General features: G+C 52.5%; 52 protein-coding genes, 1 tRNA gene and 1 pseudogene (1 of these 54 running past the window's edge). 36 read left to right on the top strand and 18 right to left on the bottom strand.

Annotation, left to right across the window (positions count from 1 at the left end):
- Window positions 1-35, top strand: partial view of a histone-like nucleoid-structuring protein, MvaT/MvaU family gene (locus DU505_RS10110; RefSeq protein WP_114478871.1) — the 3' portion only. 346 nt of this gene lie to the left of the window's left edge; only the last 35 of its 381 coding nucleotides appear in the window; its start codon lies off the left edge, out of view; its stop codon occupies window positions 33-35.
- A gap of 146 nt (window positions 36-181) precedes the next feature.
- Here the strand turns inward: DU505_RS10110 and DU505_RS10105 are convergent, their stop codons facing one another.
- The gene (locus tag DU505_RS10105) at window positions 182-1,006 is read right to left on the bottom strand and encodes a helix-turn-helix domain-containing protein (RefSeq protein ID WP_114478870.1); all 825 of its coding nucleotides are present in this window, start codon (window positions 1,004-1,006) and stop codon (window positions 182-184) included.
- Between the two features lie 355 nt (window positions 1,007-1,361).
- On the opposite strand from DU505_RS10105, the gene DU505_RS10100 reads away from it, so the two are divergent.
- The 32 genes from DU505_RS10100 to DU505_RS09960 all read left to right on the top strand — a co-directional run bounded on the left by DU505_RS10100 (window position 1,362) and on the right by DU505_RS09960 (window position 36,919).
- Complete coding sequence (locus DU505_RS10100) at window positions 1,362-1,658, top strand: hypothetical protein (RefSeq protein ID WP_245947876.1); 297 nt, start codon at window positions 1,362-1,364, stop codon at window positions 1,656-1,658.
- 31 nt (window positions 1,659-1,689) lie between these two features.
- The gene (locus tag DU505_RS10095) at window positions 1,690-2,151 is read left to right on the top strand and encodes a hypothetical protein (protein WP_114478868.1); all 462 of its coding nucleotides are present in this window, start codon (window positions 1,690-1,692) and stop codon (window positions 2,149-2,151) included.
- Window positions 2,152-2,926: 775 nt separating this feature from the next.
- Complete coding sequence (locus DU505_RS10085) at window positions 2,927-3,859, top strand: RpnC/YadD family protein (protein WP_220250616.1); 933 nt, start codon at window positions 2,927-2,929, stop codon at window positions 3,857-3,859.
- A gap of 35 nt (window positions 3,860-3,894) precedes the next feature.
- Entirely contained in the window at window positions 3,895-4,014 is a 120-nt protein-coding gene (locus DU505_RS22715) for a DUF4351 domain-containing protein (protein WP_220250607.1), read from the top strand.
- 157 nt (window positions 4,015-4,171) lie between these two features.
- Entirely contained in the window at window positions 4,172-4,486 is a 315-nt protein-coding gene (locus DU505_RS10080; RefSeq protein WP_114478866.1) for a hypothetical protein, read from the top strand.
- A gap of 184 nt (window positions 4,487-4,670) precedes the next feature.
- The gene (locus tag DU505_RS10075; protein WP_114478865.1) at window positions 4,671-6,125 is read left to right on the top strand and encodes an MBL fold metallo-hydrolase RNA specificity domain-containing protein; all 1,455 of its coding nucleotides are present in this window, start codon (window positions 4,671-4,673) and stop codon (window positions 6,123-6,125) included.
- Between the two features lie 29 nt (window positions 6,126-6,154).
- Window positions 6,155-6,406: a nucleotidyltransferase domain-containing protein gene (locus DU505_RS10070; RefSeq protein WP_220250605.1), complete on the top strand. Its 252-nt coding sequence runs from the start codon at window positions 6,155-6,157 to the stop codon at window positions 6,404-6,406.
- A gap of 297 nt (window positions 6,407-6,703) precedes the next feature.
- Window positions 6,704-6,928, top strand: coding sequence for a hypothetical protein (locus DU505_RS10065; protein WP_114478864.1), 225 nt, complete (start codon window positions 6,704-6,706; stop codon window positions 6,926-6,928).
- A 245-nt stretch (window positions 6,929-7,173) separates the two neighbouring features.
- Window positions 7,174-8,091 carry a sulfate adenylyltransferase subunit CysD gene (gene cysD / locus DU505_RS10060; RefSeq protein ID WP_114478863.1) on the top strand — a complete coding sequence of 306 codons (918 nt, stop codon included), beginning with the start codon at window positions 7,174-7,176 and terminating at the stop codon, window positions 8,089-8,091.
- Window positions 8,091-10,004 (top strand): sulfate adenylyltransferase subunit CysN, encoded by a 1,914-nt coding sequence (gene cysN / locus DU505_RS10055; protein ID WP_114478862.1) that lies wholly within the window; start codon window positions 8,091-8,093, stop codon window positions 10,002-10,004. The genes cysD and cysN overlap by 1 nt, the downstream gene beginning before the upstream one ends.
- 79 nt (window positions 10,005-10,083) lie before the next feature.
- Window positions 10,084-11,220: a non-hydrolyzing UDP-N-acetylglucosamine 2-epimerase gene (gene wecB / locus DU505_RS10050; protein ID WP_281271456.1), complete on the top strand. Its 1,137-nt coding sequence runs from the start codon at window positions 10,084-10,086 to the stop codon at window positions 11,218-11,220.
- A 15-nt stretch (window positions 11,221-11,235) separates the two neighbouring features.
- Window positions 11,236-12,516 (top strand): UDP-N-acetyl-D-mannosamine dehydrogenase, encoded by a 1,281-nt coding sequence (gene wecC / locus DU505_RS10045; RefSeq protein ID WP_114478860.1) that lies wholly within the window; start codon window positions 11,236-11,238, stop codon window positions 12,514-12,516.
- 29 nt (window positions 12,517-12,545) lie between these two features.
- Window positions 12,546-13,850, top strand: coding sequence for a nucleotide sugar dehydrogenase (locus tag DU505_RS10040; protein WP_114478859.1), 1,305 nt, complete (start codon window positions 12,546-12,548; stop codon window positions 13,848-13,850).
- 15 nt (window positions 13,851-13,865) lie between these two features.
- Window positions 13,866-14,864 (top strand): UDP-N-acetylglucosamine 4,6-dehydratase (inverting), encoded by a 999-nt coding sequence (pseB, locus tag DU505_RS10035; protein ID WP_114478858.1) that lies wholly within the window; start codon window positions 13,866-13,868, stop codon window positions 14,862-14,864.
- Window positions 14,865-14,868: 4 nt separating this feature from the next.
- Window positions 14,869-16,029: a UDP-4-amino-4,6-dideoxy-N-acetyl-beta-L-altrosamine transaminase gene (gene pseC / locus DU505_RS10030; RefSeq protein ID WP_114478857.1), complete on the top strand. Its 1,161-nt coding sequence runs from the start codon at window positions 14,869-14,871 to the stop codon at window positions 16,027-16,029.
- Entirely contained in the window at window positions 16,026-16,730 is a 705-nt protein-coding gene (gene pseF, locus DU505_RS10025) for a pseudaminic acid cytidylyltransferase (RefSeq protein WP_114478856.1), read from the top strand. Before pseC ends, pseF begins: the two co-directional genes overlap by 4 nt.
- On the top strand, window positions 16,727-17,824 hold the full coding sequence (gene pseG / locus DU505_RS10020; RefSeq protein ID WP_114478855.1) for a UDP-2,4-diacetamido-2,4,6-trideoxy-beta-L-altropyranose hydrolase: 1,098 nt from the start codon (window positions 16,727-16,729) through the stop codon (window positions 17,822-17,824). Before pseF ends, pseG begins: the two co-directional genes overlap by 4 nt.
- The gene (locus tag DU505_RS22365; protein WP_147273074.1) at window positions 17,824-18,741 is read left to right on the top strand and encodes a hypothetical protein; all 918 of its coding nucleotides are present in this window, start codon (window positions 17,824-17,826) and stop codon (window positions 18,739-18,741) included. The genes pseG and DU505_RS22365 overlap by 1 nt, the downstream gene beginning before the upstream one ends.
- Before the next feature lie 44 nt (window positions 18,742-18,785).
- Complete coding sequence (pseH, locus tag DU505_RS10015) at window positions 18,786-19,295, top strand: UDP-4-amino-4,6-dideoxy-N-acetyl-beta-L-altrosamine N-acetyltransferase (protein ID WP_220250603.1); 510 nt, start codon at window positions 18,786-18,788, stop codon at window positions 19,293-19,295.
- A gap of 15 nt (window positions 19,296-19,310) precedes the next feature.
- Window positions 19,311-20,369, top strand: coding sequence for a pseudaminic acid synthase (pseI, locus tag DU505_RS10010; protein WP_114478854.1), 1,059 nt, complete (start codon window positions 19,311-19,313; stop codon window positions 20,367-20,369).
- Window positions 20,370-20,401: 32 nt separating this feature from the next.
- A complete protein-coding gene (locus DU505_RS10005; protein WP_114478853.1) occupies window positions 20,402-21,529 on the top strand; it encodes a polysaccharide pyruvyl transferase family protein in 1,128 nt (375 codons plus the stop codon).
- A gap of 55 nt (window positions 21,530-21,584) precedes the next feature.
- Window positions 21,585-23,936 carry a hypothetical protein gene (locus DU505_RS22360; protein ID WP_147273073.1) on the top strand — a complete coding sequence of 784 codons (2,352 nt, stop codon included), beginning with the start codon at window positions 21,585-21,587 and terminating at the stop codon, window positions 23,934-23,936.
- Window positions 23,917-25,506, top strand: coding sequence for a hypothetical protein (locus DU505_RS22355; protein WP_147273072.1), 1,590 nt, complete (start codon window positions 23,917-23,919; stop codon window positions 25,504-25,506). Before DU505_RS22360 ends, DU505_RS22355 begins: the two co-directional genes overlap by 20 nt.
- Complete coding sequence (locus tag DU505_RS22350) at window positions 25,503-26,774, top strand: hypothetical protein (RefSeq protein WP_147273071.1); 1,272 nt, start codon at window positions 25,503-25,505, stop codon at window positions 26,772-26,774. The genes DU505_RS22355 and DU505_RS22350 overlap by 4 nt, the downstream gene beginning before the upstream one ends.
- Window positions 26,775-26,787: 13 nt before the next feature.
- Window positions 26,788-27,915, top strand: coding sequence for a glycosyltransferase (locus DU505_RS09995; RefSeq protein WP_147273070.1), 1,128 nt, complete (start codon window positions 26,788-26,790; stop codon window positions 27,913-27,915).
- An 18-nt stretch (window positions 27,916-27,933) separates the two neighbouring features.
- Entirely contained in the window at window positions 27,934-29,652 is a 1,719-nt protein-coding gene (locus DU505_RS22345) for a hypothetical protein (RefSeq protein WP_147273069.1), read from the top strand.
- Between the two features lie 25 nt (window positions 29,653-29,677).
- Entirely contained in the window at window positions 29,678-30,883 is a 1,206-nt protein-coding gene (locus tag DU505_RS09985) for a glycosyltransferase family 4 protein (protein WP_245947874.1), read from the top strand.
- Window positions 30,883-32,094: a glycosyltransferase family 4 protein gene (locus DU505_RS09980; protein ID WP_114478848.1), complete on the top strand. Its 1,212-nt coding sequence runs from the start codon at window positions 30,883-30,885 to the stop codon at window positions 32,092-32,094. The genes DU505_RS09985 and DU505_RS09980 overlap by 1 nt, the downstream gene beginning before the upstream one ends.
- Entirely contained in the window at window positions 32,084-33,358 is a 1,275-nt protein-coding gene (locus DU505_RS22855) for an exopolysaccharide biosynthesis polyprenyl glycosylphosphotransferase (RefSeq protein ID WP_114478847.1), read from the top strand. The genes DU505_RS09980 and DU505_RS22855 overlap by 11 nt, the downstream gene beginning before the upstream one ends.
- Window positions 33,359-33,418: 60 nt before the next feature.
- Window positions 33,419-34,762 (top strand): UDP-glucose dehydrogenase family protein, encoded by a 1,344-nt coding sequence (locus tag DU505_RS09970; protein WP_114478846.1) that lies wholly within the window; start codon window positions 33,419-33,421, stop codon window positions 34,760-34,762.
- 90 nt (window positions 34,763-34,852) lie between these two features.
- Window positions 34,853-36,106: an O-antigen ligase family protein gene (locus DU505_RS09965; protein WP_114478845.1), complete on the top strand. Its 1,254-nt coding sequence runs from the start codon at window positions 34,853-34,855 to the stop codon at window positions 36,104-36,106.
- Between the two features lie 105 nt (window positions 36,107-36,211).
- Window positions 36,212-36,919, top strand: coding sequence for a lipopolysaccharide kinase InaA family protein (locus DU505_RS09960; protein WP_114478844.1), 708 nt, complete (start codon window positions 36,212-36,214; stop codon window positions 36,917-36,919).
- A 111-nt stretch (window positions 36,920-37,030) separates the two neighbouring features.
- On the opposite strand, the gene DU505_RS09955 is transcribed toward DU505_RS09960, so the two are convergent.
- A complete protein-coding gene (locus tag DU505_RS09955; protein ID WP_114478843.1) occupies window positions 37,031-38,083 on the bottom strand; it encodes a polysaccharide pyruvyl transferase family protein in 1,053 nt (350 codons plus the stop codon).
- Window positions 38,084-38,339: 256 nt separating this feature from the next.
- On the opposite strand from DU505_RS09955, the gene DU505_RS09950 reads away from it, so the two are divergent.
- On the top strand, window positions 38,340-39,452 hold the full coding sequence (locus DU505_RS09950; RefSeq protein WP_114478842.1) for a glycosyltransferase family 9 protein: 1,113 nt from the start codon (window positions 38,340-38,342) through the stop codon (window positions 39,450-39,452).
- A 638-nt stretch (window positions 39,453-40,090) separates the two neighbouring features.
- Here DU505_RS09950 and DU505_RS09940 read toward each other — a convergent pair.
- The 15 genes from DU505_RS09940 to DU505_RS09880 form a co-directional block, all read right to left on the bottom strand.
- Window positions 40,091-40,417: a helix-turn-helix domain-containing protein gene (locus tag DU505_RS09940; protein WP_114478840.1), complete on the bottom strand. Its 327-nt coding sequence runs from the start codon at window positions 40,415-40,417 to the stop codon at window positions 40,091-40,093.
- Window positions 40,414-41,760 carry a type II toxin-antitoxin system HipA family toxin gene (locus DU505_RS09935; protein ID WP_114478839.1) on the bottom strand — a complete coding sequence of 449 codons (1,347 nt, stop codon included), beginning with the start codon at window positions 41,758-41,760 and terminating at the stop codon, window positions 40,414-40,416. The genes DU505_RS09940 and DU505_RS09935 overlap by 4 nt, the downstream gene beginning before the upstream one ends.
- Before the next feature lie 524 nt (window positions 41,761-42,284).
- Window positions 42,285-43,619 (bottom strand): RNA polymerase sigma factor, encoded by a 1,335-nt coding sequence (locus DU505_RS09930; RefSeq protein ID WP_114478838.1) that lies wholly within the window; start codon window positions 43,617-43,619, stop codon window positions 42,285-42,287.
- A 455-nt stretch (window positions 43,620-44,074) separates the two neighbouring features.
- A complete protein-coding gene (locus tag DU505_RS09925) occupies window positions 44,075-44,599 on the bottom strand; it encodes a DUF1269 domain-containing protein (protein WP_114478837.1) in 525 nt (174 codons plus the stop codon).
- A 138-nt stretch (window positions 44,600-44,737) separates the two neighbouring features.
- Window positions 44,738-45,307 carry a YqhA family protein gene (locus DU505_RS09920; RefSeq protein WP_114478836.1) on the bottom strand — a complete coding sequence of 190 codons (570 nt, stop codon included), beginning with the start codon at window positions 45,305-45,307 and terminating at the stop codon, window positions 44,738-44,740.
- 868 nt (window positions 45,308-46,175) lie between these two features.
- Window positions 46,176-47,447, bottom strand: a complete 1,272-nt coding sequence (locus tag DU505_RS09915; protein WP_147273068.1) for a type II toxin-antitoxin system HipA family toxin — start codon at window positions 47,445-47,447, stop codon at window positions 46,176-46,178.
- Window positions 47,444-47,695: a helix-turn-helix domain-containing protein gene (locus tag DU505_RS09910; RefSeq protein WP_114478834.1), complete on the bottom strand. Its 252-nt coding sequence runs from the start codon at window positions 47,693-47,695 to the stop codon at window positions 47,444-47,446. Before DU505_RS09910 ends, DU505_RS09915 begins: the two co-directional genes overlap by 4 nt.
- 538 nt (window positions 47,696-48,233) lie before the next feature.
- Window positions 48,234-48,737, bottom strand: a complete 504-nt coding sequence (locus tag DU505_RS09905) for a CAP domain-containing protein (protein ID WP_114478833.1) — start codon at window positions 48,735-48,737, stop codon at window positions 48,234-48,236.
- 46 nt (window positions 48,738-48,783) lie between these two features.
- The gene (locus DU505_RS22570) at window positions 48,784-48,927 is read right to left on the bottom strand and encodes a hypothetical protein (protein WP_181872791.1); all 144 of its coding nucleotides are present in this window, start codon (window positions 48,925-48,927) and stop codon (window positions 48,784-48,786) included.
- A gap of 348 nt (window positions 48,928-49,275) precedes the next feature.
- Complete coding sequence (locus DU505_RS09900; protein WP_181872790.1) at window positions 49,276-49,590, bottom strand: hypothetical protein; 315 nt, start codon at window positions 49,588-49,590, stop codon at window positions 49,276-49,278.
- A 108-nt stretch (window positions 49,591-49,698) separates the two neighbouring features.
- The gene (locus DU505_RS09895; protein ID WP_114478831.1) at window positions 49,699-50,340 is read right to left on the bottom strand and encodes a TIGR04282 family arsenosugar biosynthesis glycosyltransferase; all 642 of its coding nucleotides are present in this window, start codon (window positions 50,338-50,340) and stop codon (window positions 49,699-49,701) included.
- A complete protein-coding gene (locus DU505_RS09890; protein WP_114478830.1) occupies window positions 50,330-51,019 on the bottom strand; it encodes a TIGR04283 family arsenosugar biosynthesis glycosyltransferase in 690 nt (229 codons plus the stop codon). The genes DU505_RS09895 and DU505_RS09890 overlap by 11 nt, the downstream gene beginning before the upstream one ends.
- A gap of 7 nt (window positions 51,020-51,026) precedes the next feature.
- Window positions 51,027-52,121: an aminoglycoside phosphotransferase family protein gene (locus DU505_RS09885; RefSeq protein WP_114478829.1), complete on the bottom strand. Its 1,095-nt coding sequence runs from the start codon at window positions 52,119-52,121 to the stop codon at window positions 51,027-51,029.
- 351 nt (window positions 52,122-52,472) lie between these two features.
- Complete coding sequence (locus DU505_RS22340) at window positions 52,473-54,047, bottom strand: hypothetical protein (RefSeq protein WP_147273067.1); 1,575 nt, start codon at window positions 54,045-54,047, stop codon at window positions 52,473-52,475.
- Between the two features lie 1,267 nt (window positions 54,048-55,314).
- A tRNA-Pro gene (locus DU505_RS09880) sits at window positions 55,315-55,391 on the bottom strand.
- Window positions 55,392-55,639: 248 nt separating this feature from the next.
- Between DU505_RS09880 and DU505_RS09875 the strand changes: the two genes are divergently transcribed.
- Window positions 55,640-57,268, top strand: a complete 1,629-nt coding sequence (locus tag DU505_RS09875; protein ID WP_114478828.1) for a BCCT family transporter — start codon at window positions 55,640-55,642, stop codon at window positions 57,266-57,268.
- 35 nt (window positions 57,269-57,303) lie between these two features.
- Window positions 57,304-57,507: pseudogene (locus DU505_RS22565) on the top strand (CidA/LrgA family protein); the annotation flags it as partial.
- A 71-nt stretch (window positions 57,508-57,578) separates the two neighbouring features.
- Here the strand turns inward: DU505_RS22565 and DU505_RS22560 are convergent.
- On the bottom strand, window positions 57,579-57,671 hold a 93-nt coding region (locus DU505_RS22560), incomplete at its 5' end, for an IS3 family transposase (protein ID WP_147273091.1).

The following is a 57,671-nucleotide window of genomic DNA, read 5'->3' as shown; positions in this document are numbered from 1 at the left end:
AGGTCGAGAGTTGGCTGGTGCGCGTCGAGGAGTGATCGCTTCCTCTTGGCTGTACTTATAGCCGCTGAATTGCTGTTAACAGCCGGGCCCATTGGGCCCGGCTGTTTTTCAGGCCAAGTGCTCTAGCCGTATCCATGGTAATCTATCCAGAATCAGTATCTAGCCCTGTTCACTGGTCGTTTCAATGGCGAGTGACAAGCACCGGCAGTAGCACCTCCACCCCCTGTTGCAGCAGTTTAACCTGCGCGGGTTCGCCGCTGGCATAGCAGTGCTTTTTTGCCAAGCCCTCCCTTATCAAGTACTGCAAGGCAGCGGGGATCTCTTCCGGCTCCTTGACCGTAAGGCAGGCGTGGCGCTGTTCGGGCAATTCCAGCACGCGAAAGGAGGCCGGAATGGCTAAACCGGCAGCGGCCTGTTCATCGATCAGCGGCCCAATGTCGATACGGTCCAGTTCGCAGGGTAGCGGTGTGCTGTGGAGTACGGCAACGGCGGGGGCTTGTCTGATTCGTTCGGGCAGGGTATCGACTCCATTTACAAGTTGGGCCCACTTGTGGAGATTGACAAGGCTGGCAGCATCACTCTTTCGATAGAGCCGGGTGACCAGCGCGTTTCGTGGTGGTAGGTTGCGGATCTCGTAGTCCGGTGGAGCGCTGGTGAGGCTTTGGCACATGGGCGAGCGTAACTTCAAGTGTTGCGCCTGCCGGTACTGTCGTGGCGTCTGGTTGTAGCGCCTCTGGAAGGCGCGACTGAAAGCCGAATGATTTTGATAACCGCTCCTGATGGCGATGGTATGAATTCGATAGGGTGTCAGTGCGAGTAGGCGCGCGGCCTTTTCCAGTCTCAAGATGTCGCGATACGCGCTTGGCGAGAAACCGAAGCACTGCTTGAACCTGCGGCGTACCTGAGAGGTCGAATAGCCGAGTCGATTAGCGAGATCATCGATCCCCAGCTGGCTAGTCAGGTGCTCCTGCAGCCAGATTTCCGCTCGCATCATCTCGTTGAACATTATCTGGTCCCTTGCGTTCGAGCCTGCAGCAATACTTGACTGCTGCTTCCTTTTTATGTTGGCGCTGTCTTGTGGCGCCGCTGGGTGGTCACCTAGACACTCCAACCCGAAGTATTTATTGGTTTTATTCACTCCTTTATGCGGTGTAGCGGGAGTCGAAGGCAAGTTTGGTGACGTGAGTTGACCGTTTGTGCATACTTTGTAGCGTAGAAGTGAATCTGGCTTAGCGAAAAATGCAAATGGTTATCACTGGCAGGAGGGCGCTTCTCGGTTTCGCTCCGAGAATCAATAGCGGTATACTCTTCAACAGACATTAATCGAGTGCTGTTCGGCACTTGAGCTTTAACGGATTCTAATGAAACAGCATAAACCTAACCGACACATGGATGAGCGCGAAAAACTGCGCAAGTTTCGTGAGCTGGACGACGCCTTCGCCGAGGCGCTTCGCGAGCTGGAAAAGCCCAACTCACGGCTCGACATCCCCACCGGCCCGCCCGTTCGCAGCCTGGCGGCGCAGGAAGCGGATGACGAGCAGGCACGTCAGCGTCTCTTCGAAGAGCGCCTGAAAACGCTGATGAGCGAATACGCCCAGCCCAGAGAAAGCGTGGCACTTCTGCTGCGCACGATGCAGTCTCTCGGCCTCATGGCCTGAGTCGCCGTCTGAATCGCTGCCTGAGTCGCTTATGACCTATTTCATTGTGATGGGCAGCCTGGCGCTGTCTGTCCTGTTCACCTTTGGCTGGGCGCTGTGGCGCACGGTTCGCTGGCTCAGCGGTAGCCTGCCCGGCGGCGGCCGGCAGGGCGGCCGAGGCAAGGGCGCTGCCCGCAAGCCGGCCAGGCGCCCCGCGCAAGCCAAGGCGCGCAAGCCCGCTGCCACGCCCGTAAAGAAGCCTTCTGTGAAAGCCAGGCGTGAACCCAGCCGCCTGACGCAGTGGATGGCCGAATGGCGCGCGACGCTACCCCTGGCCGTGGTTACCACGATGATCTACCTCGTCGCCCGGCTGGTTGAACACGGCATGAGTTATCGCCCCCCCCACACCGTGCCCGGCGGCTTCCATAGCCTGATCGTCGTGCTCGGCTGGGTGGCTGCCGCGATGCTCGTCCTCGCTTTGATCAACCGCCTCGCCGCCTGGCGCTGTCGTTGAAGTGGCGTTTTACCCACCAGTACCGCCGCGGCAGTAGAGCATTCCCGCCCACTCCCGTAGAATTGGCCAACTTGAATAACGATACCTCGAAAGGGAAAGTCGAGCCCCAGCTCGGCTCAGGACCGTGACATGGCACCAAGGGCGAGTGAACACCCTACGCCTATGAATGCCTGGTATTCGTCGCTTCGGTCCTTTCCCTGGTATCGATCCGCCAACAGGGCAAGGGAAACCGCCCGGAACAATCCCTGGGCGGTAGCGTGCCTGTAGAGTGGGAAAGTGCCTCGGCGGCCACCACCAAGGCATGACAAAACAGCTGTTGGAGCGCTGGTTTCCATCGCGACTGGCGCCGCAGGCGCCTCGGCAGCCACCACCAAGGCATGCCAAAGCAGCTGTTGGAGCGCTGCTCCGCATCGCGACTGGCGCCGCCAGGCGCCTCGGCGGCCACCACCAAGGCATGATAAAGCAGCTGTTGGAGCGCTGGTTTCCATCGCGACTGGCGCCGCCAGGCGCCTTGGCGGAGGCCGCAGCGGCGTCGGTTCTATCTAGGCTGCGCAACACCGCCGGGAGTCCTTCGGCCTCCAGTCGTGATCTGAAGATACTCCTACAATTTTTTCACTTATGGCGGGGTTATGTTGGAGCGCTGCTCCGCATCGCGACTGGCGCCGCCAGGCGCCTCGGCGGCGGCCGCAGCCAGGGCGAAAACCGAAACATTTCCAATGGCGCTTCCGCTAGTGAAGATACTTCCCAAAACCTCCAGAATGAGGATGCGGACCCCATGAGCGCTCCACTCCCTCGTCAGGATCACGACAGTCCATGGAAGGAGGCACTGGAGTGGCGGTTTCCCGAGTTCATGGCCCTGTTGTTTCCCGGCATCTACCCCGAAATCGACTGGTCGAAGGGGCATAGCTTTCTCGACAAGGAACTCCAGCAGATCACCGCGGACGCCGATAATGGCCGGCGGTACGCCGACAAGCTGGCCAAGGTCTACACCTACGACGGTCTGGAGACCTGGGTGTTGATCCACGTTGAGGTGCAGGGTGAACCCGAAGCCGACTTTGCAGCCAGAATGTATAATTACCACTATCGGCTGCTGGATCGTTACGGCGCCGATGTGGTTAGCCTGGCGGTGCTGGCCGATGCCAGCCCAAGCTTCCGACCGCAGCGCTTCCAGCGTGGCCGCTGGGGCTGCGAAGTAGACTTCCGTTTTCCGGTCGCCAAACTGCTGGATCTCGATGCGAGATGGGCTGAACTGGAAGCCAGCGACAATGTCTTTGCGCTGGTGGTGATGGCCCAGCTCAAGGCCAAGCAACTTGATGACGGATACGAACTCAAGCGCTGGAAGGCACACCTCACACGATTGATGTACCAGCGTGGCTATGCCAAGCAGCAGATCATTGAGCTGTTCCGGCTGATCGACTGGATGATGCGGCTGCCGGATGCTCTGGAACGTGAGTTCCTCGACGAACACTATGCCTTTGAGGAGGCTCAGCACATGCCATATGTCACCAGTGCCGAACGTTTCGGCATCGAGAAGGGTCGCCAGGAAGCGCTGAAAGAGGCTGAGGCCCGCATCAAGGAGGCTAGGCTCGAAGCCAAGCGAGAGACCGCTCGCAATCTAATCGAGACTACCAACCTTGATAATGTGACCATCGCCAATGCGACAGGCCTGAGCGAGGATGAGGTACTCGAGCTACGCTCGACGCACTGAATCAGTAACATGGCTTCGGTTAGGAGGCTCAGCACATGCCCTGTGTCACCAGTGCCGAACGTTTCGGAATCGAGAAGGGGCGTCAAGAAGGTGAGCTACTACTACTGGCCAGGCAGATCACGCTGAAGTTCGGCGAGCTGGCCAACTGGGCGTAGGAAAGGCTTGAGCGTGCCACCACCGAGTAGTTGGAAGCATCGGCCGAGCACATCCTGAGTGCGATAGCCTGGAAGCACTGCTGAAAGAGTGATCGCTTTGGCAGTCACCACCAAGGCATGAAAGAACAGCTGTCGGGTCTTGTAAAGGAAGACTGCTATGAGCATCCGAGAGTCCGACTGGAAAGCCTTCAAGCGGCTTCGGGCAGTGGCACTGGAACGGTTTTCGCAGCGCGTCCTGGGTGAGTGCCAGCAGATCTGTTCAAAACGGGATGCTACGGCTCATGAGCGTTATGGCGAGCTATATGGGTTAATCCATGAGCGTGATCGCGAGATGGCGCTTGCCTTTGATCACTTCAGCCGTTCTAGCGCGCTTTCGTGCCTTCGGATAATCCGGATGCATAACCTGTTAACGGAGGCTGAGGTGGCCGAGTTCAGCAAGGAAACGCAGTGCGCGACCAGTGTCGTCAGGTAACGGAAACCCAACGTTGGAGCGCTCGGTTCGGCGCTCCAACTTCGCATCGCGACTGGCGCCGATAGGCGCCTTGGCGGAGGCCGCAGCGCTGGCGATATCCGCAACGTTTCCAACACCGCCGGGAGTCCTTCGGCCTCCAGTCGTGATCTGAAGATACTCCTACAAAAACGCACCACAGATTCTCATGGACGATTACCCCCGGATCCTTCACCACGGCGGCGCAGCCGGCGTTACCGGCAGCTGCCACCGCCTGCAAGTTGCCGAGGACCGCGCGCTGCTGATCGATTGCGGCCTGTTCCAGGGCCAGGATGCCGATCACCTCGACAGCCTCGAACAGCACACCGTGCGCTTCCCGGTGGAGGACGTGCTGGCCCTGGTGGTCACCCATGTGCACATCGACCACATCGGCCGGTTGCCGTACCTGCTGGCGGCGGGCTACAAAGGACCGATTGTCTGCTCGGTGCCGTCGTCACGGCTACTGCCATTGGTCATAGAGGACGCACTGAAGATCGGCTTCACCCGCGACCGCGCCCTGATCGAGCGCTTCCTGGAGGAAGTGGAAAGCCGTCTAGTCGCCATCGACTACAAGACCTGGCACACGGTCATCGACGACGAGCGCCACCGCATCAAGGTCAAGCTACAGCGCGCCGGGCATATCCTCGGCTCCGCCTATGTGGAAGTGGATACGAAGGACAAGGCCAGCGGGCAACGTCAGGAGAAATGCCAGCGCACCGTCTTCTCCGGCGACCTGGGCGCACCCCATGCGCCGCTGTTGCCCGCGCCCAAGCCGCCGTATCGTGCCGACGTAGTGGTACTCGAAAGCACCTACGGCGATCGCCTGCACGAAGACCGGCTGCATCGACGCAACCGGCTAAAGGCCGCCATCGACCGGGCGCTCGAGAATGGCGGCACCGTCGTCATTCCGGCCTTCAGCATTGGCCGTACCCAGGAACTGCTCTACGAGCTGGAAGGGCTGATACACAACGCCCGCGACCAACGTTGGCGCGAGCTCGAAATCATCGTCGATTCGCCCCTGGCCGCCCGCTTCACCGAGGTGTACCGCGAACTCAAGCCCTGGTGGGATGCCGAAGCGCACAACCGCCTGCGCAGCGGCCGTCACCCGCTCAGCTTCGAGAACCTCTACACCGTGGACGATCACTCCGCCCACGAGCGCACTGTCGAGTACCTGACCGAGAGCCACCGCCCAGCAGTGGTCATCGCCGCCAGCGGCATGGCCAGCGGTGGCAGGGTGGTCAACTACCTCAAGCGCATGCTGGGCGACGAACGCCACTGCGTACTGTTCACCGGCTACCAGGCCCACGGCACCCCAGGCCGCGACATTCAGCGTCATGGCCCCACCGGCGGCTGGGTGGCACTGGATGGCCAGCGCATCGACATACGCGCCCGGGTAGAAACCGTGAGCGGCTACTCGGCCCACGCTGACCAGCATGACCTGCTCAACTTCGTGCGCCGTATGCGCCAATGGCCGCGGGAAGTGCGCCTGGTACACGGCGACCCCCGCGCCCAGGCCGCACTCAAGACCAAACTGCTGGAATGGGCCGAAGGGGCAGGGCACTCGCTTGAGGTAACGCTTGGCGCGCAGCACATTGCAAGCACCCTATTGCTAGAGCCCGCTTGATCATGAGCGAAGGAAGCAGAGGCAGACCCATGCGCCTGACTGATACCCAACGCCAGACCATCCAGCGCATCATCACCGACGAGCTTGGCCCTGCCGCGACGGTCAAGTTATTCGGTTCACGGCTCGACGACACCGCCCGTGGCGGCGACATCGATCTATATGTCGAGCTGGAAGAGCCCGTGGAACATCCCGCGCAGCTCTCCGCCCGGCTCAGTGTGCGCTTCATGCGTGCCATGCAAGGGCGCAAGGTCGACGTACTCTTGAGCTCCGAATCTCAGTGAGCAAGCGATACACAGGCTGGCGCGTGAGCAAGGGGTTCGCCTATGAACGACAATTTTTCTGAGCGCATGAGTTTCTTGAAGCGAGTCGTTGAGCGTGAAATGCATCACCTTAGCTACTCCTCCAACAGCGTTTTTGGCTCACCATTCACAGCAGAGTGAGCCGCCAAGCTGGGCGAAGATTAGGCACTGGCTGAAAAGGTCGAAGCCTACATCAGCCGCTTTTGTCGGCTTTAAGATACTACCGGCGACAAGCTACTTCCCCTTTGGCTACGCGCTTTGGGGGAAAAGACGGGAGCTGTGGTCGACAATCTGGATCGTGCCGAGAAGCTTGGCGTACTCGATTCTGCCGACGGGTGGCTCGAGATACGCCAGATTCGCAATCAGATGATCCATGAGTATATCGAATCACCTCAGATCCTGGCCGATGCTCTCAATACGGCTTACGGCTATCAAGAAAAGCTGATGGCGTTTGCCCAAGCCATGCTCACTGATGCCGAGCAAAGACACTTGATCGAGAATTGATGCTACTGGGTGCCGGCATGAGCCGCCGTATGGTAAGCACCATGCCGAAGTCATCTGCCTGCCAACTGGCTCTATACTGAAGTGGTCCAATTGGAGCGGACAACGAGACGAGCGTTGGAGCGAAGCCTTAAGAACGGCGCTCTGCGCCTGAAACGGGAAGCTTAAAGAGTAAACATCCTGAGCCGGTGTTTGGGTTACTTCTAGCTTCTAGCTTAAATTATTCCCTCTATACCGAAGGTATTTAGATGTCTGAGTTGTCTCTCGAGCGCCAAACCCATCTCAATCAGCTCGAGGCCGAGTCGATCCATATCATCCGCGAGGTTGCAGCGGTGTTCCGCAACCCGGTGATGATGTACTCCATCGGCAAGGACTCCTCGGTCATGTTGCACTTGGCGCGTAAGGCTTTCTATCCTGGGGTGCCGCCGTTTCCGCTGTTGCATGTGGATACCACCTGGAAGTTTCGCGAGATGATCCAGTTCCGCAACAACATGGCCGAAGAATCCGGCATGGAACTGATTGTGCATACCAATGAAGAGGGGCGGGCCGCGAATATCAACCCCTTCGATCATGGTAGTGCCAAGTACACGGATATCATGAAGACCCAGGCACTCAAGCAGGTGCTTTCCAAGCACCGCTTCGATGCCGCCTTCGGTGGCGCACGCCGCGACGAAGAGGCCAGCCGGGCCAAGGAGCGGATCTTCTCCTTCCGTGACAAGCACCACCGCTGGGACCCGAAAAATCAGCGCCCCGAGCTGTGGAACGTCTTCAATGCCAAGGTGAACCAGGGCGAATCGATCCGTGTCTTCCCGCTTTCCAACTGGACCGAACTGGATATCTGGCAGTACATCTACCTTGAGCAGATACCCATCGTGCCACTCTATTATGCCGCTCCGCGTCCAGTGGTTGAGCGCGACGGCATGCTGGTCATGGTCGACGACGAACGCCTGCCGCTGGAAGCCGGCGAAGTTCCCGAAGAGAAATGGGTTCGATTTCGCACCCTCGGCTGTTACCCCCTGACCGGCGCCGTCGAGTCCAAGGCCGCCACGTTGACCGACATCATTCAGGAAATGCTGCTGACCCGCACCAGTGAGCGCAGCGGCCGAGCCATCGATCGTGATCAAGCAGGGTCAATGGAGAAGAAAAAACGCGAGGGGTACTTCTAATGTCACACGGCTCACCGATGATCGCCGACGACATCGAAGCCTACCTGCGCGAGCACGAGCAGAAAGACCTGCTGCGTTTCATCACCTGTGGCAGCGTCGACGACGGCAAGTCGACCCTGATCGGCCGACTGCTGCACGACTCCAAGATGATCTACGAGGATCAACTGGCGGCGATCACTCAGGCCTCGAAGACCAGCGGCACCACCGGCGACGAGGTCGACCTGGCGCTCTTGGTCGACGGCTTGCAGTCGGAACGGGAGCAGGGCATCACCATCGATGTCGCCTATCGCTTCTTCTCCACCGACAAGCGCAAGTTCATCATCGCCGACACCCCGGGGCACGAGCAGTACACTCGAAACATGGCAACCGGGGCCTCGACCGCGAGCCTGGCGATCATCCTGATCGACGCGCGCTACGGCGTACAAACCCAGACCCGCCGCCACAGCTATATCGCCGATCTGCTGGGTATCCAGCATCTGGTCGTCGCCATCAACAAGATGGATCTGGTGGGTTACTCTCAAGCGCGTTATGAGGAGATCGTTGAGGAGTACCAGTCCGTCGCCGAGAAGCTCAACGCGCAGGACATCCGCTTCGTGCCCATGTCGGCGCTCAAGGGCGACAATGTGGTCAACAAGAGCACCACCATGGCCTGGCACGAAGGGCCAGCGCTGCTTGAACTGCTTGAAAGCGTCGAGATCAGCCACGACCAGAACCTGCGCGACCTGCGCTTGCCGGTACAGTACGTCAACCGTCCCAATCTAGACTTCCGCGGCTACTGCGGCACCCTGGCCGCCGGCATTCTTCACCCCGGGCAGGCCGTGCGTGCGCTGCCCTCGTGCAAGACCAGCACGGTCGAACGCATCGTCACTTTCGATGGGGACCTGGCAGCGGCCTATCCCGGCCAGGCCATCACCGTGACACTTGTCGATGAGATCGACATATCTCGTGGCGACTGGCTGATTGCAGTGGATGACGAGGTACCGCTGGCCTCAAGGTTCGAGGCCGATATCGTGTGGATGCACGAAGCCACGTTGGAGCCTGGAAAGCTCTACGACTTCAAGCTTGCCACACGTGACCTCGCCGGAAAGGTCACCGCCATCGACTACCAGGTCGACGTCAACACTCTCGAACAGCGCCATGCCGACCATCTGGATCTCAATACCATCGCACGCTGCCACGTCGAGGTTACTGCGCCGATACCGGTGGACGACTACCGTACCAGCCCGAGCACCGGCAGCTTCATCATTATCGATAGGCTTTCCAATATCACCGTCGGTGCTGGCATGATCCACCAGCAGCTGGTCTGTGATACGGCCTACGAATATCGCGCCCATGACAGCAAGGCCAACGTCGTCTGGAACCGTACCAGCGTCACCCAGGCCATGCGCGAGAAGCTCAATGGCCATGCCGGTAAGTGCGTTTGGTTCACCGGTTACTCAGGCTCCGGTAAGTCGACCCTGGCCAATGCCCTGGAAGTGAAGCTGAACCGCCTTGGTTACCATACAATGCTGCTTGATGGTGACAACGTGCGACATGGCCTGTGCAAGGACCTCGGCATGGGCGAGGCAGACCGCGCCGAGAACATCCGTCGCATCGGCGAAGTGGCACGGATCTTCGCAGAAGCCGGAGTGATCGTCATTACCGCTTTTATTTCACCATTCCGTAAAGATAGGGACGCGGCCCGCGCTTTGTTTGATGAAGACCGCTTTATCGAAGTTCACGTGGATACACCACTAGACATATGTGAACAGCGTGACCCTAAAGGGCTTTATCAAAAAGCACGGGAAGGAAAAATCAAAGACTTCACAGGGATTGATAGTCCTTATGAGGTGCCCAAACGTGCGGAAATGACCTGCAGTACAGCAGACCTTGAACAAGGCGGTATCATCAATAATTTATTGAAAATAATTTGATGATGAGGCACCGAAATTCGTGTTTTCTAGAAGTAAAAATTTCATGAAAATATTAAAACTTTGACCAGCGTATATGCCCATTAAAACACTCTGCGTATTTGGCACTCGCCCAGAAGCCATCAAAATGGCGCCGTTGGCCTTATCCTTGGCTGGTGACAAACGGTTTGAGTCGTATATTTGTGTAACTGGCCAGCATCGTGAAATGCTTGACCAAGTGCTTAGCCTGTTTAATATTATCCCGGATTTCGATCTCAATATCATGAAGCCAAGGCAGGATCTAACCGATGTAACCACAGCGATTCTACAAGGCATGAAAAGTATCCTGAATAACGTAAAGCCGGACATTGTGCTAGTGCACGGCGACACAGCGACCACCTTCGCTAGCACGTTGGCGGCCTACTACGCTAAAATCCCCGTTGGCCACGTAGAAGCCGGATTGCGCACAGGTAATTTGTATTCCCCCTGGCCGGAAGAAGCCAACCGAAAACTAACCGGCGCGCTGGCCGAGCTACACTTTGCGCCTACCCCGTTATCCCAGAAAAATCTGATAGATGAGGGGGTGGCGCCCGCTAAGGTAACCGTCACCGGAAATACCGTGATCGATGCGCTGTTAAGGGTGGTAAAAAAGCTGGAAAGCGACATTGTTTTCCAAACCAAATTTTTAGAGAAATTTCAATTCATTAAGCCGGAAAGCCAACTAATTCTAGTAACGGGCCACCGGCGTGAGAGCTTTGGCGGCGGGTTCGTACGTATTTGCCAAGCGCTACGTGAGACCGCGTTAATGCACCCGCAAATTCAAATCGTCTACCCGGTACATTTAAATCCCAATGTTCGCGAACCGGTGCAGCGCCTACTGTCAGACATCGACAATGTGCACCTCATCGAACCGCTGGACTATCTACCATTCGTATACCTGATGCACCGCTCGGCCATTATCCTGACGGATTCCGGCGGCATTCAGGAAGAAGCTCCTTCGTTGGGTAAGCCCGTATTGGTAATGCGAGACACAACGGAACGGCCGGAAGCGGTAGACGCAGGTACGGTTAAGCTGGTGGGGACAAACGTAGAGCGGATCGTCAGCGAATTGAACACGCTGTTAACAGATAAAAGTGCCTATGAGGCCATGAGCTACGCTCATAACCCCTACGGTGATGGAAAAGCGTGTGGCAGAATTCTCGATGTGCTAGTGGAATTTAAAAACAGAAATTTAGGCTGAGTATGAGTAAATCAAATGGAGTTTAATAGAATTTCGATAATTGGCTTGGGTTATATTGGTTTACCGACTGCAGCCGTTATCGCATCGTGCGGTAAAGTGGTAATTGGAGTTGATAATAATCAGTACGTTGTTGATACCATCAATCAAGGTAATATCCACATTGTGGAACCAGAACTAGACCTTATGGTGCATTCGGCTGTTGCTGAAGGCTACCTACGCGCCACGACTGAGCCAGAGTCAGCAGATGCCTTTATCATTGCTGTGCCTACGCCCTTCAAAGCTGAAGGCGGTGAGGACCATGTTCCGGATCTTTCTTATATTGAAGCTGCTGCCAAATCAATAGCCCCTGCGCTGCAGAAAGGCAACTTGGTAATACTAGAGTCTACCTCACCGGTTGGTGCAACTGAAAAAATGGCACAGTGGTTGGCCGAAGCTCGACCTGATTTATCATTTCCTCAATCCTATGGCGAAGATTCAGACATTAGAATAGCCCATTGTCCAGAGCGCGTATTGCCGGGAAATATACTTCAAGAACTGGTTTCTAATGATAGAGTTGTAGGGGGTATTACTCATCGCTGCTCAACTCAGGCTGCTGACTTTTATAATATTTTCGTCAAAGGTGAGTGTGTCGAGACAAGTGCACGTACAGCCGAGATGTGTAAGTTAACAGAAAATAGTTTTCGAGATATAAATATCGCTTTCGCTAATGAGATTTCGATTATTTGTGATGAGCTAGGTGTGGATGTTTGGGAGCTGATAAAATTAGCAAATAGACATCCGCGTGTTAATATATTGCAGCCAGGGCCGGGTGTAGGAGGGCACTGCATAGCAGTGGATCCATGGTTTATCGCCAGTCAGGCCCCTGAAAGTTCACGACTTATTAAAACAGCTCGTGCTGTTAACGATGAAAAGCCTAGCTGGGTAGTAAAAAAAGTTAAAAAATTAGTGGCAGAGGTTTTAACGAACACTGATAAAAATGAGGATAATATTCGGATTGCATGCTTAGGGTTAACTTTTAAGCCGAATATAGATGATCTTCGTGAAAGTCCTGCAATGGAAGTGGCTCTTGAAGTATCAAAGGTTTTTAATAGCCAGGTGTGGGTTGTAGAACCCTATTTAGAAGAATTGCCAGAAAGTTTGTTAAATTTTGGGACCCAGCTGGTTGGCTTAAGTAAAGCAATGGAAGCAGATGTGATAGTCTTATTAGTGGATCATAAGGCGTTTGTCGACTACCCAATACAGATTGGGTCAAATCAACGTGCCCTGGATACGCGTGGCATGTTGAAAATACGATAAATAATTAACTTTCTGGCAAAGGATTAGTTATGAAAAGCAAACTTATAAACAGGTTTGATACAAAAAAAGCCGTTATTGGAATAGTTGGGCTTGGATATGTTGGTCTACCGCTTGTGCTTCGCTATTGCCAAGTAGGCTACAAAGTTTTAGCTTTCGATATTGACCAAGATAAAATTGATAGCCTTAATAAAGGGCTTAGTTACATTGAACATATACCAAGTGCTTTGGTTGCTGAAGCCATAAGAAAAAATCTTGAACCAACCACAGATTTTTCTCGAGCCGGCGAGGTGGACGCAATCATTATTTGCGTGCCAACGCCACTTAATAAATATAGAGAGCCGGATATTAGCTACGTAATCAAAACGGCTGAATCACTGGCTCCTTATCTTCGCCCTGGGCAAGTTATATCTTTAGAAAGTACAACCTATCCCGGAACGACAGAAGAGGAACTATTGCCTATCGCGGAATCGGGCGGGCTTGAGGTAGGTAAAGATATATTTCTAGTCTATTCACCAGAAAGAGAAGATCCCGGTAATCTGGAATATACAACAAAGACGATACCAAAAATCTGTGGTGGTCATACTTCAGCATGTAAAGAAGTAGGTATTAAACTGTATGAACAGGTGATTGATAAAGTGGTACCTGTTTCAACGACTAAAACAGCTGAAATGACAAAGTTGCTTGAAAATATACACCGAGCAGTTAATATCGGTCTAGTGAATGAAATGAAAATTGTCGCTGACAAGATGGATATTGACATCCATGAGGTGATTCGTGCTGCGGCAACTAAACCTTTTGGTTTTGTACCTTATCATCCAGGCCCGGGGCTGGGTGGCCATTGTATACCCATAGACCCTTTTTATCTTACCTGGAAGGCGCGAGAATATGGTTTACATACACGATTTATTGAACTCGCCGGAGAAGTAAATTCTTCGATGCCTGACTATGTGGTCTCAAAAATAACCTCTGCTTTGAATAATAAACAGAAGTCTGTTAATGGCAGCAAGATTTTAGTGATAGGCATAGCATATAAAAAGAATGTAGATGATATGCGTGAGTCACCTTCAGTATTTATTATGGAAAAATTAAGAGATTTAGGAGCTGATGTACAATACAGTGACCCTCATGTCCCAGTATTCCCAAAAATGCGTGAGCATTTTTTCAACTTATCTAGTATAAAATTGGAAAAAGAAACAATAGTCGATTTTGACTGTGTTTTAATCGGAACGGATCATGATAAAATTAATTATGGCTTGATATGTGACCATGCTCAATTAATAGTCGATGCGCGTGGAAGATATCTAGAAAATTATGATCATGTTTATAAAGCCTAATGTAAGGAAAGTGCGATGCTTAAAGATCAAACAATACTAGTCACCGGTGGAACAGGATCCTTTGGCCACACCTTTATCCCGATGACCCTAGAAAAATACAACCCCAAAAAAATAATTATCTTCTCTAGAGATGAGATGAAACAATGGGATATGGCTAAAAAATTCGAAGGGGATACAAGGGTACGCTTCTTCATTGGCGACGTAAGAGATAAAGAGCGTCTTTATCGAGCTTTGGATGGTGTGGACTGTGTTGTCCATGCTGCCGCGACTAAGATTGTACCTACTGCTGAATATAACCCCTTTGAGTGTGTTAAAACAAATGTAACTGGTGCAATGAACCTTGTGGATGCTTGTATAGATAAAGGCGTTAAAAAAGTTGTAGCCTTATCAACGGATAAAGCAAGTAGTCCTATCAATTTATATGGTGCCACCAAGCTTACTTCTGACAAGCTATTGGTTGCAGGCAATCATTATGCTGGTCACAATCCTACTCGTTTTTCTGTTGTTCGCTACGGTAATGTAATGGGCTCGCGGGGTTCGGTAATTCCATTCTTTATGTCAATTAAAGATAAGGGTGTATTGCCGATTACTGATGATCGAATGACTCGCTTTATGATCTCTCTTGAAGAAGGTGTTGAATTAGTATGGCATGCATTTGAGGATATGGAAGGAGGCGAGATTTACGTTAAGAAAATTCCATCGATGAAAGTGACTGACTTAGCGCGAGTGGTGGCGCCCGACGCCAAGCAAGAAATTGTTGGTATTCGTCCTGGTGAGAAGCTCCACGAACAAATGATCAGTGGAGAAGATTCTTACTATACTTACGAATACCCTAAGCATTTTAAAATATTACCGCAAATTAATAATTGGGATAAAGATGCTAACCGCATTAAAGATGGCAAAAAAGTGTCGGAAGGCTTCGTCTATTCCAGCGATAACAATACTGAATGGATGACCGACAACCAATTACAGGCTTGGATTGATACAAATAGAGAAAAAATAGGGAGCATTTGAACGTATGATTCCTTATGGTCGACAGGATATCAGTCAGGCTGATGTTGATACGGTTGTAGAGGTGTTAAAGTCAGACTTTCTCACTCAAGGTCCTGTAGCTCCTCGTTTTGAGAAAGCTGTAGCTGATCATGTGGGGGCGGAAAGGGCCCTAACGATGAATAGTGCCACCTCAGCGCTGCACGTTGCGTGTGCCGCCTTAGGACTAGGTTCTGGCGATCTTTTATGGACCTCTCCGGTGACATTCGTCGCTTCCGCAAATTGTGGACTTTATTGCGGGGCGGAGGTCGACTTCGTAGACATTGATCCTGAAACCTACAATTTGTGCCCTGTGGCATTAGAGCGCAAACTAGAAATAGCTCAGAAGCACGGGCAATTGCCAAAGGTAGTTGTGGCTGTTCACCTTTGTGGCCAGCCTTGTGATATGCAAACTATCTATAAGTTATCTCAGCGCTTTGGGTTCAGGGTCATTGAGGACGCATCCCACGCTATAGGAGGGAAGTATCAAGATGAGTTTATTGGCAACTGTCGATTCAGTGATATAACAGTCTTCAGTTTTCATCCGGTCAAAATCATTACCACTGCTGAAGGTGGCATGGCGCTGACGAACAATGAGCTGTTGGCAGAGCGAATGGAGTTACTTCGCAGCCACGGTATTACTCGGGATCCAGGTAAAATGACCCAACAGCCTGATGGTCCTTGGTATTACCAGCAGATAGATCTTGGATTTAACTACCGTATGACCGAGCTTCAAGCGGCGCTCGGATTATCTCAGCTACAGCGTCTTGATGAATTTGTTGCAAGAAGGCATGAGCTAGCTAATCGTTATGATCAACTCTTAGGCGACAAGCCAGTAAAAACCCCCTGGCAACATCCTGATAGTTACTCCGGATTGCACTTGTATGTAATTCGTCTCAAGTTAGATCAGATCGGTAAATCTCATCGGGAGGTATTTGAATCGCTTCGCGAACAGGGTATCGGCGTCAATATTCACTATATCCCAGTTCATACACAGCCGTATTATCAATATTTGGGATTCAGTAACGGAGATTTTCCACAGGCAGAGTCGTACTATCGCGAAGCAATCAGTTTGCCAATGTTCTCAGGCTTAACCGAATGCCAGCAGGATGAAGTCGTTGCAGCGTTGGATCGGGCGTTGAACTTATGAAAGTCGCTATTATTCCTGCGAGGGGAGGCAGCAAACGCATTCCTCGCAAAAATATTAAACCTTTCTGTGGTAAACCAATGATTGCCTGGTCTATTGAGGCTGCACAAAGGGCAGACTGCTTTGATAAGATCATTGTTTCAACTGACTATGAAGATATTGCCGAAGTGGCAAAGAGTTACGGTGCTAGTGTTCCATTTCTCCGTCCTGCATCTCTTTCTGGGGACCATACAGGAACCATCCCTGTTATTCGGCATGGGATAGAGTGGTTGACTAAGGCAGGTGAGAAAGTTGAAAAGGTTTGCTGTCTATATGCTACAGCACCATTTGTAAGTGCAGAAGATATTATTAGAGGTTTAGTCGCTCTTGATGACGAGACAATAGATTACGCATTTTCCGTGACGAGTTATGCTTTTCCTATTCAAAGAGCAATTCGCATAACAGATTATGATCGTATCCAGATGTTTAATGCTGAACATTTCAATACTCGCTCGCAAGATCTAGAAGAAGCATATCATGACGCAGGCCAATTCTACTGGGGACGTAAAAAGGCGTGGCTTGATGAAAAAATGATTTTCGGAGAGCGTTCTAAACCTATTATCTTGCCTCGTTATCGAGTGCAGGATGTAGATACTCTTGAAGATTGGGAGCGAGCCGAGTGGATGCTAAAAGCTATGCAAGCCCAATTTGGTGAAAGCTCATGAAAGTTGCGTTCAGAGCAGATGCCTCTCCGAAGATTGGCACAGGTCATATCATGCGATGCCTTACGCTAGCTAATGGGCTTGCAGCCAGAGGACACGACTGTTGTTTTTTTGTACGCAGTCAGCCGGGGGACCATATAGACCACATTCGTAATTGCGGCTTTCCAGTTTATGAGGTGCATCGCACCAGCCACGAGACGGGTTTTTCTGAATCAGAAACGCCTTATTTGTCCTGGCTTGGCTGCACACCCGCAGAGGATGCCCGAGCTTGTCAAAAAGCTATTAGCCAGATCAAACCTGATTGGATAGTTCTGGATCACTACTCACTGGACTCGAGTTGGACGTCGACAATTAACTCTGATGCTAAAGCACTTGTTATAGATGATTTAGCCAACCGTACTCATGATTGCGATATACTTTTAGACCAGACATTGGGGCGAGCTTCTGCCGACTACTCAAGTTTGGTGCCAAATCATTGTAACATTCTCTGTGGAGCCGAGTATGCATTGCTGCGACCAGAGTTTTCAGATTTACGATCCTATAGCATAAATCGACGTAAAAACCGAAAGATAAAAACAATATTAATAAGCTTGGGTGGAGTAGATAAAGACAATATCACTGGGAAAATTATAAATGCTTTAGCATCGACTGAGTTTGTGCATGACTGTCATTTCGTCGTTATTCTAGGTAGTAGCTCCCCATGGATTGAAGAGATAAAAAGTGAGCTAGACGCATTCCCGGGATCTTCTGAATTGCAGATTAACGTCACAAAAATGGCAGCACTTATGGCAGAAAGTGATCTGGCTATAGGGGCTGGAGGCTCTACATCCTGGGAGAGGTGTTGCTTAGGCTTGCCTACTATTATGATCGTGCTTGCCGAAAATCAAAGGAAGGTAGCATTTGAGCTAGAACAATACGGTGCAGTAGTTCTTATCAAAGAACTCACTAGAATTCAAGACGAATTAAAAGAACTGTATACAAGAATCTCGTCTTCCAATATGGTAGAAAAACTTTCAAAAAAATCCTCTGAAGTCACTGATGGTAAGGGATGCTCTAAAGTCATTAAAGTAATGGAAGTTTATTCTAAGGCAAACTAATGGCTATATATGTGCATATAGGGCTACCTAGAGCAGCAAGCACAACACTTCAAAAGACTATTTTTCCTAACATTGAACATGTAGCATACATTGGAATTGGTAAATCTAACATTCCTGGTCTTGACATGGACGCGTCTTTGTTTTCAGGGTTATGGAATAGTCATGGAGAAGAATTCGACACCATTAGTTCGAAATGGAATTCTAAGTTGAATCATGCATTAATGTACGCTAAATCAACAGGCAAGGATATAGTTGTCTCATTTGAAGGCTGGTGTAGACCCTCGCATACAATTGAAATAAACGAATTGGCAAATAGAATTTCTCAGGTGTTTCGAAATCCTACAATAATATTGTTACTGAGAAATCCTGTAGACTGGATTGAGTCTTGCTATGGAAAGGTTGTATGGAATCAGTTTCGAACGAGAGATGTACACGATCCAATAGACCTTTCCTCAATTAATAAATACTATGATTTGGTGAAGAGTGATGAGAAAAAATTCTTTGGAGTATGTGGGATTGAACCACAAACGGTCATTGACGCTTTTTCAGGAATGAAGCAGATAATAATCCCTGCGGAATATCTTGTAGCAAATAAATTTAAAGCGGTGGCTGAAATAAATAATCGGTGGCAAGTTTCGACAATAGTAATAAAAAAGAATAATGAGAGACAAGGAATAATAGCTATGTCACTAGCAAGGCTATGGTTTCGTTGTCCGCCTTTTGTTCGCAGATTAACAAGAGATTGGATAATCAGTATCGCGCCAAAATTAGACGCGAAATTAAAGATTAGAGATAACTGCAGACTGAGCAAGAAAACAAAAAAATCAATACTAGAAAATTATAATATTACTGGCTCGAGAGCACAAGAAAGTACAATAATAAAATTAAAAGGTTGTCACTATTTTGATGTTAGCTGATGTTTTAGTCGTATGGTTTGCTGATTTTGGTTAAAGGATTAGTGATGAAATTTGATGGCTTGATTAGATTGATGAGTGAAAGTGATTTGAGTCTTGTCTTAAAATGGCGAAACCACCCCAGTATCCGTCGCTTTATGTATACTCAGCACAATATCAGCCTTCAAGAGCACAGGAAATGGTTCGAAGCTGCAAATGATCAAAAAAATAAGTATTTGTTGATTTATGAAATTAAAGGTAATCCGTTAGGATTCATTAGCATTGAAAGAGAGAATAATACTAAGGTGGCAGATTGGGGTTTTTATGCATCACCCGATGCACCAAAAGGTACAGGAACAGACATGGGTAATGCTGCCCTAGAGTATGCTTTTATTCAACTAGCTCTCCATAAAATTTGCGGACACGCACTTGCTTATAATCATCGCTCAGTTAAGTTCCATGAAAAACTAGGCTTTTTGAAAGAGGGAGTGCTACGTGACCAGCATTTCGACGGAGAAACCTACCACGACATCATTTGCTTCGGCCTATTGGAAAATGAATGGTATCGAACTGACTGAAGGAGATAGTGATCCATGACTATACCGTCGATTAACATTGCAGGCCGGCGAATCGCAGCTGATGAGCCACCTTATATCATCGCCGAATTGTCTGCGAACCATAACGGAAAGCTCGAAACGGCTCTCCAAATTATTGATGAAGCAAAAAAAGCCGGTGCGGATGCAGTAAAACTGCAAACTTACACTGCAGATACCATTACATTGAATTGCGACTCTGAAGATTTTCAGATTCATGGCGGGTTGTGGGATGGAAAAACTCTGTATCAGCTTTACCAAGAAGCACACATGCCTTGGGATTGGCATAAACCTTTGTTTGAGCACGCGCGAAAGCTGGATATTCCTATCTTCAGCTCCCCGTTTGATAATACGGCAGTAGACCTGCTGGAGGATCTTAATGCGCCGGCCTATAAAATAGCGTCTTTTGAGGCGATTGACTTGCCACTAATCCGGTATGTCGCCAGTACGGGCAAGCCGATGATTATTTCAACTGGAATGACCAATGAAGATGAAGTAAAAGAAGCCATCGAGGCCGCAATAGATGGTGGATGCCGCGAATTGGCAATTCTTCACTGTGTGAGTGGTTATCCTGCGCCTGCGGATGAATACAACCTTCGTACCATTCCTGCAATGATCGAGCGCCATGGGTTGGTAACCGGTTTATCAGATCACACGCTGGACAACACAACGGCTATTGCCAGTGTTGCATTGGGTGCTTCAATTGTGGAAAAACATTTCACTCTTGATAGAAAAGGAGGTGGACCCGATGATAGCTTCTCTCTTGAGCCTACAGACATGACAGATCTTTGCCGTCAGGCCAAAGCCGCTTGGGCAGCATTGGGAAAAGTGAAGTCTGGCCGTTCAGAAAGCGAGAAGGGTAATGCGAAGTTCCGGCGTTCTCTCTATGTTTGTAAACCAATAAAAAAAGGTGAGACCATTACTGAGGAAAATGTTCGAAGTGTTAGGCCTGGGTTTGGTTTGGCTCCACGTTATTTAAGCCAAGTAGTCGGCAGTATTGCAAGTGAAGATTTAAAAGTAGGAACACCTTTGGCGTGGTTTCTGATAAAAAATTATTAAATTACTAGAAACGGAGATATTCGATTCTATTTATGGATATATTATTAACCACATACCCTAGGCATAAATCTAAAAATGTTGGAGATTCGTTAATTACAGACTCCGCAATTAAACTAGTAAGATATCGAGTACCTAGCTATGATCCAGACATCTATTTTAGAGAAGATTCGTTAGAGGGAATAGATAAAGAAGAGGTGCGGACAATATTAATACCTGGTTTTTCTGTAAATAATGATACTTATCCTTCACTGTTTAAAATGTATTCTGATATTACCGATATTTCTAATAAAATTTATGTCACAGGATGTTCATTTCAGAATTTAGTGGCAAATGTCGATACTTATAAAAATTATGAATACAATAAAGAAACGAAAGAGATACTTCAGCTTTTGGCAAACAGCTCAGGTACAATTCCTTGTCGTGATCAGTTAATTCATGAAATGTTAATAAGAAATAATATTAGGGCAAGTTATATCGGAGACTTGGCCTTGTATGATGATGAAAAAATTACGGAAAAGTTTGTTCCACCTGAAAGTGTTAAATCAGTGGCCTTTACTATACAGCATAATACAAAATTTTTATCTCAATCAAAAAAGCTATTATCACTTATAAAGCGTGAATTTTCTGATTCAGACTTGTATGTAGTACATCACAGCAAGCCGAATAAAATACCGAAGTTAATTGCAGACTATGCAGTGTCATTAGGATTTATAGAAAAAGATATTTCAGGTGATTCTGAACATTTAAAATTTTATGAAGATATTGATTTGCATATTGGCTACAGGCTGCATGGACATATTCACTTTCTTAGAAATAGAAAGCCTAGTTTCTTGATGGCTGAAGACTGTCGTTCGTTTGGAATATCCAAAACAGGACTTTTGAAAACAGGCATTTTTGAAGCTATGGAAAATGATGGTATATCTGTTCGAGATGTTGCGCCTTATGAGCTCATGAAGTCCGTAAGGAGTAATATTAAATCTCAATATCATGACTATAATAAACTTTTTAGTTATATCGATGAGGTTTATTATGAGTGTGTTCGGCCCTTTTTTGATCAGTTTTGCATTAAAATTGGTTGGAAAATTTCTTTTTGGGAAAAGTTAGGGCTATACTTTCGTGGTTTTGGTGAAAATATTAGTTACTTTAAAAATAATAGATGATGGTCTATAAGAAAAATATTACCCTATATTATAATTTTTTTTGATTGGTATCTGCATGAAAACTAAAATAGTTAGCCCAAGGTTTTACTTAACCAAGCTAAAGAATAAACTTGATAGACATATTGATAAAAAAATAGATGAAAAGCTTAATGGCCAATGGCTAGACTCAGTTTTCAAAGATTACCATGAAAAATGCTTAAGTACTGTTTATGAAGAATATGATGAGGCTTGGTTTTCTGGGGCTTCAAAAAAATATAATCAAAGTCAGGCGTACGAACAATTTTTATTTAATTTCAAGTTGAGGCGATTTAAATCTGCTTCTAAAATAGCGTTAGGTATTGACTACAGTCTGTTGTCAGTTCCGCAGAAATTAGTGGTTATAAAATGTTACTATTCAAGTTTTTATGGTGTACTTGCAGATAAGTTGCTTGATGCTCTCTACGCAGAAATTTTGTACGGTCCAAAAAGAAATACAAAGCTGGTAGTCGCTTTTCTGGAAAGAGTAAGTATTTCTGGGTATGATTTCACAAAGAAAATATCTATTCTTCACGATGCAAAAAAATGGTTTAATACAAACGATACAAGAGAAAAAAAGGATTATTACGCTGTATTGTGGATTGAGTATTCGGTACATTATCAGGAAAACGGTGCTACAGATCCTAAGTCCTTTATTGAAGCCGAAGGTGTTGATCTCTATGACTGGGATTTATTAATTAAATTCATACCTTCGCTGAACGCTTTTGGGCATAGTGTTTTCGTAAGAAATAATCTAGTGGATTTATATAATAGAGAAGGGTTGAGGAATGCTTCTTATTTGAGTTTATTTTTTTCTTATCTTCAGGATTATATAGTCAATCAAGAGGATATAGAATTTGATATACCTCAGAGCTATGAAAGTGCGTCTCTTTTATCATTGTTACATTCAGGAAAACATCTGCATGAAAAAATAAGTAATAAATATGATGAAGTATATGATTATTTCATTCAACATTTTGGAAGCATGGATTTAAACACGCAGGATGCATTTCTTAAGTTTTTAGTAAAAAAAGAAAAATACAGTATTGTTTTACAATTAGCTAAAACATCTCTAAGGGCAGCTCATCTTATGCCTGTTTATGTAGCCAATGGTTTTACTGCGCTTGCTGCCGATGATTATTTTTCAGCTAGAGATAGTTTTCAACGAGTACTCGTTCAGGATCCATCTGATACATTAGCCGCAACGGGGATCCGCTTTGCTCTGCCCCGAGTTGGTAGATCTATGCAAGATATTATTAATCTCAGAGATAGGATAGGCTATGGAACTGCGGGAGCAGGCAGATCTGGTGCCCGAGATGTCAAAGGTGAACTGACTATTAGCCTTCTTATGTCAGGGGATTATATTAGAGGTCAATATTCAAAAAGGTATGCAAAGCATTGGTTAGCATTAAAAAGTCATTATGGTAATCGATTTCTTAACTATGAAAGGCTTAATGACAAATCTGGTAGTACAATTTTTTTGATTGGCGATGAAGGAGTCGGTGATGAAGTAAGGACAGCACAATTTTACACTGCATTATCATCATTTTATAGAAAAGTAATAGTTTCTTGCGACCCTCGCTTGTTAGATATTTTTAATAAATCTTTTCCAGATATACAGTTTATACCAGTTGATAGATTAAAAAATCTATCGGGAAATTTCAGCGTTGAAAAAAGTGTTCGTCTTAATGGGTTTGGAGAGAAAATTTCAAAATACTTAACTGAAGATTGCCGTTATTATCTAAACAGTTCCGATTTAATTACTTTTGGGCAAAATGTTTTTTTCAACTATGTGCTCGGTGATATTTTAAGGCCGAAAGAAGGTCCCTATTTGAGGCTTCCAAATTATAAGAATGTTATTCCTAATAACGATAAGTTAAAAATTGGTATACTTTGGAGGAGTCACATACGTACTGGTGCGAGAAAAATGATGTATCTTGATGTAAATGATTTTGCTCCGCTTTTGAAAATAGATGGTGTCGAGCTTTGGTCAATTCAGCATTCAATGGACGAAGATGAAATAGAATATTGCTTGAATAATGGAATAAGAACAATAAATGATATTGATATGTTTAATGACTTTCAAGCTTTTGGAAACTATCTATGTGACTTAGATTTGTTGGTAGGTATAAGTTCATTGCCAATTGAGCTAGGCGCCGCATTAGGAATTGAAACTTGGATGTTAGGTTTTTCTCCTGAGAACTATTTTCTTAGAACGGCAGGTGGTGTTAGTTCACATGACAGGTATACACTGAACTCAACTGTTATTGCACCTCCCTGGATAGATTTTTCTAATTCGAGAGAATTGTGTGTCCAGCAGGTTTTCGACGAAGTATTGAGATTTCTGGATATCATGCTGAAAGGAAAAGTGAATGAAATGGACGTCAATTAAATTAATTCGAAAAGCAATTGTCAAATTTAAAATAGCAATTGTTTATGCAGTAATCCGGTATTTTCCAAGTTTCGCCCGAGCAATTGTTGCCCGTGAAAAGAAGAATCTGAATGAGGTTTCAATCGCGCATCATGCGTTGTTATATTCAACTGACCCCGTAGTTACTCTCAATTTCTTTAGTCAAGAAATGGCTTTTTCGCGTTCAGTATTATGGTATTCGATTGTTTCGGTAGCGGATGCTCATACAGGCTGGCTTACTAAATTATATAATGCACATGAGTTAGTACTTGATAGGGAGCTTCGGCTAAGAATTCTATTGAAGATGTATGCATTTAAAGAAATAGAATTCAGTCTTGATTTTTCTTTCCTGTTGGGTGAGTATTTTTCAATTATATGTACATCTGATAAGCCCAGCACTTTAACAAGCGCTTTGTCTACGCTTGTTGTTGCTAAAGCCCCTGTTGAAGAAGTTGACTCTTTGCTAAAAGAGATTGGAGTTTTACCCACATCTTTAACGGAATTTCAAAAGGTTAAATTTTTAACGCGATTAGCACAAGCGAACGAAAAAAATAAGTTCGACTACTGGAAAAATAAGCTCGAAAAATCATTGTCATCACCTGCTGTGTTGAAGTTATCGCTGCTTAGCGCAAGTATATCGTACACAAATAAAATTAGTTTTAGCGAGCTTGAGCATCAATTTTTGTCTTTACCATACCATATTTCTAAAAAGTACAAGAACGATATCTTATATTTATATAAGGAAATTCCGAGCTCAAAAAATTTTCTTGAGCTAAGATTTAGTTCAGACAAAAGATCTCAGCTCTCCGAATTCATTGTAGATGCTGTTGGCAAAAATATATCTCTTTCTTATATGAGACTAGGTGATGGGGAGTGCTATGGAATGGCCGATCAGATTCACGTAGATGAGCAAGGTGTAACGCGTCAGGAATTGCATTGGTGGGGCCAGTACCTTGATATTGCTCTTAGGGAAGAGCTTCAGAATAGCTTTCTGCATGCAGTTGAACGCGCTGATATTCTAGGAGTACCCACTGTTCTTCGATTAATACGGGATTTTAATTTAGTAAAGCGTGACGCATATCCTTGTAATTCACTGATATCTAGAATTTTCTGCGTTATGAAAGGTGCTTCACCCTTTTTTGAGAATAAAGTGATAGTTGAAGATCAGAGTAATTTATTTCTTTTTGATGATGATTTCATTAACGATATTTTTAGAGTTGCTAATAAAGTATGTGTAGTATCGGGAGTAGATACCAAGTTAATCGAAAGGTGGGCCCCTGATAGTGAAAAATTAACTTGTATTGAGATACCAACTCACAGATTGCTGCGTGATGGCGATATAGGTAGTTCTGTTGATGGAATATTACCGCATGTATACAAAAAATATATAGATAGTATTGCATTTCATGCAGGCCCAGGAGTTGTGTTTTTAGTTTCCGCAGGATTTATAGGCAAAATTTTTATTGCTGAAGCAGCTAGCAACGGGGCTGTGGCGCTTGATTTTGGTCAGGCTTTAGTTTCTGCTGTACGTTATCAAGAGGTGAGTGTGTGAACTTGCTAAATCTCTCTCGTTTTTTTTATAAAGGCTTGAATAGAAATTTTAAAATAATTAGGTATGGGAATGTGCCTGATGTCTATAATACCCCTATTCTTCTTGAACGTTATTCTTTTGCTTCACCTAGTATAAGAGGATTTGTACTTTCGATTCAAGAACTCGCCAAGCATCTTTTACGGAGCGATCTCAAAATATATGAGATGCCTAATAATCCTATTATATACTGTGGTGCTTCAGCGAATAATGAACGAGAGTTTTTATTTTTTTCTCAATTAGTATTAGATGAACTGCCTGTTAATAGTTATGCGCGTGAAGAAAATCTTTCATTTGTGACTACGAAGGTTGCTAAAAAAACAAAATATGAGTATATCGTGTCGTTTTATTTATTCTTTTTGTGCCTGTTATATTTATTTCGTATCAAGTTGGGACCAATATCTTTAAAATACCTTTTTACGTATGCAAAGGTATTTTTGAATGTCTATGCAAGTACACGTCGGCAGGAGGTGAAGGTGTGTGCGTTGGTAGTTGCAAATGATCATACGGATTTTCCTGTCGCGGCGTCGATGATTATGCAGTACCTGGATATACCGGTTGTTTATGTTCAGCACGCTGAAGTTTCAGACTCCTTCCCACCATTGGATTTCAGTGTATCAGTACTCCGTAATCAAAAAACATTGGATATTTACCGGAGGATAGGTAAAGTTTCTGGCGATGTTTTCATCGTGCCTCGTAGTCGAAAAGTTCAAAATTTATCTGGAATGTTTCAAAATGCTATTGATAAAGTTTCAGCCGTCATCTACTTGAGCTCTGTGTTCAATCAGGACGCAGTTCTGCGCTGTGTTGATGCGTTGAAGACTAATGCTGATGTACTCAATATTGGAATTAAACCCCATCCGCGGGCAAGCGTGGACTTTCTACGCACTGTTAGCGGTGTTACTATTTATGACAGTACCCCGTCATTTGATCACATCGCCATTGTGCCTAATTCATCGGTTGTGATTGAGCTACTGGAAGCCGGAGTTCCTGTATTTCAGTACTTTGAGCTCGATGATGTTGGCCAAGATTATTATGGTTTTGTTAGAGAAGGAATTGTCCCTGAGGTTTCGATGAAAGATCTTTATGATCCATTTTGGGATTCCTTTTCTTATGATGAACAGTGGATATCCAAATTTTCAGCTTACAGTCCTTCGGTTAATGATTCTTGGCGCGATTCCTTCCCCGTGCTGATTGATAAGATGAAAAGCTATCTACGCTCAAATTTATAGCAATAGGTGTTTTTTGATCACTTCACTTTTAAAATACGTGTGGATTAGGCTACCCTCAATTCAAGGGTTCTTTTACAAGCCGCGCAAGCGAACTTATTTATTTCTTCCTATCAATGGGGCGGGGTTGGGGCATCTGACACGTTCGCTTGCTATCGCGCGGAGACTCCGTAGTGCACAGCCAGATGCTGAGATAATTTTTTTAACAACCAGCATCGGTGTGACACTGGTTCATAAGGAAGGGTTTCAGTGCCATCACATCACACCCTCTAAGCTACTCAAGACAGATGCAATTACTTGGAATAAGCTCTTTTATCGTTCACTTGTCAATGTGTTGAGCATACACCGTCCACTTTGTTTGGTGTTTGATGGTACTATTCCTTATCTTGGATTGCAAAGAGCCATGCACTCATATCCAAAGCTTCAGTGCGTGTGGGTCAAACGAGGCCTCTATAAGGACAGTGTCGATCAGGGGCATTTGAAGTCACTGGCATCCGGTTTTTCTTTGGTTCTCGCACCTGGCGAACTTGTGGCAGAAAATGAAGGACCAACTACACTAAAATTAGCTATTCATCAGTTGGGACCTATTTCATTACTCGATCGCAATGATTTGATGAATCGTGCTTTGGCACGTGATATTTTACGCCTACCTAAAGATCAACCTTGTGCTTATGTACAATTGGGTGCTGGAAATATTAATGGGATTGATGATGTCCAGGATAAAATTATTAGCAACCTGAGGGAAAAAGGTATTCGGGTCGTGCTAGGCCAATCGCCAATAGCATTGCATACGAAACCTGACTTACGTGCAGACTCGGTAATTGTCGATTACCCTAATAGCAAATATTTTCGTGCGTTTGATTTTGCAGTTCTTGCAGGTGGTTATAACTCAGTATGTGAAGCGGTAAGGCTTGGATTGCCCGCTCTGTTTATTCCTAACACTGAAACTGGTGCTGACGACCAATTAAAGAGAGTTCAGCAATCCCTTCATTACGGCCCCTACGAGATGATGGTTGAATATTCAAAAGAAGAGTTTGATTCAGTTGTGAAAAGATTATTGGAATGTCAATCTCGTGGTTGCGACTTGCCTGCCACTAATGGTGCTGTGTTAGCAGCCGAGTTGATTGGTCAGCATGGTGTTTAACAGACCTTGGATGATGTAATGACGAGCACTGTTTACTCCGTTGGTCGAGCCCTTCGCTGGTCAGTTACCCTGAGCCACAAATTTATGCGTGTGGTGCCTTGGTTGACTCTGCTAGCGGTTGTGTCCAGCATTTTAAGTCAGTTTTTTCTGCTGGCTGGTTTTTTATTACCGCTGAAAGTTGTTTTGCTCTTAGGTAGCGAAACTGTTCCCGTATATTTTCCTCCCGCATTTCAGAATGTCGGGCGAGATGGCTTGGTGATTTTTCTCAGTGTTGCCTCGGTATGTTTTTATCTGGCGCATCTCTTAACGGGTAAAATTGTCGAATTTGCTGCCACATCGGCTTGTGAGAAATTACTGAACCGAAGCAAAAAGCTGGCAATTTTTGAAAACCAACAGGAAATTGCATCTAAAGGCTACGCTAGGTACAGCCAAAATTTGGCAACAGTTGGTTTTGTTTCATTGTGCCTTACAGTCATGGCTTGGTTTTATCATGAGATAGCGGTTGTTATTATAATTTATGTTCTGGCATGTGTGTTGATTGTTTGTGCTATTGCTTCTTTTTCTAGTTCTTTTTATTCAAAGCTTTTTAAAGAATTGGGGGCAGTGTCCCGATTGTTAGGAAGTCTTGGGTTTCTTTTGTCATTTGCATATATTGTGCTAAATCATCTGTTAGGAAGTCCTCCAGGTATTTTAGTTTCGGTTATCGCCTTGTTATTAACGAGACAGACATTCGGGCGATTAGCAAACTTTGCTAAAGACATACAGGGGCTCTATGGGCAGAAGGCTCAACTCAGTGCCTTATTTTTTCATGGACATACGTTTTCCCAGAAGCCTATCCCACGTAATCAGGGTTTTTGGCCTCTAATTGAGCCCAAAGCACGTGACGCTTGGATCGAAGAAATACTGACTGAATTAGTTGGTTCTGAAAGATTCGAGGCTGAAACGCAGTGGTTCGATATCGGATTGCCCGACATTGTATGTTACCATGTGAAGGTATCGACTGATGGAGGAACTCTTGAGTATGTTATGAAGCTGTTCAATAGCAACCGATCTGCTTGGGCTAAGCATGAAGCTACTTTGCTGTCTAGTCAGGGTTCTATACCAACGGTTCCCATTGTAAAATTCACATTGGTAGAGGGGATTAATTGCCATGTTTTTGATGTCACTGGTCTTAAGCGATGTGGAAAAAAGGAAACCATAGACCAGGTTGTTAAGTTTCGCATTCGAATAATGGCCACGAAGCCTGAAAGCAATGTGGTTTCATTGTATGCGCGATCTCACCCTATGCTCTGGCACCGACTGGAGCAGCAGTCGATAATTCGAATGAGGGATTTGCTCGATCGTCTAGCGGACCCGGCTGCCGTCGCACAATTGTTGACTCGCCTGAATGATATAAAGCAGAAGTTGCGTTTTTTACCCCTGTCTCTTACTGTTCCTGATATAAAGCCGGGAATGTTATGGAAGGCTGGTAACAGTGAATATTTTTTAATTAATTGGACCCGGTGGAGCATTTCACCTATTGGCGAAAAGTTGCCCATATCGGCGCTGTATGAAAACACGTTTTCGTATAGTCTTGAGTTTATCGCTTCAGAACGTGAAGACATTGATAAAATCGAACCACATGAAGTTCAACTTTCTGCGTTAATCTCAGAATTCGATCAGCGTTTGCAGCGCGCTCGTTATGCCGAGGCTTACGCCTTGGTCTCTAAAATATTGTTTGCGGCCAAGCGCGGCTAAGTTATATTTCGTCATTGGAGGATTTGTGCCCCGGATTGCAATGTTCGTATGGAATGATGTTCAGAACGATGCTCGTGTAAAAAATGAAGCAAGTACGCTCGTTTCTGCAGGTTACGAAGTATATGTGCATGGGCTATTTACGCATGGTGTTACACCCCGAGAGGAAAAACTCTCATCGGGTGTCATGGTTATTCGCCATGGGCGTCAGCAAGGTGCCATACTTGCGAAACCAAAAAAGCATACAGCAAAGAGGAACCGGTTTGAGCTGTCTTTATTGATGATTAGCCGTACCTTTACCCATATCGGTGTTCTTCTGAGTCTTCTGAAGCAACGACCAGCAGTTGTACACGCTCACGACGTGAATGTGTTACCTACGGCTTGGTTAGCGGCTCGTCTTTGCGGCGCAAAACTTGTGTACGATGCTCACGAAATTAGCACTGGTCGTGAGGGCTATCGAAAAATTGGCAGACTCGTTGCTTGGATTGAAAAGACAATTATGCCCAAGGCGGCCGGGACAATTACTACCACGGACGCTAGGGCGAAGTTTTTTGCCCGCGCTTATAAAATACCAAGACCCCTAGTGCTACAAAATCGGCCCCGGTTGGCGATTGTTCAAGGAGATGAGCGAATTCGGGAAATGCTGGGCTTGTCTGAACCGTACCCAATCGTAATTTACCAAGGTGGCCAGCAGCCTGGGCGAGGGCTTGAGCGTTTGGTTAAGTGTTCAGTACATGTGCCTGGTGCATATTTTGTGTTCGTAGGTGGTGGTAGTCTTCATGAGGAACTGAAGCAGCTTGCCGTGTCTCTAGATTTGGATAACCGTGTATTTTTCATCCCGACCGTGCCGCTTGACGATCTTCCAAAATATACGTCCTCTGCGGATATCGGCGTGCAACCCATCGAGAATACCTGCCTGAACCACTTCACAACCGATTCTAATAAACTGTTTGAATACGTAATTGCCGGCTTGCCGGTGGTGGCTAGCCAGTTGCCCGAGATCAGCAAGGTGGTGCGTGAATATGACCTCGGCCTGTTGGTCCCCGAAGGGAATACCGAGGCGCTGGCCAAAGCCATTCATGAACTGGTACAGGATCCTGCTTTGAGGGAGCGTTATCGGGCCAATGCCCAACTGGCGGCCCAGTCGCTCAACTGGGAAGCTCAGGAAGAGTCCCTCGTAGCACTCTATTCAAGGGTGCTGCCTGCTGCACAGGTACGCGAGCCGAGTCATTGATGAAACCGGTTCGCCTACTGCTGCTCAGCTTCTACTACCCCCCCGATATCAGCGCCGGCGCCTTTCGTGCCCAGTCGCTTGTTCAGGCACTGGAGCATCGGCTGCCACAAGGCAGTGAGTTGCATGTGGTGACCACGATGCCGAATCGGTTCGGCATCGGTAACTACCAGGTACCGGCTGTCGAGAGATTGCCCGGTGGCAAGACGACCATCACCCGAGTCACCTTGCCGAGCGGCGGTAGTGGCATGGCCTCTCAGGCCTGGGCATTTCTCCACTATGCCTTTCGCGTGCTGCGCCATTCGAAAGAGCGCCGGTATGACCTGGTGGTGGCAACCTCTTCGCGGCTGATGCCGGCCGTGCTGGGGCGCTGGCTGGCCGCCCGTCACAAGGCAAGGCTCTATCAGGATATTCGCGATATCTTCGTTGACAACCTACCCCATGTTTTACCGCTTGGGGCGGGGCGCCTGCTGGCCCCGTTGTTTGCCGGGCTCGAACGTTGGGCGCTGGGTCCGGCAGATGGAGTCAACCTGGTTTCGCGGGGTTTCGAATCCTATTTCGTCCCTCGCTATCCACACCAGCGGTTTACCTGGCATACCAACGGGATCGATTCGTTGTTCGTCGAGGCAGTGGAGCAGGGCAGATTCATGCCGGCCGACCAACCACCAGTGGGTGGACCCTTGAAGGTGCTTTACGCAGGTAACCTGGGGGCCGGCCAGGGGCTGGAGCATATACTCCCGGGCCTAGCTGCACGGCTGACTGGACGAGCCGAGTTCCTGGTGATCGGCGATGGTGGCGCGCGAGCAGGGCTCGAGCAGGCGCTGGAGGAACGCGGTGTCACCAACGTCGAGCTACGCACCCCGCAGCCCCGGGAGCAGGTACTCGAGTTGTATCGGCACGCCGATGTGCTGTTCCTGCACCTGGACGACATTCCCTCCTTTACCCGCGTGCTGCCCTCCAAGCTGTTCGAGTACGCGGCAACCGGAAAGCCGATCTGGGCCGGTGTGGCCGGGTATCCCGCCAGTTTCGTGGAGCAAGAGATCGACAATGCGGTGGTGTTTCCCCCTTGCGACCTGGATGGGGCACTCGCCGCGCTGGAACGTCTTGAGATACACTCGCGCCCGCGGCCAGCCTTCGTGGCGAAATGGCGCCGAGACCGGATCATGGATGAGATGGCTACCGATATACTGGCATTGGTGATGAATGAAGCGTGAGTACGAGCGCCGCCATTCGCGGTGGTATGAGGTTCTGTTGCTAGGCCTGGGGTTGCATCTATTGGTGGGTATGCCGCTGGTCATCGGGCTACCCGCATTGGAGCGTTGGGGCTGGGGATTCTGGTACTACTTGCCGGATGTACGTACCAACACTATTATCGCCATCGCCTTGGCCTTTGTGGCCTCTGCGCTGACGTTGCGGCGTATGTCCCAATTCCCCGGGGCACAGTTGGCCGCCTATATCATTCCCACCGTTTCCATCGCCTTTCTGATCGCGGTGGCAATACTGTTCTTCGCTCGTGAAGGCTACACGCGGCAGGTGTTGTTCGGAGGCTACCTGGTCAGCCTGGCGTGGTTCTTCATGGGGTACTTCGTCGGCCGGCGCTTCCGTAAGCTTAAGCTCGCCCTGGTGCCGTTCGGTGATACCAAGCGGCTGCTGGGAACACGCCAGGTTGACCTGCGCATGCTTGATTCAACCGACCTGGAGGGGGTGCGTTACGATGGCGTGGTGGCCGACCTGCGGGCTGAAGACCTTCCTGCCGAATGGGAGCGGTTCCTGGCGCGCTGCACGCTCTGCCATATTCCTGTCTATCACATCCGCCAGATTTCGGAGTCGATTTCCGGTCGGGTGCAGATAGACCATCTCTCCGAAAACGAGTTTGGTAGCCTGCTGCCTTCGCTGATGTACGTTGGCTTCAAGCGAGTGTTGGATTTCATCGCGGCCATTCTGCTGTTGCCGTTGCTGCTGCCCTTGATGGCGGTGGTGGCCATCCTGATCAAGCGTGATAGCCCCGGCCCGGCATTTTTCTTGCAGCCACGCATGGGCTATCGCCAGCGGCCCTTCCTGATGTACAAGTTCCGCAGCATGTACCACGACATGAGCGGCGAGGATTTCACGATCTCCGAGGATGACCCGAGGATTACCCGGGTTGGCATGTGGATGCGCAAGTATCGTATCGACGAACTGCCGCAGATTATCAATATCCTGAAGGGTGAAATGAGCTTTATTGGCCCACGGCCGGAATCGGCGTCGCTCTCGGAGTGGTACGAGCAGGATGTGCCATTCTTCAGCTATCGCCATGTGGTACGTCCTGGCATTACGGGCTGGGCTCAGGTGGAGCAGGGTTATGCTGCCGAGATCGATGGCATGTCAACGAAGCTGCAGTACGACTTCTATTACATCAAGCACTTCTCGCTGTGGCTGGACGTGCTCATCAGCCTGAAGACCGTGCGAATATTGTTCACCGGGTTCGGGGCTCGCTGATTTGCCCGCTTGTCAGGCTGTTATAGCATTGTGCGGCGCATTGGTTGAAGGAGCAGGGTTATGAGAATTACCGTTTTCGGAACGGGGTACGTGGGCTTGGTGACGGGCGCTTGCCTGGCCGATGTGGGCCATGAGGTGCTGTGCATGGACGTGGATGAGGCCAGGATCACCCAGCTGGAGGCCGGCGAGATCCCCTTCTTCGAGCCGGGGCTCGAGTCGCTGGTGAAAGCCAATATCGAGGCCGGGCGGTTGCAGTTCACCACCGATCCCACCGATGCCGTGGCCTTCGGCACCCTGCAATTCATCACCGTGGGCACGCCGCCGGACGAGGATGGCAGCGCTGACCTGCGCCATGTGCTGGCGGTGGCCAACACCATCGGCGAGCTGATGTACGACTACAAGGTGGTCGTCAACAAGTCGACAGTGCCAGTGGGCACCGCCGACCGGGTAGGCGAGGCCATCGCCCGGAGGCTTGAGGCGCGTGGCGTGGGGGTGAGCTTCGATGTGTGCTCGAATCCCGAGTTCCTCAAGGAGGGTTCGGCGATCGACGATTTCACCCATGGGCCGCGGATCGTGGTGGGCACCGATGCTGAGAAGGTGCGGGAGCTGATGCGCGAGTGCTATGCGCCCTACATTCGCCTTCAGGAAAAGCTGATGTTCATGGACGTGCGGGCCGCGGAGCTGACCAAGTACGCCGCCAATGCCATGCTGGCCACCAAGATCAGCTTCATGAACGAGATCGCCAACCTGGCCGAGCGGCTGGGGGCCGATGTGGAGCAGGTGCGCCGTGGCATCGGCAGTGACCCGCGCATCGGCTACCAGTTCATCTATCCGGGCTGCGGTTACGGTGGCTCCTGTTTTCCCAAGGACCTGCGGGCGCTGGCACACACGGCAAAACAGCTGGACTATTCGGCCGAGCTGCTCAATGCGGTGGAGGCGGTGAACCAACGCCAGAAGCAGGGCATGTTCGCCAAGCTGCGCCAGGCCTTCGACGGCAAGCTCGAGGGCAAGGTGATTGCGCTGTGGGGGCTGGCCTTCAAGCCCGACACCGACGACATGCGCGACGCCCCCAGCTGCGACCTGATGGCGGCGCTCTGGGCGGCGGGCGCGCGGGTGCAGGCCTACGACCCCGAGGCCATGAAGGAGTGCCGCCGGCTTTACGGCGAGCGCGACGACCTGGTGCTGGTGGCTGATCGTATCCAGGCGGTGAAGGGTGCCGATGCCCTGGCGATCTGTACCGAGTGGAAGGAGTTCCGTACGGTCGACTTCGCCTGGCTCAAGCAGCAGTTGGCGCTGCCGGTGGTGGTCGATGGTCGCAACCTCTATGATCCGGCAATGATGCAGCGCGCCGGGCTGTTGTACTACGCCGTGGGGCGGGGGAGTTCGTTGAAAGCCAGGGAGTGATTTCGGCCAGCGTGACTAGTGGTATCATCCTCACGGGCGCCTTCTGGCGCCCGTCGTGTTTCTGGAGCAGATTGATGACGGGGGATAGGCATGACGGGGGTCTTTGCGCGCGAACGCGCCTTGATGGTGAACCAGTGGGCGCTGCTGCTGGTCTTGGCGCTGTTGATTGCCACGCCGATACGCAGCCATGGGGTGGTGGCACTGTTGATGCTCTATTCCATCGGGTATCTGGTCGTGCATCGCCATACGCTTGAGGTAGACCGGTTCGATTGGGTGGTCATTGGCCTGCTGTTGCTGTTTCTTCTCTCCCGGTTGCCGATTTTCTGGTTGGATGAGCAGCAGTCGCGCTATTTGAGCCCCGGGGCGCATATGCTGGCCCTGGTGCCGATCTATCTCATGTTGCGCCACCTGGTCTACCCAGTGGACCTGCCTCTATTCCGGAACAAGATGGAGATGGGGGTGATCCTGGGCTGCCTTGGTGCCTTTGGTGTGGCGTTATACCAGACCCATTGGCTTGGCCTGACACGCGCCGATGGTTTCCTGTTCAGCATCAACCTGGGCTACTTGAGCTGTGCCATGGCATTCCTGGCGGCCAGCCTGGTTCGTGGCAGCAGGCGCAAGGCCTGGCTGCTGCTGGCAGCGCTGGCAGGCGTATTGACCTGCCTGCTGACCTTGACCCGGGGGGCGATTCTGGCGATTCCGTTGCTACTGCTGCTGGTACTGGTACTCAATGCCGACAGGCTGGGCTGGAAGGCCATAGTGGGGGCGCTGGTCGGCGTGATCGCCCTGGCCATGCTAAGCTATGCCGCGCTGCCCCAGGTGGAACGTCGCGTCGATTACTCCCTGGCCGAGATACGTAATCTGGCGGAGGACAATATCGAGGCAGCGGTCTCCAGCGGTGGGCGTATCCAGCTGTGGACGGCTGCAAGCCATGCCTTCATGGAACGCCCGCTGATCGGCCTGGGCTATGCCGAACGCGAAGCACTGAATGCCGAGCTGGTGGAGCAGGGTGTGATCACCGAGTGGGTGCTTGGTGTCAGCCGCGGCCATGCCCATAGCCAGTACTTCGAGGTAGCGGCGACGGGGGGCGTGCTGGGCCTACTGGCGCTGGCGGGTTACCTGGTAGTACCGGGTATTTACCATTGGAGGCTGTATCGGCGCGACCGGAGCAACACCTGGTCGCAGGCCGGCCTGGTGTTTACCGCTGGCTTTGCCCTGTACAGCCTGACCGAAGCGGCGATCCACCATGAGATGATGACGACCTTTTATGCCTATATGCAGGTGATGATGCTGGTGTTGGCATTGGTACACCGGCGAGAGGCGCCAGCGTTTGGTACCTTATGACATCGTTCCTTCGACAGGTCGTTTCTTAGCCAGATCGTTTCTTTGGCAGACTGGCACAGGCCGGGATTTTGTACGTAGTGTGCGAGGTTGTATGGAGCAGTGCCAGTGAAGGTGGCTACAGTGAAGTTGGAGGGGCAGCAGCGGAGCTATCTGCTTTTCGAGTATGCTTCGTCGTCCACACCCTTGCACCTGTACAAGGATGAGCGCTCACGCCTGCTAGAACAGGTGGCCAGCAGCGAGATTTATTTCGATGAGTCGACGGGGACGATGGCCAAGGTCAAGAGTGACAAGCACCTGTGGCGGCAGAGACCGCTGCGCTGGTTCTTTCGCGACTTTATTGAAAAACGCCTGCTCTTCCAGTTCGAGGCTCGCAAGGAAGTTCGCAGCAAGAAGGTGGTCCGTGCAGCAGGCTTGTTGACCCCGCACTGCGTGGCCTGGGGGGTCTCCCTTAACCCCTTCAATCGGCGGGGTTCCCTGCTATTGATGGAGCACCTCGATGGTGTGATGACCGGTGAGCAGTACTTCAAGGGGTTGGATGAAGCGTCGCGCAGGCGGTTCCTGGCTCAGTTCTGTGAAGATATCATGCGGTTAGCCAGGGCGGGGTACGTGCATCGTGACCTTCATATGAATAACGTGCTGTGCAAGCCCACGGGCACCATCATCTGGGTGGACACTCACGTCAAGCCCATGCCGCGGGGAAACCGGGCGAAGTGGCGCGCGATCTACCGCTCGATCAGCCAGCGGGGGCTACTTGACGACCACTACCGCCAATGGATTCACGATGACATGAAGCAGCGTTGGCTTGCCAGTTAGGGGGACTGCGTCAGGTTTCGCATCATTTCAAGGTTTGCGCGGAATGTGAGATGGCTGCGAAACCCTGGGTCAAGTCGTTAAATCTGTCTGGCGCCCCCTGTTCGATGCACTCTACGTAGGTATCGTGTTCTTGAAGAGTGACAGATACGTGTCGCGAGTTTCTTCCTTATGGGCCTGAATGGCACGGCTTTTCTGTTCTATGTTCTCAATGGTGTCGCGGATCAACGTGTGAAGCTCGTCATATTCCGTGCCTACGTTTACCATGTCGGCCAGGAAGCCTTTGACGGTCGTCGAGCGTTCATCATGGGAGATCATGATGCCTGGAATCCCCATTGAGGCGGAAATGCCTATGCCATGGACACGATAGCCGATGACCAAATCATAGCGGTTGTAGATGTCGAGATAATCTTTCGCATCGTAAGAGTAGCGTATTTTCTCTTTCTTGAAATCATCCTTGAAGGGGGAGAGTTCATCAATGTAATGAGATACGAATTCAATTTCGTAATCGCTGCCGAAATCCCGTAATATCTTGTTGTAGACTTCGATCATGTACTGGTAAGTCTTGCTTGAAACGTTGTTGCAAGCTACAGCGCTGTCTGTGCCATACATCAGGCCTATTTTCTTTACCGTTTTTACCACCCTGGATTCCTTACTGGAAAAGAGGGCGGGGCAGGGAATATGGTGAGCCTCTATGGGGGCGAGGCCCTCTTTTGTGTCCTTGTCCCTTGTAGTCACCAGAAGGGCTTTCCGGAAAACATCCTGTTCATTTTCTGTAAAATTCTCATCAGTGAACGTGAATTTTCCACTGGTTCCAAGCCCTAGGAAAACAGTAGGCAGCTTGTGTTCAAGAATGGACGAATAGAGCTTCGTCATTCTTCTTCCCCGCCACTCCGGTGAGCCGGCGAATACGACCATGTCGGCGTAATCCATCGGCAGCCTGTCTTTCACGGAGTTGTCCAGAAACTTTTCGACAAAGTCCTTTCCCAGCTTGTTGTCGATTGCCTTTATGATATCGAACTTCCGGGCCCTGCGGGTTTGTGGGTTCCTGTTATAAATAATGGGATTGAAATCCCCGATGTGCTGAGAAAGAAGGTTGATACAGCCCATTAGAATGAATTCATCGCCTGGATTCCACTGTCTTGTGGTGGAAAATACTATATTCATTTCAACTCCCGAAAGGATAGTTGCCAATAAATGGGCAGGGTGCATAGGTGGAGAAAAAGAGAACAAGGTAGGGTGCCAGCCAGGGTGCGGTTCTGAGACATTTTTTTGCGTTTTGAATATGCGGGATAATACCGCTGGTGTGTTAGCGGGAATGGCATCTTATGTTACCCTGACCCCTATCAAATGGGGCCAGCCTAACGGAAAGTGCAGGTGTTTTCCAGCGCGGCGGATCGAGTCAATGGGGTGAGAGAGCAAGATGAGAAAATGGCTGAACGGTATCAGAGCGAGCCGGGATACGATTCGCAATGCTATCAGCCGCCGGCGCTATGACCGCCAGCGGCCACCGTTACAGGCTCCGGCCGACGTGAAGCGCGTGGTCTTCGTACGCTGGGATGCCAAATGGGGCGATTCGGTGGTGTTCTCTTTCGTGCCCAAGGCCTTCAAGGCCATTGACTCATCGATATCCATCGAGGTCATCACGACGCCTGAAATGGCGCCGCTTTTTCGCGACGTCTTCAAGGTCGATGCCGTGCATGAAACGCGGCGGAAACCGAGTAAGGAGAAGATGCGGCAGCTTGCGGAACGGGTAGGCGAGGTAGACCTGGTGGTGTATTTCAGTCATCTGGTCAAGCATCGGGACATGTTCCTGCTCAGCCATTTGAAAGCACGCCATATCGCCAGCCTGGACGATAGCGTCGGTCTGGTCGACCTCAAGCTGGGAGCGACTACCCATGGCCAGCATTTCGCTGAGAAGTATGCGGCGCTGCTTCAACGGTGTGGGGCGTCCCGCATCGATACTCGCTACATCGTTCCCCGCGATGACGAAAGCGAAGCGAGAGTCGCGCAGCTGATTTCAGCCCGGGAACGGCCCTTTGTTTGCATCAACGCCTATAGCAAGGGGCGGGCTCGCAGTCTCACCCGCGAGACCACCGAGCACTTGATTCAGAAGCTCCTGGTGATGTTGCCGGCGCATGATATCTGTGTGCTTTCTGCGCCGGGAAAGCAGGAGGAAGTTGAAGCTATCTGCGCGACGTCGAAGCACGGGCGGGTTTTCTGCCTGCCTGATACTCGCCGTATCCATGACAACATCGCACTGATTGCCCGGGCCGATGCGCTGGTTTCTGGGATTACCGCTACCGTGCACATGGCCGATGGCCTGGATGTGCCTTCCTTTGTGCTATTCCCCTATGATCCGGCTGACCGAGACGACTGGCATAGCCGACACCCCTTGTCTGTCAATTGGCTGGCAGAGCCAAGTGACCCGCTGGATGTGAACCAGATGGACTGGCCGAGAGCGGAAGCGGCATTGGAAGCGTTTTGCCAGGCTGTGGATGCGAATGCGAGGAAGGGCGCGTTACATACTGAGTAATGTTGCCTGGGGTGAGAATAATCTCTGGCTTATACCGTGCGCGTTGGCGGAGGCTGCGGCGTTGGCGATGGTCGCCGGCATCGGCAACACCGCCGGGAGGCCTTCGGCCTCCAGTCGCGATCTGAAGATGCTCCAACATTATAAAAAGCCGCTGTTGGAGCGCCGCTCCGCGTCGCGACTGGCGCCGGTAGGCGCCTTGGCGGGGCCGCTGGCGTTGGCGATGGTCGCCAGCACCGGTAACACCGCCGGGAGTCCTTCGGCCTCCAGTCGCGATCTGAAGATGCTCCTACAGTGACGTAGTTGCAGACCTTGTTGGAGCGCCGCTAGGCGCCTCGGTGGAGGCAGCGGTGGTTTGCGCATTTCACTGTTGGAGCGCCGCTTTGCGTCGCGACTGGCGCCGCTAGGCGCCTTGGCGGGGCCGCTGGCGTTGGCTATGGTGCGCCAGCACCGGTAACACCGCCGGGAGGCCTGCGGCCTCCAGTCGCGATCTGAAGATGCTCCTACAGCGGCGTGGTTTGCGTTGGTGGAGAGGATCGCTGTTGAAGCGCCCGGTTCGGCGTTCCGACTCCGCGTCGCGACTGGCGCCGCCAGGCGCCTCGGTGGAGGCTGCCCGCGTTGGCGGTTATCGTTTGCTGACGCTATTCCTTCTGATTATCCAGCGCTTTCTCCATCACCTTCTCGATCAGAGCACGCTGCCGTGGCATCAAGCAGACCTTCAGTCCGAGCGGGCGGAAGGCACGATTCATCACCGCGAGCGAGACGTTACCCTTGTCGCCTTCCATATCGGATAGCGTGCGTCGACTGATACCTACCAGCCGTGAATAGTCGTTCTGGGTAAGACCGAGCACATCGCGTCTCAGAATACGCAGTAGATCGCCTTCGCTGATTTCTCCAGCGACAAGGCGACGAGTGGCTTCGATCAATTTCTCTTCCCTCTCGTCTGGGCTCAGGCTCTGTCGTTTCATATCAGCCCCCAGGACTTGAGGCGGTAGTCCAGTGTACCTAGCCCTACGGCAGGCATGGTGAGTATCCGCTCCGGTACGCCATGTTCGTGCAGTCTCTCTTGCAGACCAATCAGTTTTCCGGCCAGGGCCTTGAGTTCGCTGATGGACTGTTCGGCAGGGGCCAGGTCATTCAGTGCGTGGGCTATGGCGATCCAGTCGAAATTGCCACCCTCTTCAAACGGAGAACCCCATCGTGTTGTGCGTGTCACGCCCTCGGGGTCGGCCTTCATGGGCGCGAAGTCATAGACGGGAGCGTGCCAGATCCCTTCCGGCCGCTTGCGCAGGGCCGCATTGCGCCCGTGATTGTCGGAATTGCCGAACGCGACATTGAGCAGGTCCCGCTCGAGCCACTCTATGACGAAGCTCGCCCGGTCGAAGGGCTCATTGAGCTCCAGGACTCGGTACTGGTTCTCCAGCAGTGCCACCAAATGGCGAATGACCCGGAAGTGATTGAGGTGGCTGCCGGGGGGCGCGTCGAAAAGGGAGTAGATGGATTCCAGCCCGAAGCGGGTCAGGCCGTTGGCATCTTGCGTGACGTCAAAGCGGGGTAGCCACAGCGATGGGTAGCGCTCGCCTTCGATCAGCTGCATGGCATCCGTGTCGATGGTGTCGATTCTGAGGCTGGCCAGCTCATGGTAATAGGCGAATTCCGTGCGAAGAATATCGCAATCATCCTGGCTGCGCTTTCCGCGGGGGAACTTCACGAGATAGTGCCTATCGAGATTGTGAGGGTCATCCTGCCAGGTATCTATCCATACCTCGTTATTATGGCTGCACCGGAGCAGGAGCTTTGGTGCTTCACCACCAGCGCCTGTGGCACCTCCGCTGGAAGCGCCCATCTGTTGCGCGTATTCCAGGAAATCCCCATGCCGGTCGATGACGTCTTCTCGTGTGAAGCGCCTGACATGAAGTTGTGAGCCTCTCGCTCGTTCGGGCACGGCTTCCTTGATTCTCAGGTTGCCAACCGGTGCGATGGTGGCGTGTCTCAACAACTCGCTGTCCTGCTGGCCTGTCGGCAGCCCTTGTAGCCCAAGGGCTGAAACCCAGTAACGGCGGCTGGCGCCGGCAGGCATGATATCTTCCAGGAAGCCGAACCAACGCTTGCCGTGGTGCTTCATCATCAGCTCAACGGGGAGTGTCAGGCTACAGGCATGCTCATCGTCCCGTAGCATCCACTCCAGGGCATATCCTTGTAGATAGCCCAGCCGGGCAGGGCCATGGGTGCCCCTGTCGGGTTGAAGCACCTCAAGCAGGGCGGCATCATGCCAGTGGCGATTGAGATAGATTTGAAGCGTAAGGTTCATGAAGCTTCCTGGTGAGCATTATTCTGCTCAATAATAGCTCATTCCTCAGAAAATGAGAAAAATAGTGCACTTATATTGGGAGGGTGCGTAAAAATAGGCAATATTATGCACATGACCATCTGGGAGTAGTGCCCGGCATCAGGGATAATCAGTGACGCTGGCGGTGATCGCGGACCCTGGCAACACCGCCGGGAGGCCTTCGGCCTCAGTCGCGATCTGAAGATGCTCCTACAGTGTGGTAGTTGCTGACCTTGTTGGAGCGCCGATAGGCGCCTTGGCGGAGGCCGCGGTGGTTTGCGCATATCACTGTTGGAGCGCCGCTTTGCGTCGCGACTGGCGCCGCTAGGCGCCTTGGCGGGGCCGCTGGCGTTGGCGATGGTCGCCAGCACCGGTAACACCGCCGGGAGGCCTGCGGCCTCCAGTCGCGATCTGAAGATGCTCCTACAGTGTGGTAGTTGCTGACCTTGTTGGAGCGCCGCTAGGCGCCTTGGTGAAGGCCGCTGTCGGCGATGACAGGGCCGGATCTAACGATGCGGCAGGGCAGCGATTGCGTTCTCCAGCGCTCTTTTTCCCTGGGCGCTGCCTTTGTGCTCTTCCCACCAGAGCTGATGTACGCTTCTCACCCTTACGCTAACGCGCTGTATTCCCAGGGTTTGGGCCATGGCCAGCCTGTGCAGGCCCTTGTTGATCTTGATCATGTCACCATGCCGGTCGATGGCGATCCCGAGCGCATCTTTACCCAGGTCGCTCTTGAAGCCGAAGCAGCTCATGTCTTCCATATAGAACAGGTAGCGTTCCAGGTAGGCGAGAATGCGTGCTTCCGAATCAAGCAGGATGCCCTGATGGTGCATGCGTAGCGGGCCGTCCTTTTCCAGCTTGCTCTTCAGGCCGGCATAGCTGTCGCTGGCGGTCAGGTCGAGCCGGTGGTTCCAGATATCGTGAATGAATTGATGCCGTTGGGTAGCGGCGAGGGCTGGGGTTTTCACGTCCCAGTCCCCAGGCCAGATAAAGAGATTGGAGATCTTGCGCCGTTGGGTGCGGTTCGGAAACGACGTGGGGTAGCTTAAGCCGCGGGTGAGCGTACTCGGGTCCATCTCGAGGTCAAGCTTGCGACCGAGATACCTTTCGACACTCCTGCGCGGCAGGCCCTGGTTCTCCAGCAGCGTGCTGCCGGCCTTGTTGTCGAGCCAGCGGTTGAATAGCTGGTCTTCGAATGGGCGCCCCAGGCGGCGTTTGAAGCCCTCCTTGAGGCGAAACGCGGCCCGAGAGCGGAACATGCGGGAACGCAGGGCAGGGTCGTAGAGTGGCGGATAGACTCGCTCGCCGGTAGGCGTCAGGGGCGCATTGCATTGTGCAATTTCAGCCGTGATGCGGTCGTTGAGTTCGCCCAGCAACCGGGGCGAGAGCGCCACGGCGGGCACCTGCTGTGACATCGCCAGTACCCTTGCGCCGCTGAACAGCGCTGGGCGAGGCCCGGTAGGTGAATCCACCGTTGTCGCGTCCTCGGCTTTCAGCGTACTGACCCGGTGTCTCATGGCCTGCTGTGAGCCATGCAGCGCCAACAACTGGTTATAGAGCCGGCTGGCGAATATGCCGTACAACCACTGGCTGGGCGCCGTGTCGCTGCCTAGCTCTGACAGATTGCGCCAGGCTAGCACCAGGGTGTCGCGGCACACTGTTTCATGGTGCCCTGGCTGTTCGAGAAAGCGAGCCGAAACGCCGAGCAGGCCCGGCAAACAGGCGCTTGCCAGGTGCTCGAAGGCTGTGAGGTCGCCCTCGATACAGCCTCCAATGAGTTTATCCAGTGACGTTGCATCGGCACTGGCTGGATGGGTAGGCGCGTGGTCGTTGCTAGCCAAGGCGGGTCTCGGGTAGGGAATGAAAACCGGCATTTTAGCGGAACGCACCATTGTTGTCTTACACGTGAGCCCGGCAGCAGCGTGGCTAGCGTTGGTGGAGAGGATTGCCGTTATTGGCAACACCGCCGGCAGGCCTGCGGCCTCCAGTCGCGATCTGGAGATGCTCCAACATTAGAAAAAGCCGCTGTTGGAGCGCTGGTTTCCATCGCGACTGGCGCCGATAGGCGCCTTGGCGGAGGCTGCGGCGTTGGCGGTGATCGCGGACCCTGGCAGCACCGCCGGGAGCCCTTCGGCCTCCGGTCGCGATCTGAAGATGCTCCAACAGTGACGTAGTTGCAGGCCTTGTTGGAGCGCCCGGTTCGGCGTTCCGACTCCGCGTCCCGACTGGCGCCGACAGGTGCCCTGGCGGAGGCTGCCAACGTTGGCAAATAACCTCCACCGGGCAGGGGAGGTGGTCAGTGCCCCTCAGCCACATTTTGTTTCTTGTCCCGGGCGCTCATCTTGTCGATGACGACTTCGGGGTGGTGGCGTTTGATCGCCGTCCTGAAGGTGTCTTCCTGCTCGTCGGGTACGTCGATGATCAGTAGCATCGAGCCTCGCCTGATCGCCTTGTCGAACTTGCTTACCTTGATGTCGCGTACAGATACGCCAACCATCGTGCTGGCCCAGACGCCGAACAGGGCGCCAAAGACGATCATGCCAAGGGTGAGCCAGACAATGTTGGTGTCGATGAGGATGAAGTGAGCGATCAGGCCCAGCACCAGGCCGAGTGCGGCACCGACGATGGCACCGCGCTTCGAGGCATTGACGACATCGGTGGTCTGGATCAGGGTGGCTGTGGGTACTCCTTCTTTCTCCAGGGGCTGCCAGTCCTTGCCCATGACATGCAGTTCGTCCTTGGTCAAGCCCATCGCGTTGAGTTCATCGACGATGGCCGAGGTGGTTTCCTTGTCAGGTATCAGAAAGTACAGGCGTTGCATCGCATCCTCCCTTTCCATGCTCGCCCTTGTCACAGGGCCTTGGAATTCCTTGTCCCTTCAAGGTGTAGCATGCGAGCGGGGGTTCTTGCCATGAGTGCAGGCGATTCTTGCGTCGCCCTTCGTGACGGGTGATTGGGCCTACTCCTTGCGATGTGCCAGGCTCATCAAGTAGAGCGCGGCGGCAAGGGCGAGTACCGAGAGCGCCAGGTAGATGGCGTCCAGCGGGGTCTGGAATCGGATATCCACCACGGCGCGGAAGAATTCGATGATGACTGCCAGGATTACCACCCGCGCGATCTTGTCCTTGAGCTGATCGAACGACTGCACATTGAAGGGGTGTTGGGGCGCGTGGTCCTCTGCCTGCTCGATCGGGGAGACGAACAGCCGGTACACTCCAAGCCCGAAGATCAACAACACGATGGCGATCAGATAGATATCGATGGCCATGATGATACTGGGCACCACGCTGTCGTGAATGTCCTCCACACTGCCGAGGAAATAGTAGGCGGCGGTATCGACAAGCACCTTGGCGATGTCGATCGTACCGATGATAAACAGTACCACCGCGCCGATCAGGCTGGGCACGACCGCCATCATCACCAGAAACCGTGAATTCCATAGATAACGTTCCAGCCGCTGCTCGCTGAACCGCTGAGCAGGCTTGGAGGACGGATTGGTGTTGTCTGGCGGTGGTGTCTTGCTATGCATGGTTGCGGTGCCTCAGGGTGAACGATGCGGCCAGTGTCGCCGTCGCGTTAGCGGCCCGCAAGTCTCCTTCACTGACTGGTGGAGAGGGTCGATGTCGGTGCGTCCGGTTCGGCGTTCCGACGTTACGTCGAGGCTGACGCAGGGTTTTGGCGGTTATCGCTCCGTTCAGGAGGCTGGTGGGGCAAATTCGTGCACCTTTATGTAACATTGTTCGGAGATTCGGTCAGCATGGGTAGGGTTGCGCCATATCAGGGCAAAGTGTCGCAATCGTGATGAAATGTCGACATTGATGGGGCATGATGTTTTTCATCACCCAACAGGAGATACGCCATGCCTACTACACAATACGTTGTCGACCTGAGCAGTGAGGTACTCGAGCACTGGGCATCATGTGCCCTGGCCCAGCAGGCTGCCCAGGACGCGTTGGCGGCTTATATTCGTTAACCGCAGGTTTGCTATCGTCACAACCGGACCAGGGAGGGTCCTGCAATAGTTCCCGCTCCCATATCCCGCCGTATTTTGTTTTGATTGTCTTTTGCTCTTCTCTACTTCTTTTCTCATGTGGTTTTCTTGCCGCCCGCCTGCGCAGGCCGCCGACGTTGGTGGTGATCGCGGCCATCGGTAACACCGCCGGGAGCCCTTCGGCCTCCAGTCGCGATCTGAAGATGCTCCTACAGAATACTCTCCTATTGTTGGAGCGCCCGGTTCGGCGTTCCGACTTTGCGTCGCGACTGGCGCCGCCAGGCACCCTGGCGGAGGCCGCCGACGTTGGTGGTGATCGCGGCCATCGGCAACACCGCCGGGAGGCCTTCGGCCTCCAGTCGCGATCTGAAGATGCTCCAACAGCGACGTTTTCTAACGTCGACGGCTACCAACGCTGGGCCTTGTAGCACTGGGTAAGAATATGCTGGCGTTGCTGCTGAAGCCTGATCCAGCCATGTTCGTCCAGCCCGGCACTGTGCAATGCTTCGCGCAGTTCATCGGCATTCAGCAGCTCCTCAAGCCTGGCGGCGAGAATGCGTATCTCGCGGCGCACGAAGGGATAGCTGAAGCGGCTTTCCTTGGCGAACGCTTGCCAGTCGCGGGGCAACAGCTGCTGAGAGTTGAACTGTTCGCCAACCGAGAAAGCCAGGTCGCGGTGGTAGCCCAGCACTAGGGTGCCTACCAGGTCGTAGGCCGGTGCGACCTGCCATTGGCCGCGCTCGTCCTGCAGCAGCGATAGGTTCTTGGCGTGCCCATCGGTGTTGCCAGCCAGCACGTTGAAGACCTGCCAGCGCAGCAGGTGTTGTACTGAAGCGGCATTGGGCCGGCAGGCGTGGCGGGCCGTTGCAATGCACTGCGCGAAACGCGGCCCGCTCGGCTCTTGATACTTTTCGATGCGCGAAAGCCCCATGGCCTGGCAGAAGTCCTCCTGATGTATGCGGTGCAGCTCAGGAGTGCCGATACCGGCTCTATCGTAGCGTTCCACCAGCAAGTAGGCATGCCCTTCGGCCCGGCCCAGCGTGGTGGTGGGACAGGCCAGTCCGGCCAGGCGTGCCAGCGTATTGAGGAACAGTTCGTTCAGCACGATCAGCTCGCGGCCCTCTAAGGCGAACTTGAGGATGTGAGACGAGGGAGTTGCCCCCCGTGGCAGCTTGAGTTTGCCATTGTCGACCACGATCGGGATCTTGTCCTGGGCACCTGCCAGCGATAGTCGCGGGGGCTGGTGGTTGCCATCGCTACCCATCAGGGAGTAGCGGTCGCGGTAGGCGGCCCATTGAGCGAGCTTGTCCAGCGCTAACGGCGTCGCTTCCCATTGGCGGGTGGGCAACTGGCCAGGCGGTAGAATGGTCAGCGCGCCGGCACAGTCGCCACCGATGGCGGCTAGCAGGGCGAAATCGTCATCGGGGATGGCCAGCCGCTTGAGCAGTGCGGTGCGGGCCTGCTCTTCGGGCAGCAGGTTCCCGAACCAGCGATGTGCCGTTTGCTCCTCGGGCAGCCAGATGCGCTTTTCCAGCGGCAGGCTGTTGGAGATGGCGTGGCCAGTTGCCTGCCATTCGCTGTCGTACTCGAAGCCGATCAGGCGTTCGCCGCTGCCTTGCCACAGCGTGCCGACCAGGCGCTCCTCATGCCACACATGCAGGGCATCCTGCGGTTTCACTTGGGTGCCTCGGGCGGTTCGGCGGTCAGCTCTATCCCCAGCGCATCCAGCACCCACAGCACCCGCACCAGGCTGCAGGATTCGCGGCCGTTCTCCAATTCACTGAGAAAGCGAATGCTTAGCCCGCAGAGGCCAGCCAGGGTTTCTAGCGTGAGGCCCTGTTGCTTTCTTGTTTGCCGGATGAGCCGGCCAAGGGTGGCGGCATCACGGATGGAGGTGGCGTGTCGTGTTGGAGTGCTTGGCTTCATTATCGTCGCTTGTGCTGATGAAATGCCGGCTGGTTTTCCCGATAGGGAAAGTTAACGGTCATTGGTGGGCTACGTCAATTGATTTGTCCCGATTGGGATAATTTGGTTGAGTGTAAGGCTTGCAAGCGGAAGTTTTCCCTCCTGGGATAATTTGAGGGCCATGGCACTGACGATCGAGCGGCATGGTAACGCATAGGGAAGTTCCCTCGGCAACACCGCCGGGAGGCCTTCGGCCTCCAGTCGCGATCTGAAGATGCTCCAACAGTGAAGTAGTTGCAGGCCTTGTTGGAGCGCCGCTCGGCGTCGCGACTGGCGCCGTTAGGTGCCTAGGCGGAGGCTGCCGGCGTTGGCGGTAGTTGCCACCATTGGCAACATTTCCGGGAGGCCTGCGGCCTCCAGTCGCGATCTGAAGATGCTCCGACAGCGGTGTGGCACCGTTGGTAGAAAGGATCGCTGTTGGAGCGCCCGGTTCGGCGTTCCGACTCTGCGTCGCGACTGGCGCCGGTAGGCGCCTCGGGTGCCGTTGTTACTAACAAACTCATCGTGGCCGGGCGAAGACCTGCGTCCAGAAGGGGGAGTAGTCCGATCCCTCCGCTTCGATGACAGCCGCTCCCATCTCGGTGAATTCATCGCTCATGATATTGGCACAGTGGCCCGGGCTGGAGAGCCAACCCTCGATGACCGTGGCAACATCGGCTTGGCCTGCGGCGATATTCTCTCCAACCGCCATCCAGTCATAGCCGATATCGCTCACCCGATCGTTCACGCCCACATCATCGGCATCGGTATGGCTGAAGAACTCGTTGTCCGCCATGTCTCGCGAATGCGCCTCGGCGGCCTCTTCCAGGCGACAGCTCCATGCCAGGGGCTGCGTCGCCTGGAATTCTTCGTCACCGCATTGACGTGCCTCGCTTCGCACATCGTTCACCCGCTCCAGCATCGCCTGCTGCCTGTCATCGGGTTCGCAGTCGCCAGCGTGTAGAGGGCCAATGGTGAAGAAGCCGAGCAGCAGCAGGGCGATCGGGAGGTTGGGGTTATGCATGGTGCCTTCCTCTGGCATCGGGACCGGAAGCGTCTGGTATGACCGTTCAGTGGCGTCGATTGTCGCCCGGGGGATGGTTGCGGTCTGCTCGATAGCAGCACCAGGCGTGCTGTTCCTGAGGTTCATGGGTTTCGTGGCTTTCCATGACACGTAATAGCCAGGCTGCGGCATGCTCGAGAATTCGTTTCATGCTGACCTCCATGTATTTGGCTAGTGTTTTGCCCACCTTGCTTGTACTAATCGAGGGCCTTACCGACTTGCTCTTCCGAAACTCTCTTCTTCCCTCCCTTGTATGGACAGTAGTGGCATAGGGCGTCAAGCGCATGATGCAGGGTCGTCGTCCTCGACGGCTGCCTACCAGTAAGGGTAGCCAAGATTCGTCCGAAGGCGTGGTGCTTTCAGAAAGATGCAGCGCAAGGAGGCGCACGGCAGGATGCCGTGCGGTTGTCGAGAGGAGGCAGATGGGGCCCGGCGCCCCTCTGTTAACCAGGCTGTTGGCTGTTAGGTAGTCGCCGGCGCCTTGGTCTTGCAGACCGTATCAGCGCAGTACATGGCCTGTATGGGTGCTTGTCGATGTTGCGGTGGCAAGCCCGGCCGCGCTCAGCCACTCCTGCATGACGAGTCGGTTCGCCCATTCCTTCGCCGCATCCCAGGCCTGCGCTTCCGACGCGGTAGCAGCGAGCGGAGGCATGGTGTGTAGCGAGGCGATGGCGCCGGGGCGTGCCTCCCATCGCGCAACGGCAAGCCAATCACAGTTGAACGGATCCCTGGTGATAACCAGTTCAACTTCGATGCCTTGCTGCTGGTAACTTATCCGTTTCATGGTGATCGCCACTCGTGGAAAACTACTCAAGGTAAACAACTCCCGTTCAGGCTAGCGGGATATGAAGATATCGGCTGTGAGCCAGAGAGGGATTTGTTGTAGGAGATTGCCGCCATTGGGGTATGGCTGAGGCCGCGATCACCGGCCGTGTGTCGTGGGAACGCCCAGGTTGGCGAGCAGGCCAGGGCTGTGGGTGGCCAGCCGTGCCAGGTCTTCTGGGCGGTCAACATCCCAGACCGTGGTCAGGCAGCACAGCCGTAGTCCCAGTTCGGCGGCGGCATGGGCGGTCTGTGGCATCACTCGCTCCGTGCCCCAGTCGATGCCCGAGAAGAGCCGCGCTTCGGCGCGGTGCATGGCGATCAGTCCATAGCCGCCATCCTCCGCCGGCAGGCAGACCACGTCGGCGTCGTTCAGCGCGGCGTGGCAGCGGCGCAGTAGCGTTGGCGTCAGGACGGGGCAGTCGGTGCCGATCACCAACCCGGGGCAGGGCATGGCGGCCAGGGCATGCAGCATGCGTTGGCCGAGGTCGCCATGCGGCTGGGGGCGCAGCTCGATCCGATAGGTGTCGGCCAGCTCAAGAAACAGCGGATGATGGTGCTGGAGGGCGGTCCATAGGGTGACCTGCGGCGTGGTTGCACGGGCTATCTCCAGGGTACGCCGTAGCAGCCGCTCATGCAGTCGTGCGGCGCCCTCGGCTCCCAATGTGGGTATCAAGCGGGTTTTCGCCTGGCCGGGCAGTGGTGCCTTGGCCAGCACCGCGAGCGAAACGTCAGCGCACATCGCGATAGGCCCTGGCCAACTGCTCGGGCGCCTCGCCGCGCCAGTAGCGATAGCGAAGCCGCCACATCAGCAGGATGGTCGGCCAGGCGCCGTTGTGCTCCCAGCGCCGCCCCGAGCTGCTTACCCGCTGGCGCAGGCAGGCAGGGGGCGAAAGACGCCTGAGGCGCTTTGATAGCGCGATGTCCTCCATCAAGGGCTGGTCGGGAAAGCCGCCGACCTCGTCGAAGGCGCCGCGGGTCATGAATAGCGCCTGGTCGCCGGTGGCGATACCGGTGAAGCGCGAGCGCCAGTTCATGGCGGAGGCGATCACCGGCAGCATGGGGTGGCGCGCCTCGAGCCGGATATCGAAGCGCCCCCAGCGGTGGCGCCCGGCCAGGGCTTCGTCGATCAGGCGGTCGGCCCGCCGCGGCAGCTGGGTGTCGGCATGCAGGAACAGCAGCTGGCGGGCAGTGGCGGCGTGGGCTCCCGCATTCATCTGCACGGCACGCCCCGGCGGGCTTTCTATGACGCGATCGGCCACGCGGCTGGCCTTGGCCACTGTCTCGTCCTGGCTGCCGCCATCGACAATGATGATTTCGACACCACACACCCACAGGCCGAGCAGGCGATCGAGCCGTGATTCCAGGGTCGCGGCTTCGTTGAGGGTCGGTATGATCACGCTGAGACCGGGCTGGCCCATGGCGTCTCTACTCCAGGTCGTCGGTGAGCTGGGTTTCGGTATCGAGGCCGTCGGCAAAGGCTGCAGCAAGTGACCGGAATTCCTTACCCATGCGCCTGACCACCGGGGGCGAGAGGTAGTGTGCCACGCGCTCCTGTACGTGGGCGTTGAGCGCTTCGCTGTTGTGCTGGCGCGACCAATCCTGCCCGCGAGCATTTCTTAACGGTGGCGCTCCGGAGGTTACCTGCCACTTGGCACACCAGGTGACGGACCACAGCCACATGGCGCGACGCAGCGGCAGGTGCCATGGGCGCTGGCTCCGGCCCGTTTCGCCTATCTCCCGCTCCCAGGTGGCGTAGGCGGCAAGAATGGCATCGTTGTCGAGTACGGCGTGGCTGTTGATGTCCCAGGTGGTCGAGGTATAGAGGGTGGCGTGGGCCAGGTCGAACCCGGGATAGCTGTAGCGGGCTTTCTCCAGATCGACCATCCAGGCCTGCCCATCGACATCGATCAGGAAGTTGCCGGGATGGGAATCGAAGGTGATCAGCCGCTGTTCGGGACGCTGAGTAGTTTCGAGGGAGGCGGAAAACCGTGCCAGTTCGCGGCGAATTCCCTGCTCGGCTTCGGGGGCCAGGCCGGCGTCGGCCAGGTAACGGGCCTGGTCCAGAACCTCGTGATACATCGACGCCAGTGGGTCGTGGGGTGCCAGGAGTGGGGCGCGCTCGGCTGCGGCGGGGAGCGGCAGGCGATGGATGGCCGCCAGGCTGCGCATCAGTGTCGGCAGGTCGTCGGGGAGCGTTGCGCTGCGCCCGTCGATGGCCCTGACCACCAGCGCGCCACGGGGCAGGGCGGTATCGGGTGGCAGGCTCTTGGCCATCGCGGGTGTCACTCCGCTGGGCCCGGCGCGGGAAAAGCAGGCGGACTCGTAGGCCAGATGGGCCTCGGGCTCGAGGCCCATCTGGCTCTGCTTGGGAATGCGCAGCAGCCAGCCAGTTTCACCCAGACGAAGATGCGCGTGGGCAAGGCCGCTGTCTTCCATGGGCACCAGCGGCTCGTCGGCCCAGGGGGTGGCGGCGAGGCTCGCCTGGATGGCAAGGAGGGGGGCAGGTTGGGTCAGGGGCATGCGGGGTCCTTGTCGTGTCGTTCGCCGAAGCTATGTCGCGCCATAGGGCTGGACCTTACATTGTCTGACAGCGCCGTCGCGATACGTTTCGGTCCCGACGTTACCCAACTAGCCGGTACTGCGACCAACAGGGTAAGCGTTTTACCAGTTCTTACCAGTTTTTACCATCAACGAAAAACCGCCACTCGGCATGACCCGTAAGTGGCGATTTTCCTTGAATTTAACGGTCAATGTGCCCCCTTCTGGCTCGTCGACCAGTAACGAGATACGATCTATCCTGGCTATTTCTGGCAGTGCCAGCCCGCTGCAGAGTGGCAATGTCGTATCTTTGTCCAAAGTGCTGCAAATATTCTAAAAATTTTGGTTATTAAGGCTTTCTCTGCATCCTTTGAAATTTCCTCGTAAAGAAAAACTAGTATTCGACATTGCGCATTGCAACGCACCCAAGGTCCCACCTAGCAGCCCTACTAAAACCATTATTGGCCAATATAAATCAATCAATAATACAAAGATATTGATGTGGATGGATTCGGCCCACTCAAGTCCAGCTGCCTGCGAGAGTGCGGCCGCAAGGGCGGCTGCCAGACTGGCTACAAGTGCATGAACGAAGAAATCTTGAACGTGGCGTGCCTTACGTTGCGTTCTGGCATAACTGCGGGAAACAACAAAGAAAGTGAACCCTACGGCCGCCGGGGGTAACGCCCAAGGCAAAATTTGTATCAGCCTGAGATGGCGATCAGTCACATTCACGACGAAAACTCCGAGTAGTGTAGTGAGCAGGAGAGCGGCACATATGCAGCCCGCACACGTCACTACATAAGCAACAATGCGTTCCTCTGCCTCTATAAAACCACCAAAGACTTCGCGATCGATCATATGCAAATTTGCAAAAGCTGCAAAGATTATAGGCAGCAGAAATATCGGCACCAGCGCCAGGTTGATCATTAATGGGAGGGATACTAGCTCGGGTACTACGGTCCACTGGGAGTTCGTCAGAATAGTAGCCGATGTTATAGCCGCTACACTACCGGCAAATCCAAAGAATGAAACCACAAAAACTCCGATAACAATATGAATCGCCCTGTAACGCCAGCTTGGCATATCTACCCCCGGTAGCTCGAGAACCTCTGACATGGTTTTTAGACCATGGTATTCATCAGGCTCAACTGCTAGCAGCCCGCAAGCCAGAAACCACGACAATTTTGTATTAAGCTTCTCCATTTCTTTAGTTAAAGATTCCGACTTCTCAGTAGAGTCATCTAGATTGTCTTGGATCATTTTTTTAAGCCGGTCAATTTCTTCTAATGCGGATTGATGGCGATTAAAAAATACCTCATATCTATGTTTCGCGCGCAGTCTTTTTATATTGCAAAGGTTATATATTATTGTTTTAATTTTTTCATAGATATTAATTTGTTCTGGCAGCGAAGCAGCTTGGGGCGAAGCGGAAGATCTTCCCTTGGAATCCAAGATTGTAATTAAAAGATCACCAAGTTGCCGAGCTTTTAATGGTATACTAGCAAAGCCCTGAAGTCCTTTGCGAAGTCGGATATCTATTTTGTGAATACCTGGCACTGAAGGCAGAACTCCAGTTACGACCATGGCGGCCCCAAGAGGAGTTGCAATATCAGACTGGTCGCCGCCACCATTTTCCAGTGCGCCCAGCCATTGCATAATAATTTCTTGAGCCGCTGGAAAGGCACTAATGGATACCAGGCCTGAATATATCGTCGCATAAACGCCACCGTAAACGAACGCAGCGAAATAGTATCTAAAACGGGTTGTGAAAGAGCGTAGGGATACATGCAATACAAGCTCTTCAAATTCCAATTCCTGTTGACCAAATCGGTCCCAAGCGAATACGAAAACGACTACCATCCCGATCCAGAATGAGTAATCCCTCATAGTGGCTTCGATTGTGTCCACAGCTTCCCTCCATCGCTACTTTTCGCAGCAATTCCAAGTGATACAGCTATTTTCATCGTGGTGTATATTGCAGGGACGCTGGTTCTGGGCACATTGCGGGGGAGGTTGGCAGGATTGTGCCAACCTCAAGTAGGGGCGGGTCGCGGAGTCTTGATCAAATTCGTATGGCGGGCATTCATCGGTTGTTGTTTCAACTATAGATTGGTTGTTTTCGGGCAAAGCTGCTGCTGCGATACTGCCACCTTTTGGAGACGAAGACAAAATAGTAATTAGGTAAAATGTCACGCATAAAGTTACGTATCTGGCTATGAGGACGAAGATGCAACTTGAGTAGTTTAGCCTAGGCTTCACGGTTCGACCCCAAGTTCCCGAAATATCCTTCATGATGGTCATCACACATGCCCTCCCGAAGACTGCGAATACATTGCGTCTGGAAAAATGCCTGCCAGTTTTTTTCCCATTATGCTTGTAAGTGCCGGGTCCCGGGTGATTAACTACCCGTTTGGATGGCTGTAGAAGCTCCCTTCTGTCAGCAGAGGACAACTTCTATAACTGATTTGATCATTAGGTTCCCTCCATGGAACCCTGCACCTATTGGGTAAGTGGCATTATTGGAATTCGAAGTCCGCTCGGATAGGTTGATCATTCTAAATGACAAGCTACCGCCTGCACCCTGCGCAAGGGGGTGGCCCACTACGTTCCATGTAGCCAGTCAGGCTTGATGATTCCGTTGTTCAAGCGCAACGCTCATTCATCATCTGTGAACTTTATAATCTCAAAGATAGACAGAGGGTGGAGGGTTTGCGACATAAAAGTAGCAGAACATTCAACCATGTTTCGCTTCCACCCCCTCCAACCCCGGCAGCCGGTACCACTCGGCGATGCTCTTGTCCGGGGAACCAGGGAAGCATTTGTCGTGCTCCCGGGCATCCGCCTCCACCCAACTGGCCTTGCTCTCCAGCAGCAGGTGAATCCGCTCGGGCGGGATTGGCGGTCAGAACGCGGCCTGGATCGCTCAACGGAGCGGCCGAAATTCGTTAGACAATCGCTGGGTTGTTAAACAGGGCTGGCTGCAGTGCTTTGATAGGAAAGGGAAAACAGCACTGGTGCAGCTCTACCATTGAGTAGCACCCACGGCGCTGGCCCGGATGCCTGGCAATGGGTCCAAGAAGGGGAGAGTTTTACCATTTTTTTACCAGAATTTTACCACCCACGAAAAACGGCCACCTGCCCGTGAGAGCTAAGTGACCGTTTTTACTGTGTTTTATGGTCGGAGCGACAGGATTCGAACCTGCGACCTCTGCAACCCCATTGCAGCGCGCTACCAAGCTGCGCCACGCTCCGGCTGTCGTTCTACAAACGTGGGTTTCCCCAGGTTTTCAGGTCGATCGGCCGTGGCCAGCTCCCCGAGAACGAGGCGTATACTAGCGCGTTCCTGTTTAAATGAAAAGCCTCTTTTGTACTTTCCTTTCAGAAGCTTGCCATTACAAGGGGTTGGTCGGGGTGAGGCGTGGGGCGGTCGTGAAGGGTGGCGTTCGTTGCTTTATGATTGAGCATCGGCAATCGCTTACCATCGGGAAAGGATTATCGCCATGTACCAACAGGCTCAGCGCGGCCCTCTCAAGGGCATGAACCCGAGGGTGACTCTGGTAACGTTCGTGGTCGTGGCGGTGTCGATGATCTACGGCGCCTTCTACACCGAGCGCCTGGGGTATGGCTTGGCACTGATGCGCACTGTGTTCGACCCCTTTCTCGAATGGTACTACGTGCTGCTGGTGGCTTTTCTACTCTTGTTCATGGTGTGGCTCGGCACTGGGCGCTTCAAGAACGTTCGGCTGGGCAGCGACTTCGAACAGCCGGAATTCACCTTCTTCTCCTGGGTGGCGATGCTGTTCGCGGCAGGTACCGGAGTCGGTATCCTGTTCTGGTCGGTCGCCCAGCCGATACTGCAGTTCCAGGCGAACCCCTTCATCACTGACGCCATGAGCCCGGACGCCGCGCGGGTGGCCATGCGCTTGACCTATTTCCACTGGGGGTTGAACGGTTGGGCGATTTTCTCTTTCGTGGCGCTGGTGCTGGCCTATTTTGCCTATCGCTGGAAGATGCCGCTCACCATTCGTTCTGGCCTCAAGCCGCTGTTCGGCAAGCGTACCGATGGGATGCTGGGGGATGCCGTGGACGTGCTGGCGGTTTTCGGTACTGTTTTCGGTATCGCCACCACCCTGGGCCTTGGCGTACAGCAGATGAATGCGGGGCTCGGCGCGGTTTTCGGCCTGCCCTCTTCGCTGGCCCTTCAGTTGATCGTCACTGCCGTGATCATGAGCGTGGCGACCTTCTCCGTGGTCTCCGGGGTCAAGCGTGGCGTGCGACTGCTGTCGGAAGCCAATTTCTGGCTGAGCATCGCGGTGGTGGTGTTCATGCTGCTGTTCGGGCCGACCCAATACCTGATTGCCATCACCATCGAGTCGACGGGGGACTATCTCCAGAACCTGATGGGCATGACGTTTCACACCAATGCGACTCGGGATGATGGCTGGCAGGCGGAGTGGACGGTGTTCTTCTGGGGGTGGTGGCTGGCCTGGTCGCCGTTCGTCGGCATGTTCATTGCCCGGGTCTCCCGAGGGCGGACCTTTCGTGAATTCGTCATGGGGGTGCTGCTGGTACCGACGGTCATCACCGTTGTGTGGATTGGACTGTTCGGCGGCACCGCTCTCTACCATGAGCTGTTCGGATCGGGTGGTATCGTCGCCGCCGTGGAGGCCGACGTGGCCACGGCCCTTTTTGCCACCATCGATGCCATGGGGCTCGGCCTGTTGGGGCAGGGCGTGTCGGCCGTGCTGGTGCTGCTGATCGCCACCTACCTGATCACCTCCGCCAATGCCGGTACCCTGGTGATCAATACGATCCTGGCCGGAGGCGATCCCGAGCCGCCCACAGCGCACCGCCTGCTATGGGGCGGCCTGCTGGGGCTGCTCACCGCGGTGCTGTTGATGGCAGGGGGGCTCGAGACGCTGCAGGCGGCCGTGATCATGGCCGCGCTGCCGTTCTCGGTGGTGATCATGCTTATGGTCGCTGGGCTGCTCAAGGCACTGCATCGCGAGCGCTATGCGGCACGTACCGGCGAACGCGCCGAGGCACCGCGGGAACCATGGGCGGATCTCGACGATGCGGGCTCCCATCCCGTGCCGGTTTCCGATGACGAGACGCATAAGGCGCATTGACCCGAGGGCTGTATCGAGCCGAAGGAGGTTCTGCCATGCCGTTGATCATGGGTATGAGCGTGTTGCTGGCCTGCCAGTTCGCCGGTGAATTGCTGGCGCGTGGGCTGGGGCTACCGGTGCCTGGGCCGGTTGTGGGCATGGTGATTCTGCTGCTGGGCCTGGTGGTGATAGGCCGTGTGCCGACCAGTCTGCGAATGATGGGGGAGGGCCTGCTGCGTTACTTGACGCTGCTGTTCGTACCCGCCGGGGTCGGCCTGATGGTCCATGCCAGACTGATCGGCAGGGGGTGCGGTGCTTTTCTTGGACTCTTTCATGCTGCGATCCCTAGGCTCTTTCGGTATTCGAGAGGGCTCAGGGCACCTAGTGACATTTTGATTCTTTTCTCGTTATACCACCGTATGTA

The sequence above is a fragment of the Billgrantia montanilacus genome (genome assembly GCF_003336675.1).
Classification (GTDB): domain Bacteria; phylum Pseudomonadota; class Gammaproteobacteria; order Pseudomonadales; family Halomonadaceae; genus Halomonas; species Halomonas montanilacus.
Note: the sequence above shows the minus strand (reverse complement) of the source record. Positions and strands in the feature narration are given on the sequence as shown.

Bases quoted from the DNA above. Each gene is read 5' to 3' on its own strand.
- DU505_RS22365 (WP_147273074.1), top strand. From the start codon at position 17,824: ATGGCTATATATGTGCATATAGGGCTACCTAGAGCAGCAAGCACAACA.
- DU505_RS10095 (WP_114478868.1), top strand. From the start codon at position 1,690: ATGACCTATTTCATTGTGATGGGCAGCCTGGCGCTGTCTGTCCTGTTC.
- DU505_RS09885 (WP_114478829.1), bottom strand. From the start codon at position 52,121: ATGCCCCTGACCCAACCTGCCCCCCTCCTTGCCATCCAGGCGAGCCTC.
- pseG (WP_114478855.1), top strand. From the start codon at position 16,727: ATGAAAGTTGCGTTCAGAGCAGATGCCTCTCCGAAGATTGGCACAGGT.
- DU505_RS10075 (WP_114478865.1), top strand. From the start codon at position 4,671: ATGGACGATTACCCCCGGATCCTTCACCACGGCGGCGCAGCCGGCGTT.
- DU505_RS09910 (WP_114478834.1), bottom strand. From the start codon at position 47,695: ATGAAGCCAAGCACTCCAACACGACACGCCACCTCCATCCGTGATGCC.
- DU505_RS10080 (WP_114478866.1), top strand. From the start codon at position 4,172: ATGAGCATCCGAGAGTCCGACTGGAAAGCCTTCAAGCGGCTTCGGGCA.
- cysD (WP_114478863.1), top strand. From the start codon at position 7,174: ATGTCTGAGTTGTCTCTCGAGCGCCAAACCCATCTCAATCAGCTCGAG.
- DU505_RS09965 (WP_114478845.1), top strand. From the start codon at position 34,853: ATGACGGGGGTCTTTGCGCGCGAACGCGCCTTGATGGTGAACCAGTGG.
- wecC (WP_114478860.1), top strand. From the start codon at position 11,236: ATGGAGTTTAATAGAATTTCGATAATTGGCTTGGGTTATATTGGTTTA.
- DU505_RS22570 (WP_181872791.1), bottom strand. From the start codon at position 48,927: ATGAAACGAATTCTCGAGCATGCCGCAGCCTGGCTATTACGTGTCATG.
- DU505_RS09905 (WP_114478833.1), bottom strand. From the start codon at position 48,737: ATGCATAACCCCAACCTCCCGATCGCCCTGCTGCTGCTCGGCTTCTTC.
- DU505_RS10070 (WP_220250605.1), top strand. From the start codon at position 6,155: ATGCGCCTGACTGATACCCAACGCCAGACCATCCAGCGCATCATCACC.
- DU505_RS10005 (WP_114478853.1), top strand. From the start codon at position 20,402: ATGGATATATTATTAACCACATACCCTAGGCATAAATCTAAAAATGTT.
- DU505_RS10100 (WP_245947876.1), top strand. From the start codon at position 1,362: ATGAAACAGCATAAACCTAACCGACACATGGATGAGCGCGAAAAACTG.
- DU505_RS09890 (WP_114478830.1), bottom strand. From the start codon at position 51,019: ATGGGCCAGCCCGGTCTCAGCGTGATCATACCGACCCTCAACGAAGCC.
- DU505_RS09895 (WP_114478831.1), bottom strand. From the start codon at position 50,340: ATGTGCGCTGACGTTTCGCTCGCGGTGCTGGCCAAGGCACCACTGCCC.
- pseF (WP_114478856.1), top strand. From the start codon at position 16,026: ATGAAAGTCGCTATTATTCCTGCGAGGGGAGGCAGCAAACGCATTCCT.
- pseB (WP_114478858.1), top strand. From the start codon at position 13,866: ATGCTTAAAGATCAAACAATACTAGTCACCGGTGGAACAGGATCCTTT.
- DU505_RS10085 (WP_220250616.1), top strand. From the start codon at position 2,927: ATGAGCGCTCCACTCCCTCGTCAGGATCACGACAGTCCATGGAAGGAG.
- DU505_RS09920 (WP_114478836.1), bottom strand. From the start codon at position 45,307: ATGCATAGCAAGACACCACCGCCAGACAACACCAATCCGTCCTCCAAG.
- pseI (WP_114478854.1), top strand. From the start codon at position 19,311: ATGACTATACCGTCGATTAACATTGCAGGCCGGCGAATCGCAGCTGAT.
- DU505_RS22345 (WP_147273069.1), top strand. From the start codon at position 27,934: ATGACGAGCACTGTTTACTCCGTTGGTCGAGCCCTTCGCTGGTCAGTT.
- DU505_RS10040 (WP_114478859.1), top strand. From the start codon at position 12,546: ATGAAAAGCAAACTTATAAACAGGTTTGATACAAAAAAAGCCGTTATT.
- DU505_RS09935 (WP_114478839.1), bottom strand. From the start codon at position 41,760: ATGAACCTTACGCTTCAAATCTATCTCAATCGCCACTGGCATGATGCC.
- DU505_RS09940 (WP_114478840.1), bottom strand. From the start codon at position 40,417: ATGAAACGACAGAGCCTGAGCCCAGACGAGAGGGAAGAGAAATTGATC.
- DU505_RS09970 (WP_114478846.1), top strand. From the start codon at position 33,419: ATGAGAATTACCGTTTTCGGAACGGGGTACGTGGGCTTGGTGACGGGC.
- DU505_RS22855 (WP_114478847.1), top strand. From the start codon at position 32,084: ATGAAGCGTGAGTACGAGCGCCGCCATTCGCGGTGGTATGAGGTTCTG.
- DU505_RS22355 (WP_147273072.1), top strand. From the start codon at position 23,917: ATGAAATGGACGTCAATTAAATTAATTCGAAAAGCAATTGTCAAATTT.
- DU505_RS09955 (WP_114478843.1), bottom strand. From the start codon at position 38,083: ATGAATATAGTATTTTCCACCACAAGACAGTGGAATCCAGGCGATGAA.
- DU505_RS10105 (WP_114478870.1), bottom strand. From the start codon at position 1,006: ATGTTCAACGAGATGATGCGAGCGGAAATCTGGCTGCAGGAGCACCTG.
- DU505_RS09925 (WP_114478837.1), bottom strand. From the start codon at position 44,599: ATGCAACGCCTGTACTTTCTGATACCTGACAAGGAAACCACCTCGGCC.
- DU505_RS09875 (WP_114478828.1), top strand. From the start codon at position 55,640: ATGTACCAACAGGCTCAGCGCGGCCCTCTCAAGGGCATGAACCCGAGG.
- DU505_RS09950 (WP_114478842.1), top strand. From the start codon at position 38,340: ATGAGAAAATGGCTGAACGGTATCAGAGCGAGCCGGGATACGATTCGC.
- pseH (WP_220250603.1), top strand. From the start codon at position 18,786: ATGAAATTTGATGGCTTGATTAGATTGATGAGTGAAAGTGATTTGAGT.
- DU505_RS09980 (WP_114478848.1), top strand. From the start codon at position 30,883: ATGAAACCGGTTCGCCTACTGCTGCTCAGCTTCTACTACCCCCCCGAT.
- DU505_RS22360 (WP_147273073.1), top strand. From the start codon at position 21,585: ATGAAAACTAAAATAGTTAGCCCAAGGTTTTACTTAACCAAGCTAAAG.
- cysN (WP_114478862.1), top strand. From the start codon at position 8,091: ATGTCACACGGCTCACCGATGATCGCCGACGACATCGAAGCCTACCTG.
- DU505_RS22715 (WP_220250607.1), top strand. From the start codon at position 3,895: ATGCCCTGTGTCACCAGTGCCGAACGTTTCGGAATCGAGAAGGGGCGT.
- pseC (WP_114478857.1), top strand. From the start codon at position 14,869: ATGATTCCTTATGGTCGACAGGATATCAGTCAGGCTGATGTTGATACG.